Raw genomic sequence first — 57,482 nt, 5'->3', positions numbered from 1 at the left:
CTGGTTCGACCATACGCTCCACCGGTTGACGCCACTCACCGAAATCGTCTGAGGCCCAGGGCGCGGACCCCATACGTCGTTGTTCCAAGAGTAGCCATCGCGTGAAAAGCTTCCGTATGGAGCGCTCGAACTCCAAATCGGAGCCTGCGCGGATACAAGCGCGGCAGATGATAATGACCTGGCTTCATTCGCGGCCTGCCTAAATAGATCATGATCCTCCTGTGTCCGGACGTACCCCGGTGGGAACCCTTGCGCGCCGCCACCGTTTATCCGATTGGAATCCATAAAGCTCTCCTTTCGATTATGATAACAAAGTCTCCTGCAGATCCGCCCAGCGGGTACCCTAGTTCAGCATAGGCGGCATTGGCATCTAGAGGCCGAGTGCGAATGCTAGGAAGGTTGGCTTTCGAGAAGCTGACGAGCTCAAGGAGAAAGGCGGAGCCGCGCCCGGGTTTGCCGTCTTTCGGATGACAACAGCCTGCTGAGACGGTGGCAACGATCCACTGGATACGAGCCTAGCAGTTTACGGAAAAATCCAAAGAACTGGGCGTTTGTTCTGTCGCGGGTGCCATTGTTGGGATGATTTGTTTGAGAGTTTGAAGCGCTTTGGCGGTCTGGACACCAAGGTGGCTACGCTGCAACCAGTTTGGAGATGCGGATCAGGTTGTAGGCGATCAGATTGAGCATGAAGTCGGTAGCGACCCGAGCGATGCCGCGATGTTTGGCCTTGCGCATGGTGTCGTGCTGCTTGCTCCAGCCGAAGATGCACTCGATCATCGCCCGGCGCGATTGCGACATGCCATAGCCCGGATGCCGCGTGGTTCGTTGGTCGATGGCGCTGTTGCGGGTCTTGCCGGTTTTGGTGACGGCCTGGTTTTGCGTCACATGCGGTGTCACGTTGATGGCGCGAAGATTGGCCACATGATCGACCGTATCGTTCGCTTTGTCCTCACCGGCCGTGATGCGGCAGCCGGCAGCTTTGCCTCTCGCCTTCAGCATGATCTCCGAGGCTCGGCGTTCGGCGGTGCCATTGGCGTGCGTGACCATGCCGGCTACCGCCAGCCCATGCCGGTTCTCCATGGTGGCGTGGCCCATATAGCAGAGCTTCGCCTCCCGCCCGGCAGCCTTGCGATAGAGCCGGCTGTCGGGATCGCTGGTACTCGCATGGGTATCGTTCTTGCGCTTCTGGCCGTGGAAGTTAGCGCCGTCGTCGTCATCACCGCTGCCGTCTTTGGGGCGACAGCTCTTCTGTGATGCCCAGGCTTCGATCAGCGTTCCGTTCACCGAGAAATGCTCGTCCGACAATAGTGGCTTGACTTGCGGATGGTTCAGAAGCCGGTTCATGAACGTCGCAATCACCTCGCCGTTCCGCAGCCGGTCGCGGTTCTTGGTGAAGGTGGTCGGGTCCCAGACGGGGGCGTCCACCGCGTCGTTTGAGATTTTCAAGGGGACTGCTTTTTTCCTAAATCGTTGACGAATCGCTCTAACTCAGTTTTCCGCTAACGAATTCGTGCCTTTGCTCGATGTTGCCAAACTATCCATCTCGCTCTCACAAGCGATCGGATGATGGTTCCGTGAACATGCAAGCGCCGTACCAAACCTCAAGGACCGCCCAGCCGACCCATCGACTTTCTGGCGACCTCTGGGCGGGCTCGGACACCGTGTCGATGCTGGAAAGTGCGGCCATCTGCGGCGGCGGCACTTCGGTCTTGCTGCCTCTGCCTTTCCGTGAGATATGAGAAAGCCGGGCGCCGGGAATACCGACCGTTGTCGTGCGCCCCGAGGTTCCAATCGTCGTCTTGAAGCCAGGCGTCCCCGCAGAAACGCTGACACCTTTCTTACCCACATTCAGCCGAACGCCCGGAACAAGCCGGATCGACTTACGAAAACGCCACCCCATGAACGTCGCCCTCCCTAGCGTCTAGTTTTGTTGGCTCTCCAGAATGAGTTTTGTGAGGTATTCGGTCTTGGTCGTGCCATCCAACCGGACGTCAAAGGCGGACGCCGACGATTCCTCGCCGTTTTCGGCCAGAAAGGTGCATTCGGCCAGACCGCGGATCGGGGTGCCATAGGCGTTGTCCGCGTCATACTTGATGTATTTTTTGAACATGACTGGCAGGTGGTTTTTGCCCATGGCACCAATGGTAAGATCGAGGATCCGCTTCAAGGTTACATAGTCTTTATCATTTACAATTTCGGCTTCCTTGATCTTGCGGAACTCCTCAACTGGTATCTGGTCGCTGTAGTGGGAAATCTCTATTCGCCGGTAGCTCGATGGCGAACGGAGCCTATCGGCCAGCATATCCTCGCAAATACGGGTCATCTTGCTGTCAAATGGATTGTAAAAGCCAGTTGCGATAAAAGCCCCCACCGCGCATGCGCTGAAAGCACCCGCGGCTGCAAGCCAAACTATAGGTCGCATCCCCAATTACCCCTCAGAAATCCCCAAGGATACTTTGGCGCTAATGTGCTTTGAGCGCAAGCTGGTTACGCCCAAGTGTGTAATCTTAGGCTCTTGGCCATGGCAGGAAATCGTCATCAAAGCCGTCTTGGCTAAAATAATCCAATGCCCTCGTGCCCTTCTTCACTTTCCTGCAGGCCGCATCGATAGATCCGATTACTTGGTAGGCTTGGCCGGATTTGGCTTCTAGGCCCTCGATGCGCTGCTTCATTTCGGCCTTGGCCACGTCTCACTTCCGTTAGCTTTGCGCTCGGCCCGTAGCCGCCGCTTGCGGGCCGTTGTCCAATAGCTTGGATCGCGATTGGTATGATCTAGCGCCTCGGGCTCCGCCTTTGCACTGCTAAGCTTTAGGCCTGCCCTTCAAGATCGCAGCCATGCGCGCCTTGGATTCCTCCAGGTCTTCGAGCCGCGCGCCTACAATACGCGCGATCAAGGATCGAAAAACCCGCTGCCGGGAGGAGGTGGCAGCGGGCTCTATTTGAGAATGCAGCGCAAAAAAGGCGTGCTGCATTCAGCGTCGACCGTTCCATGGGTGGGAGTGAATTGGCCAACAGGCAAAAGTATGGGCGAACGGAAAAATTGTGCAATGCACAAAAGGTTTATCGCTGCTGCAAAATTTTATCCGGAGGTTGCACCAGCTGGGGTCTCCGCGTTGACAAGGCCGGTACCTGATTTGGCAGCAGTGATTCGCGAATCCCGGCTTCGGCGCTCCGAAGCCAAAGCGCGTTCCGGTGTCGGAACCGGCGGCGCTTCTCTTATTTTGTGCGAGGTTCGGGCATCATTCCGCGAGCCTGTTCATCCTGACAAGGCGTTCCCGACGCAGGCGCGTCTTACGCTCCTCAGTCCAGTACGCCGGATCGCGATTGTTGACGTCTAGCGGCTCGGAGTCCGTCGGAGCGCGCTTTGCCGTCTTGGCCTCTAATGCGGCTGTCCGCTTAGCGGCTCTCGCAGCGAGTTTGTCACGTGATGCCTGGCGCTTCTCCTCTAGGCGCCGTTCACGTTCGGCCGCATCTCGTTCCTTACGCAGCCGGCGCTTCTCATCGCGTTCTCGTTGGTTCGTGCGGAGAAGATCCTTGTAGGAAGCGTCCGAAGTATAGAATGCAATCGCCCGGCCAGTGACAGGTTTGCTCTGGTGGCAGGTGCCCTCATGATCTGCCAGATGTCGACAAGATCCTGCTCTGAGAACATTACGTCGCGTCCGTGAGTGGAGCAGCAGCCGTAGCGCTTGCCAATCTGTATAATCCCCCGCCGCGTCATCTTGAGCCGGCTGGCCGCTTCCTTTGCGGGGTAAATGTTACCTAGTTGTGTTGGCGGAGGAATAACGTTCATTCATAAGGAATCCACAATGCCACTATGGAGTCAACCATTTGTTTTAACTCGGTAAATTGGTGAATGCGGTAGGCAAAGGCGGCCAACGAATTAGCCGCAGATGATATAGCATCAAGCGCTAGTGTAGCTTGTGGTTCCCATACCAGTTCTCGATTGGCGATCTAGGATCGATCTGCCGACCGAGCGACTTGAGGTGGGCGACGATCTCGGGCAGCAATGCATCTCGATCACCGAACTCGTCATCTATGCGCCGCAGCTCATCCTCTGCCGCTTCCTGCTCCCAGGTCTCACCGATCACATAGCCAAAGTCGCCGATGGCGCAGATATCACAGCCGGCTTTAATCACCCTCTCCACAAAAGCCGGGACTTCGCTCGCCTTCATGAGCCTTTGCGTACGGGCCATTGCAATCATCTCCTTGTTACTGTTCGGCCGAAAAATTGCCAGAGCACCGCACGCTATGGCTACCTGTACAACTGCACAGGTTTCGGTAGAGATGAGGTTGAGAGCAGCCGTGATATCATGGCGCGCGCAGTTTTTTTCGGCCGGTGCGTCTTATGGTGTGAAATCGGCGGCAGCTACAGCTCCGCCCCTTCGCAAGGAAAAGGACGATAGGCCATGATATACGACGTCAAAGTCTCTGCTCGTAAGACAGAAAATCTGCGAGTGGCGGTCGAGCGCTATTACATTATCGATGTGAACGACCCGGAAGAAGTGAACGCGAAAGCTATATCCCGCGCTCGCCAGGACGGTGATATCGACTTGGTCAAGGTAGTCCGCAAAACGCGCATGGGTTTCTGAACCCAGTGCGAGACGACACATAGCGAAAGTCGTCACCATTCAGCGGCGCCGACGCGGCAAGCGCTCCTAGAAGCCCGGTTCCGCCGGCCTTTTTGCGGTTATGGCAAGAGGCAAAAAAAGCCAGATAACAAAATCAAGTCTTATGGCGGAGCGGTTTTCGAATCTATGTGTCTGCATTGAAATGCCGGGTTTTGATCAGCTTCTTCCTGGACGCTCTCCCGTTCGTGGCAGCAAGAAGCTAGGTGTTCCCTGACGGAATTAAGGTTATCGAGACCAAGCGGCGGAGCGCCGCTTGAACAGCGTCGCCAGATAAATTTTCGCCATAGCGACAGATATCCAAGGTGGCGCACAATCCTGCGAATTGTCATCCCCGTGACAACAATCGCAGCTCCAACCACGCTTGCGACCCCGATTTTGGTCGTGATATTCCAGGGTTCTCCGAACTGTATAAAATCCATGAGGCGAAAAACGGCACCCTGGACAAAGTAAAGCACTAGTGTGCTCTGACCAAGCTCCTCCGCGACAAAGCGAGCTAATCGAGTTGAATAGCTAGCTCTCCAGCATAGGAATATAAATTGCATAGCTACCGCAGACGCCGCTCCCGAGCCGGCGAACATTAGAAGCACTTGTTTCGCTGACTCTTCATCGTATATCAAACCAAGATTGTTGTAGACATAAGTATTTTTCCCCCAATTCAGAAAGCATATGAATGCTGTTATCGAAAGAAAGATAAATAATGGTTGCTTCCTTAGCCAGATGATGTTGGTCTTCCGCTCGATCGATTGGGCAAATAAGAAGCCAAAGCAATAGAATGGATAAGTATATCGTACTAACGGAGCTATTGACCAGGTAACTGGCGCGAAAGCGAACACAATTGCAGATGCGCCTATGATCCACACCGGCAAGCGTTTGAAAGTCATAAGTAACTTAACGGCCACGAAGGAAGTGAATGCCGCCCAGATGAACCAGTACGCCCCAATTAATTCCCTTGAAAAATCCAACATTTCGCCGGTTAAATTATCCGCCCGCGAGATTACGGCGGCCTTCGATATCCAAATCAACGCGCACCAAAAAAGCATTGGCGATACTAACTGCATCGCTCGATCACTGACACCTTGACGAAGCGATTTGCGCAGGACAGCTCCCAAGGAAAGATATCCGCTTATCGCCATAAATAGTGGCATGTGAAACATGTAGATCGACTTGAAATATGGCGACAACCAAAAGGTATCAGAGTCGCGATAAATCAGATATTGCAATAGGTGGCCAATTATAACCAGTATAATGAGCACGCCTTTGGCGAAATCAAAGCTTATGTCTCGGGATTTCGTCCCTTCTTGGCACGAGTCGCGCCCCGTCGCGCCCACCGTTATGTGATTAAGCATCAATCCGCCAGCCTATCTTTTTTCCGTCGTTACTTTCCGCTTTGGATCTAGTGGTTCGCGCGCGACCACCAGGCAAAGCCCGAGAGCGGTTGCATGGGCCTTCTAGAAAGCTGAAATATTTCCAGCGAAATTCGTCTCAACGCGCCGCCTGGTAGATCAACCGGAACTCAGGGCTGACACCGGACAACTTCGATTGCTTTCCAAGGGTCCCGCCGCGCCGGCAGGTCCATAAGCCTTCCTGAAGAAGCAGACAGTTTGACATGGTCCGCGAGAGGCAGCTCGCGTCCCGGGGTGGACCTGGTCCCCGGCCGACGGTTTCATATCCGCTAATATATATGTTGGTAAAATCGATTGTGTTGATGGAACGCATGCGCACGATGGATACATGGGTATGGGGCGCCGGTGACAAGGCACGCTTAGGACATCCAAAGCGCTGATGGGTCTCATCGAAACAAATGATTTTATCAATCTTCCTCGATCTCGCATGGAAGCACCCATGAGCTCAGAGGTGCGGTGGAGGTTGTGCTGGGAAAATGAATTGCATCTGCCAGACCATTTCGAACTCTCCGACGTATTCCGAAGGACCTAGCACCGACTACCTCGACGCAAAGCCATTGGCGGCCGAGACGTTTGAAGACGAGCCACGTTGCACACCGGGTTTCGATGTGCTGGCGCAAACTCGGCCGGCCGACGTTTTTCTCCATCTTCCGTCGCAGACCCGCCGGAACTCATCTCGTCTCTGCAATCAAAAATCCAATTGGTTTTGGTGAGTGGTACAAGGCCGGTCAGAGACAATTTCGCTTGCCGTCTGGCTGGAAGAAGGCGCCGCGCCCACGTCAAGAGGCGTTATCAAAGCAAGGAGATAGAATGGCTGATCAATTCACAACGGGAATCACTGCCACTATCATGAACCGCGTCGAATCCGAGCGCGGCGAGGGAACGACTGCGTCCCTAACCGGGGAAATAACGACTGCCACGCAACGGTCGAACCTGAACAGTATCGGCGACGTGGTGGAACCCTTCTGCGGCTTGCTCGCCAAGGAGGCCTGATATGGACAGGCGAGTCGTTATTACTGGAATGGGCGGGCTTTGCGGGCTAGGTAACAACGCCGCCTCCATCTGGAAAGAGATGCGCGAAGGCCGCTCCGCCATCGGTCCAATGGCCACTCCCGAGCTTCGTGGACTGAAGGGCACTGTCGGCACCGAGATCAAGGTGCTGCCCGAGCACGACATTGCGCGCAAGCAGCTGGTCACCATGGACCGCTTAAGTTTGCTCGCTGTGCTTGCAGCGCGCGAAGCCATGCAACACGCTGGGCTCTCCTGCGGCGAGGGAAATCCTTATCGCTTCGGTGCGACCGTGGGCGTCTGCGGCTGGGGCTGGGGAACGGTCGAAGAAACCTACCGAGCGCTCCTTTTGGGCGGCGTGAAGCGTGCGGGCATCTACTCTGCACCAAAGGGGTTGCCGCGCTCCGCTGCCAGCCAGGTCAGTATTAGCCTCGGTCTGCGCGGGCCAGTGTTTGGCGTCGCTTCCGCATGCGCTTCAGCCAACCATGCGATCGCTTCAGCGGCGGATCAGATTAGGCTGGGCCGGGCTGACGTGATGCTTGCCGGAGGCGCCGAAGCGCCACTCGCATGGCTTATGGTGAAGGCGTGGGAAACGATGCGCGCGCTCGCTCCGGATACTTGCCGGCCCTTTTCCGCCGACCGGAAGGGAGTGGTGCTAGGCGAGGGCGCGGGCATAGCCGTACTAGAAAGCTATGAACATGCCGCGGCGCGCGGTGCCACGATGCTTGCCGAGATCGCGGGCATCGGCCTTTCCAGCGATGCCTTCGACGTTGTCGCGCCGTCTATCGATGGGCCGGAGGCCGCGATGCACGCTTGCCTCGCCGACGGCGGGCTGAATGCCGAGGACGTGGACTACCTAAACGCCCATGGCACCGGCACCAAGACCAATGATCAGGCCGAGACGGCGGCAATCAAGCGCGTCTTCGCACACCACGCCTATTCGATGTCTGTATCGTCCACCAAGTCCATGCACGCGCATTGCCTCGGCGCAGCAAGCGCGCTCGAAATGATTGCCTGCGTGATGGCGATCCAGGAGGGGGTCGTGCCGCCGACCGCCAATTATCGCGAGCCAGACCCCGATTGTGATCTCGACGTCACACCCAACGTGCCGCGAGAACGCACGGTGCGCGTGGCGCTCAGCAATGCTTTCGCGATGGGCGGCATGAACGCAGTTCTGGCATTCAGGAAGGTTTAGGCATGCGAGGTGCTTCGTAACGTTATTTCTTTTCCGGAATGACTTGCCGGTTGGCGATTATGAAAGATGCGCCTTTGGACCAACTGGATGAATGCGCCAAGCGGCAGCGGAAGCTCGATGAGCCGGGGTTCCGTTCTTGAAAAATTTCAACTGCGGAAGCGGCACGTCTACCGCTACCCGGAAGCTCAAGTTAGGCGCTTCGGGTAAGGCTCGAGGGTCTGCCCCAAAGCCTCATCCGACAATGTCAGGAAGGCGCAGCGCCGCCGGCGATTCCGCGAACCTCTGAACCGCGACAAGGTCAAAGCGCTCGGCGCAAAAGGCGGAAGCCGATCTCGAAGGCGTCGACATATTGGTCAACAATGCCTGCATCACGAAAGACGGGCGCCTCCTGGCCTAGGACACTCGCCGCAGACGCGCTAGTCAAATGGCAGGGTCCGGCGCTGGCGCTAGGCGAGATGCCTCCTCCAACAAAGTCTTCCGCATCCAGATGCTCGCTGGGTCGCCATTGTGAAGCGCAGGCCACTGCATCGTCAGAGTCAACGGGGGCAAAGAGAACGGAAGTCTGACGACCCGCAGCGGTAGCGTTTTTGCGAAATGCTCAACCAGCCTCAGCGGCATGGTCCCAAGGCGACTGGTGCCCGGTAGCATAGGAGCGATCATGCTGAACCCCTGCACGACCACCTCGGCACGCCTCTTGAGGCCATGCTCAATCAAAAACCACTCGTCAACGGATGCTCTGAGCGAGCGTCCGAATTTGGCCACGACGTGGCCCATTGACATGTATTTCTCGAATGTGAGCTTCCTCGTCAGTTCCTTGTTTGTCCAACAGCTGACACAGACGAATGAATCGTCGAAAAGCTTCGCTTTGGGATGTGCGTCTGACATGTACAAGTCTGGAAGGACCAGAAAATCGGCCTCACCGCGCCGGAAAAGTTCTTCCGGGTTGTCAGTCAGAGGCAGGAACTCGAAGCTGACGAAAGGGGCTTCTCGCGCAACACGCTCAACAACTTTCTGGAAGAAAATGATCGTCGTGTAATCAGAAACTATAATCCTGAACCGGCGGTCGGATTTCTTGGGATCAAATTCTTCCCAAGAAATAATCGAGAGCTGAATATGTAGCAGCGCCTCGCGAACCGGGGAGGAGAGCGCCTCGGCTCGCGGTGTCGGGATGAGTTCGCGGCCTCTCATTGTAAACAGCTCATCGCCAAAATAGCCGCGCAGCCGGGCAACAGCCGCGCTCATGGCTGGTTGGCTAAGGTTGATGCTGCGAGCCGCCGCGGTGAGGTTGCGTTCAGCCATCAGCGCATCGAGCGCGACGAGGAGGTTCAGATCTAGTCCCTTAAACCGCATTTCTCTTTCCAATCTGGCGTATGGATGCATTATATCCGAACAATAGGTTTTGCAAATGTCACAAGACGCTGCATTTGAAAAGCGCCTCAGCTGTGAATCAAATCGGAGCGGCAAAAGGAAGCAGGCGGTAGCCCGGGCGGTATGGGCTCGACCACGATCGGGGCGTCGGGAAACGGCAATGGAAGGAGGTGATTGCAGGCGCCACTCTTGGGTAGGAGCAGTCGAGCATTAACCTCGCAAGATCCTTTTGTAGAGACCTGGGGACCGATAAGAGCCTTCAATGCAAACCGGTCGAATCTGGGCGGTGCGACACCTGAGCTGCGTAGCGATTGGTTATGGCTCGCGGCTTATGTGGGCCTGCGATCGTGTCCCAGGAAGTCTTTGATCGCCTTGGTCGATGGGCTCCGTTCTCTCGTCTCGTCGGTGCACCGGGTCGCCCGACGAGAGCGGGGCCGCCGACGCGAGCGCGGACTATCGCCTGCCGACAATGCCTGGCTCCGCAGGGTCATGGTTCAGCCGGCCTGGCGGGTGCTTGTCTTCCCAGAAGGAAACCGCGTTGGTCAGTCTATCGGGAGTGCTCCGCCGACGCACGAATCCGCACGTGAATGGCGATTATCGGCGCGCCGCACTCGGGACGTGTTCCCGCGCCGGCCGGCTTGGGGCACTACTGGCTCGGCGAGGTGCCTCTGCTCGTCACCGAAATCGATACGCAACCCTGATGAACGGTGCCACATGGACGGCAGACTGAACTGTGCGCCACCGTGAAGTACCGCGACCAGCAGAAGCATCGCGCGCGAACGAGTAGATTTGATCGAGAACATTGAAACGGACGGACCTATACCCGAAATGAATGTTTGCTATCCAAACAATGGATTTTACCAATCCGGGGGGATGCTGCATTAGAAACCTGAAATGAAAGGTGGGGATCGGGAACGACGGCAACTTTTGAGAGAGCCCCATCAACGCAAAAGTCCCCTCGTACGAGCTTCTCTCGGTCCAATTGCCTGGCATCGCGATAGCCGACGATAGCGCCTGATGCCCGCCAAATGACGCCGCGACGATCGCGGATGGGCACTCTCGAAAATCATCAGAAAAGGAGTCTTTGTATGCGTTCAAGTGCGGTGGAAGCTGTGCTGGGAAAACGAGTTGCAACTGCAAATGTCGAACTCGCCGAGTTCTTCCGAAGGACCTACGGACGTACTGGGACCTCTAATATCGATCCCTCGAAGGCAGCCGAAACTAGACCGGAGCTAGACCTGGGTTCGTTGCGATCGCGTATGACTCAAGTGTTCCGGGATATATGTCCTTGCGGCGCCGTTTGCACGACGAGTGCCCTCCCAGCGAAATGATGCCGGGCAGTGATACCGGCTTGCGAAGTCACTCCCGCATTGCATGACCGCGGTTTTGTAATGCGCTTGCTTCTCGGACAGACAACGAACCAAAATCTCATGGACCGTCTTGGCGCAGTCAGCACTGTCAGCGTCTCGTGTTATGCGCTGCTTTGGACCGCAGGTAAAAGAATGCAAGCCGCCTATGCGTGCCGGCAAGCGTTTTCCGGTCTCGGACGACGTAGCCAGTTCCGGTTTTTGGCCGGGGGCATGGACGGCATGATTGTCGCGAATGTGGTGCAGAATCGTATCCGCCATCTTGCACGGCATTGGTCAGCCCTGGCGACTTCTGGCGAGCGTTGGTTGCGTTGTCGAGGCAGATGAATCTTGGGTCTGGATAATAGTCGTCGATTGTTAGATCGGGAATTGGCCGCAGACGATCCGTGGTTGCTCGATGCCAGCCCGTTCGAGCGGGAGCGTCACACGCAAATGCTCCGGCTGTCGCTTTCCCAGGGATCCATCACAAATGCACTTGAAGTCGGGTGTGCTGCAGGTGCATTCACCGAACGGCTAGCGCCCCATTGCCGATGGCTCTCAGTAATCGATCTCGTGCCGCGAGCGATTGATCGAGCGCGCCGTCGGATGAAGGAGCTCACCCACATCACCTGGTCAGTCTCCGATGTTCGACAGTTCTCGACTGAGGAACCGTTCGATCTGATCGTCGTGGCGGAGGTCCTGTACTACCTCAATGGTATAGCCGAGATGCGCGCAGCTATCCGCAACCTTGTGCGGATGCTTGCTCCAGGGGGGCACCTGGTATTCGGATCGGCGCGTGATGCCACTTGTCGGCGCTGGGGTCACGCCGCTGGTGCCGAGACTGTCATGGCTATGCTCAACGAGATGTTGATCGCTGTCGATCATCTGCACTGCCAAGGCGACGCCCCCCACCAAGACTGCTTGCTAGCCCGTTTTCGGAGTGAGGAGAAGCGGGACAATAACCGACGGTATCAAGCCATCGATGATCTGGAGTCCATTGTCTCCGCCTTGGCGGAGCACGGCCTGGATGCGCGGGACGGTGATCAGTTCGTTATCGACGGCTGGGACGGGCATGTGGAGTCGCAGTTCCATGTCCTTAGCGGGGCGGCTCCGATCACTCTCAGAGGGGGCCCCTACGTCGAACGGCATGCCGATGGCGTCCTCACTTCGATCGATGGCCGGCTTTTCTCTTATAGAAGCTACCCGCATGTTACCGGCCATGTGACCTCGGCATACTGCACCAGCCCATTCGCCAAAACCGGAGAGCCCGCATTCTGCTTGGTCTGGGACGGGTGCATCTTTCCACGCCTCTATTATGTAGAACGCCACGGCGCCCGGCTCCTGGATTGCATGTTCCCGGTGATAGGCCATGTTTATGCAGCAGCGGGCCATCACTTCGTGCCCTATAAGCGGTCGGGTCCCCGTGACTGGGACCTCGGTGTTGCCGGCAAGCTGATGGCCTACATCGCACTCGGGGCGGTCGCCGAAGACATCGGGGCGGTGTTTCAGGAACTTTATCAGGAGAGATTTGCGGGCGACACAGAGCTGGCCAGCCGTTACCGCGCGGATATCAACGCCGCTGAGCCCTCGCTTGCGTACGTGAATGACTTCTTCGAAGCCAGTGCCCTCCGATTGAGGGATCAGGTCTGCGAAGATGTGCTCGCATCCTTTCATCTTTTTCTCGAGCGTCTTCTTGTCAGCGAGATGGTGACCGCTATGGAGCGGCACGCACATTTTTCGGGGGCGCGAAACTTGTGTATCGCCGGCGGCTGCGGTCTCAATATTAAATGGAACAGTGCCTCACGTCAGACGGGGCTCTTCGATGCGGTCTGGGTGCCCCCATTTCCGAATGACAGCGGCTCGGCAATCGATGCCGCTTGCAGCGCAACGGTTGCGCAAGAGCGCTTCGTACCTCTGGAATGTTCGGTCTACAGCGGGCCGGCTCTGCCAGATAGCCAACTTCCTTCTGGATGGAATTCCGCACCTTGCGGTATGCGAGAACTCGCTTCCATGCTCGCCAGCAACAAACCCGTCATTTTCCTCACTGGGCGAGCCGATCTCGGACCGCGCGCACTTGGTGGCAGAAGCATTCTCGCGGCTGCGACCTCGCCGGAGATGACGGACCATCTAAGCAACATCAAACTTCGCGAGCACTTCCGCCCCGTGGCACCGATCTGCCTTGAGGATCGCGCGCCTGAAATATTCAGCCCAGGAACGCCGGATCCTTACATGTTGTTCGACCACCAGACACGGCAGGAATGGCGGACAAAGTGCCCGCTGTCGCGCATCTCGAAGGGTCTGCGCGATTGCAGACTATTTCCAGAACCTCTGAACACAAAGTGGCCGAGCTACTCATCGCGGCAACCAGCGAAAATGCAGCATATGTACTTGGAAATGGTCTTGAGCCAGATCAATGAGGTCCCCTTTTTATGATGAATGGAGAGTGAGATGCTGTGTCTAGGATTGAGTGGCGGACTTGAGAGAGTCCACGAAAGCCGACTCGAACTTCCGAATACATTTATGCATGACGGCGCTGCGGTTCTAGTCCGGGACGGAGAGGTAATAGCCGCTGTAGAAGAAGAACGCCTCAATCGGATTAAACACTCCAACAAATTGCCCAGCAATTCGATTCAATACTGTCTCTCAGTCGCTGGCGTTCAGCTCAGCGAAATCGATCGTATCGGGTACTACTCTACCGAGGCCTATTGCAACTCTGTGCTCGAACACCTGGTCGTTTCCCAGCCGGACATCTCCATGCCGTTGGATGCTACACTGTTGCTGCAGAGGTTACTGGCGCAGGAGTTCGATTTCGAGGTCGATGCTTCGCGTATCTCATTCGTGAATCACCATCAGGCGCACGCTGTGAGCGCTTTTGCAATGTCCGGCTTCGAACAAAGCCTGATCCTTTCGATTGATGGCGGTGGTGATTTTCTCTCCGGGCTCTTGGCTCTGGGGGACGGAACCGACGTTACGCAAATCGAGACATTCCCGGACAATAACTCGCTCGGGCTATTTTATCTCGAGACGATCCGGTATCTCGGCTATGGCTTATTCGACGAATACAAGGTCATGGGGCTCGCCCCCTACGGGGATCCCGTTCCCTATCGCAAACTCTTCGAGCAGTTCTACGAGCTCTCCGCCAACGGGGGTTACCGTGTCCACCTCGACCGTATCGGGCCGACATTGCTCCGCAACATCCAGGTTAGGCGAAAGGGAATGCCGTTTACCCAGCAGCATCGGGATATAAGTGCATCATTGCAGGAAGCGCTGGAGCGGATCGTTTTTCATATTCTCCGGCACCATCGTGAGACGAGCGGTATGGAGCGGCTGTGCATGGCCGGAGGGGTAGCGCACAACTGCACCGTGAACGGTAAACTGCTGTATTCAGGGCTCTTCGAAGACATCTTCGTTCAACCGGCATCGCATGACGCTGGCTGCGCATTGGGCGCCGCATTAATGATATCTAACGAAGTCGGCCACCCTGCGCCACGTAAGCGATTACAGGAAGTGTATTGGGGCCCCGATCTCGGGGGCGACCGCGCGGTGGAGCAGGAACTTACGGCATGGGCCGGTCACCTCGATATTGAACGTACTGATGACGTAGCAAACAGTGCAGCGGACTGGATAGTCAATGGCGCCGTGATCGGATGGGTGCAGGGTCGCTCGGAGTTCGGCCCACGTGCGCTCGGTAACCGCAGCATCCTTGCTGACCCGCGACCGGCCGCGAATAAGGACCGGATCAACGCAATGGTCAAGAAGCGGGAAGGCTATCGACCCTTCGCGCCATCGGTGCTCGAGGAGAATGCGCGCGAATTTTTCGACCTGCCGGATGGTACAAGCGAATTTCCGTTCATGAATTTCGTCGTTCGGGTGCGTGACTCAAAACGTGACTTGCTCGGTGCCATCACCCACGTCGACGGTACAGCTCGGCTGCAGACAGTGTCGCGCAACACCAATCCGGCCTACTGGGATGTTATTAATGCATTCAAGAAGCGGACCGACATCCCAATCCTGCTCAACACGTCCTTTAATAACAATGCAGAGCCGATCGTGGACTCGGTTGCAGACGCAATAACCACGTTTCTAACGACAGATCTGGACGGACTTGTGGTCGGGTCGTTCCTCGTCAAAAAGCGGGCTGCAACGCTGCAGGATTGGACTGCGCTCGCGGTTTCATTGCCACCTTATGTATCGCTGCACCGAACCCGCGCATTCACAGCCCCAGATCGCCAAGAGACGGTCTGCGAAATCCGTGCAAATCATTCCAGCCGTGACGGTGTTCGTATTTCACATGACGTGTTCGATCTGCTGATGCGTATCGAAGGCGAAGCGGTGCTCGCAGATCTTCTCGACATGATTGCGCACGATGTGGTCAGGCATGAAGCACTCCTCCAAGAATTGCGGGAATTATGGGAGAAGCGTCTTGTTCGGCTCCATCCCCCACACGTTGCTCGCGGGGATCAAGCGAGGACGCCTGAAGCGGCTTCTTGAGCGACGAGGACGGGCGAACCATCCCATGTTTATGACGCCCGCAGCCAACCGAAAGCTGCTCGCCTGAAGGAAGCTGTTGGGATGAGAGGGCGACACGGCGTGTAAGCCATGGTCGTTGGCGTACAGTTTGCGCAGCCAATCTACTCCTCGCAGATACGACCCCGGAGCTGAATGCGGTCCCTCTCCGCCGGCACTGCCTTTCAGATCAAGCCCGCTGCCCCCTTGCTCGGCAGCGGGCTTTTTCTTTGTTAAGGATTCGACCAGCCCTGGGTTCGATACCGGCTCCCGAGATTACAGACGGACTCGTTAGGCGGTATCCGAGCGATATCAGGATCCTCAGGTTGGCTTGCCAACGGAAATAATAGGGTGTGCAGACCTGACTCCTGAAGTCTGCGGTCCGAAGATCATATGGGCGAAATGCTCTGGTGCCGATGACACGCCGCTAGCGCATTAACGAAACCGGCCTGCATTGCGGCTATCTCGGCCGCAATGGTCCGGACCCCTTTCATCTTCATCGGGAGCGACAAACAAAGGCGGTCCCCTTTCGCGTTCTGCGGCCACCTCCGCTGCGGCCAACGTTCTTTACTGCCACATTGTATGGCCTCAGTTGAAGTCTAGGATGAAGCGCCTGCTAGGTGAACGGATAGGCCGGGCGTTCTGGGGGTAGAGGGAGGCAAATCGCGCAATATCTGCAGCATCGACCTCTACCGGTTCTTTTGCCAACATCCATTCGACGTTCTCGGTGCAGGGCGGCGTGGTCAATGACCCCTCATAAGTCCAGTAGTTGAGCGAGGCCGGGAGAAGCCCACTGGGATCGATATCGAGGGCCATTGTCGAGCCAGACTGCGGGGGGAAGGCCGCTGCCAGCCCTGCAAAGCTGGCATTTGTCGCGCCCGGTATCAGAAAAACGCCCAGGGCGCCAAAGCTATCGCTCTTTGTGTCCTTGTGCACGAAATGCGCTTCCATCGGGAAATTCATGCCAGCTAGGCGATGCTCGCTTGGCGCATGAAAATGGAATTGGATCAATTCGAAAGTGCGATTCCCACGGGTCAGCGTGCTGCCTTGCGGCATATTGATTTGAATGGTGTGGCCGTTATTCACCATCTTGCCGCGGCCTTTGTGCCAATCCACAGTGATACGCGGTATGTCGGCCTTGACGGCGTCGGTGATATCAATGGGTGATTGTTGCGTGCCCGCCGAACAGACGGAATTTTCCCTGTCCATATCAGCCCAGTGCTCGGGCGCCACCTGGCCAGTGTATCCCCAATGGGCCTCATCCGCACGCGCGGCAGCGGCACAGATGAGGCAGGCGCCCTGTGCAACGAACCCTTTGATCAGGTGACGACGATGCATATTGCTTTTCCCTTCCTTACGCGGACTGATGCTCTTCCAATTGAAAGAAAGTGCAGTTCGACGACAGACACATTCGATCTAGCGAGGTTGATCAAAGCCCCGACACTGGCCCCAGCTGCCGAAGCTTCGCCCTCTAGCTTTCGAACGATGGGACGACCCTAACCAGCAGCCGCAATCAGCCTTTCGGCAAATCGTATCAGGCGAGCTTGCCTAGGCGCGCTCGACCGTGCCTTCAAATCAACCAGACGGAAATTTGCCCCATTCAAAAAATTCCAAAAATCAATTGTTTCGATACAACTCATCCACGGAATGAATTGTAGGTCGGTTGAGCGATTGAAGACGATCCTTTCGGTCACCAAGTACAGAAGTGATGGCCTGGGCAATTCGAAGGCAGCGGGCGATGACGAACGGCGATCCGATCTTCGTGCGCATGACGGAACTTGCGATGCCGCAACTTTCGATCGCTGAACTGGACGTCAGCGGCGTGACGATTATGCGCAGGCCCAGGAACTCGGCACAGAGCAGGCCGATGTCGCCACGAACCACAGTGCCGTCAGCGTGCGCCACCAGCGGTCGGTCGGCGTCGCCATTGGTAGAGACAATCGCGTCAACCTTGTTGCGCACCGCAAACTCGAGCAGCAGCGCCAGATCCTCCGGACGATGTGCTTCCGTATCCATCGGAATGAATTCGCTGGACCGGCCGAAGGAAACAGCTTTCGCGCCGAGCGCCTCCAGGATGTCGCGTAACAGGTCACGCGCCACGGAGCTATGCTCGTAGAGCCGACGGTAAGGCTTGACAGGCTGTTACTGTTGAAAAAGTCGAGATAGCGCCGCCTGTATCCGTCCAGCGCCTCGGCGGCTTTGGAGGTGACCGGCGGATTGCTCCCCGCGATTCTCGGCCCGCCGGCCTCGGCGAGAGCACCGATCCTGGCAGCGATGCCGGTCTCGTCGTCCTTATTGATTTCCGCGCCGGCGACATAGAACTTCAAGCCGTTGCGGTCGTCTGAGAGATAGCTGCCGGTGACCATGATTGCCGACGCCGAAGCAGCGATTGTGGCCAGCGCCAGCGCCGGTGTCGGCAGCGCACCGCACTCGAGCGGGTGCCAGCCGGCCTGGCGGGCGTTCTCCAGGCAGTCGGTGGCAATGCCGGGGCTGGATGACCGCAGATCGCGCCCGTGCATAGAGGGCCCTAGGGCCTGCCAGCCCGGCGTCGTCTACATAGGCGAGAAACGCCTTTGTCCAGTCGCGCGCGGGTTGACCGGCGAGCCCGGTGACGAAGCCGCGCAGGCCACTGGTGCCGAATTTAAGGCTGGACATCAGACCCGCGCGTAGATGTCTTCGATGCGCACGATGTCGTCCTCGCCGGTGTAAGATCCGACCTGCACCTCGATGATCTTCAGATCGATCTTCCCCGGATTGCGCATGCGGTGCACACAACCGATCGGCAGGTAGGCCGCTTCGTTCTCGTGATATAGCTTGACAACACCGTCGATGGAAACTTCGGCCGTGCCGTGCACCACCACCCAGTGCTCTGCGCGGTGATGGTGCCGCTGCAGCGACAGCGTACCGCCCGGCTTCACGCAGATATGTTTGACTTGGAAGCGAGCGCCGATGTCAATGCGCTGATACCAGCCCCAGGGGCGATGGATGCGCAGGTGTTCTGTCGCGGCCGCATGTCCCAGCCTGACTAGGCCGGCGACGAGATCCTTGACCATGGCCGCCTTGTTCCTCGACACAACGAGCACGGCGTCGGAGGTGGTCACAACGACGACGTTGTCCAGACCAATGACAGTGGTCAGCGCGCCTTCGGAGCGCACCAGGCTGCCGGTTGTGTCCATGGCAACAACCGGACCTTCCAGCAGATTATCATTTTCATCGCGCGTCGCGATATCGTAGAGCGCATCCCAGGCGCCGACCTCCGACCATCCGAACGCAGCGCGCACCACGCCTACGTTGCGCGTGCGCTCGATCACGGCATAGTCGATGGAGTTCGTCGGTGCCTTGCGGAACGCTTCCGGGTCGAGGCGCAGGAAGTCGAGATCAACCACCGCCTTCTCCACGGCCTCTCTGGCGGCAGCCAGGATTTCCGGCGTGTTCGCCTCGAGTTCTTGCAGCATCACTGCCGGTGCAAAGAGGAAGTTGCCGCTGTTCCAGAGCATGCCTTCGGAAACGTATTTGGCAGCGGTCTCGGCGTTAGGTTTCTCCACGAAACGGTCGACCGCAAAGGCGTTTTCTTCCTTCAGCCGCTCACCAACGGCGATATAACCATAGGCGGTTGCCGGCGCGGTTGGTGCGATGCCGAGCGTCATGATGCGGCCGCTCAAAGCGGCGCGGGCTGCCAGTGTGCAGTCGGCCGTAAAACTGGCTTCGTCTGAAATCACATGGTCTGATGCCAGGATGAGGCAGACCGCGTCCTCACCGATGCTTTCGGTCAGCAATGCGCCAACTGCCACAGCAGCGGCGGAATCGCGCCGTTCCGGTTCGAGCACTATCTGCCCTTCAATGCCTATCGCCTGCATCTGTTCGGCGACGATGAAGCGGAAGTCATTGCCGGTGATGACGATCGGCCGCGCGAATTCCGTTCCCGAAACCCGCTTCACGGTTGCCTGAAAGGTTGACAGTCCGTCTTGCATCAGGGCGACGAACTGCTTCGGCATCTTCTCGCGCGAGATCGGCCACAGGCGCGTGCCTGCCCCACCCGCCATGATGACCGGAACAATCTTGCCGTCGTTATTGGACTGCATCGTGAAAAACGCTCCGAGCGGCCGAAGGAAACATTCCTCCAGCCTAGTATCTGGCTGCAGTCGAACTGTGGAGCCTTCTCCTTCGCTCCCTCGACGGTAGGTCTGGCCTAATCATGGAACCACGACGAGAGACAGACTGCTCTTCAATTGGCTCTGCGACAACCTAACCATCGACGTTGTTCGATATCCTCCTGTGACATTGGTGCGATCTCATCAGCAAGCGTCCGTCGAACAAAAAGAACATCGTTGTGCTCGAGGTTGCCAGTCTGAGGATTGCGGTGACAAATCGCGCGGCGGCCGTTTAACGGTTTCCAAGGACCAGAATCGGGCAGCCCGCCACCGCGATCGTGAACGGTATCCGCGAGGGCAGGCTCAATTTGGCAATGCCCAGGGAATGGCCCGTTTCATCAAGCGAGCCAGACCAAACAGTAGTGAAGGCGCTGGCCGAAAGCAGGCATGGCATTCTCCTAACTGCTTGCGTCGCTGTATAATTCAATCATCTTCTTCGTCAAGCTCCGAAGGCGCACCATCCGGCTAGCCGCCGGTCTCATGGACGCACAAAGCGGGGATTTATCGTAAGACTGTCTGTCCGCTTCTGCTGATGAGGTGGCTCGCCCTACACTGCTCGTCCCAGGGGTGCTCGGGCGGGCCGAGCCGATTCTCACCACAGGTGGATGAGCCGTGGCGGAGTATAGAGAATTTGTCGGAATCGATGTTGCGGAGCTGAAGAACGCTATTGCGATTGCGGAGCCAGGCCGGAAGGAGAGGTTCGGTTCTTCGGTGAGGTCGACGCGTCGGCGACCAGCATGCGGCGGGTCATAGGCCGGATCGCCAGCCGCTTTGATTACGTGCATACCGCTTCGAGGCTGGTCCGACTGGGTACGGCCTTTATCGCCTGATCCGGTCGCTCGGGCATGAGTGCGCCGTGGTTGCAGCGTCATTGATCCCGAGGAAGCCCAGCGATCGGGTGAAGACGAGCCGCCGAGACGCCATTTCCCTTGCCCGGCTACTGCGCGCCGGCGAGCTGACCGCGGTGCGGGCTCCCGATGAAGGACATGAGTCCATACGGGATCTTGTTCGCTCGCGGGAGGCCGCGGTCGAGGCGCTGCGGGTCCATCGCCGGCAGGCGAGCGCATTCGTGCACAAGCACGGCCATAGCTATTCGCGAAGGAAGCGCTGAACGATGCGCTATCTACGCTGGCTTCAGGAACAGCGGTTCGATCATCCCGCGCATCAGATCGCACTCCAGGAGATCGTCGAGGCGGTGCGCGTCTCGAAAGAACGGGGCGACCGGCTGGAGCGTGTGATCGAAGAGTTCGTCTGGGCAGTCGCAAGGGAGGCGCGTCACCTAATCGCTCGCCGCGACGGCGCACATGTCGCGCATGGGCGGAGGCGGGACCACGGCAGGGGAATGCCCGTTAGACTAGACGCTTTGTGTTCGGCGAACCGCCGACGCCCGCAGTAAGATAGGACCAGCCCCGGACGCACAATCGGGAATGCGGTAGCCAACCCGCGCATCCGAGCTTGATCACCGACGTCCTTCAGTTCCGCCTCCACCCATGCGCGACCGAACCGCTCGGAGAAAGCGAATCTCGCCTCAAATGTTTTCCGGCAGATAGATCTCGAACGGCAAGAATGTCTGCCATGGCGCCCCTGCGGTGCCTGTCTCGATTGCCTTGGCCATCAGCGTTACCAACTCCTGGCAAAGTTGGCGCAAGGGTGTGGCAACCGCCATGGTAATGACGTCGTCCGCGAGGGCTGCCCGCGACTCCGGCGTGATCTCATTGACGATCGCAAGGAGATTCCGACCTTCGCCCTCTTCCCGGAGCGCAGCGATGGCGCCCTCCGTGCCTCCGCCGGCGACATACAAACCGACAAGTTCGGGTTCGCGTCTTAAAACATCGAGCGTAGCGTCGTAGGTGGTTTGCCGCGTGTCGAGATTCACGCGCGTGTCTAACACCTCGAACGTTGGCGCCTTCTCACGGAAGTATGAGCGAAAGCCGATTTCTCGCAATTCGGGTCCGTGAAAACGATGGCTGACGACTAACACCGCCACCTTGCCGGGCCTTTTTGCAACCTTGGAAAACATCCAGGCTGCTGTCCGCCCAACCTTGCGGTTGTTGAGGCCCAGATAGCCCTCGCGCACGCCAGCTGCAAAATCAGAAAGCAGCGAAAAGACCGGGGTTCCGTTCGATTTGAGTTCTTCGACAGCTGCCGTGACGGTTGGATGATCCGGCGCCATCATCGCGATCGCGTGGCAGCGTGCACCCATGTCCTCGAGCAGCGCGACCAGGTCGCCAGGCCTATGCGACGGCGCAAATTCAACGAATGGAATGCCCCGGAAGGACTGTGCCGCGCTGACAGCAGCTTTAATCTCGCGCGCGAAATCCTGATAGAAATGTTCGGCTGGCATTCTGAGAATAAAACCTAGCCGGTACTCTGGCAAAATTCGCTGCGTGCGTTGCTGCATCAGTCCAGCTGCGTTGTAGCCGATGGCGCGGGCCGCCTCGCAGACCCGCCGTGCAGTCTCTTCCTTCACCAGTCGGCGACCGTTCAATACCCGGTCGACCGTCGCTACGCTAACCCCTGCTTCGCGGGCGAGATCTGCAATTGTGGGCCGCTTAGTCATGATTCGAATCCAACAGGAAGTGATGGGGAACATAGAGGACGGGTCACAGAATTTGACAGAATTTGTCAGCCCGGTTTGATGTCGCCAATGTCGCAGCCGATTCTTGGTGAACTCGGCGGTAACGGCGCGTACCCGTTGGCACTTCGACGCAGCTCCGTGGCACGCAATGACCGAAAGAACAGATATGCAGCACGAGGTCTCTCAGGCCTCTGAGCCAGAAAGGACTGATCCCAAACGGCACGATCATCAGGCGCCCCTTTGACGACCCGATCCGCATACCGCAGGGCGCGCCACTGACGTACCCGAAAGGGGAAGTGTATTCTTGGGCGCAAGCAGCTTTCATTTTCCCGGTGCCAAGAAGCCTATAGCACCCCTTCCGCGTCGAGCACGCTCAAGGGGATTTCTAACAATCGCTGCTGCTTCGATACACGCCCGGGGTTATTCCATAACGTTTCAGCTTGTCGTAGAAGGTTTTGCGGGGCACCTGCAGAAACTCGGTTGTCCTCCTCACGTCGCCATCGCATTCCCGCAATGCGTTGCGGATCACGGTCGCCTCGTAAAGGCTAACCTTTTCGGAAAGAGAGAGACTTAGTTCGGCTTCTCTTTTTCCGGGAAGCGAATTCGACGCGCCTTCAAGTCCCAACGCAACCCGATCGGCGAAATGCGCAAGTTCGCGAACATTGCCGGGCCAGTCGTGACCCATGAGATGATTACGCACGGCCGCGGTTATCTCCCACACTGGCTTGCCGAAGCGTTTGCAAGCGCGTTCCAAGAAATGCGCAAAGAGGATCGGGATGTCCTCGCGGCGCTCGCGAAGCGGCGGGATATGGACCGTGACGACGTTTAGGCGGAAATATAGATCTTCCCTGAAGTCACCGCGAGCGTTCGGGTCGCCCAGATCGACCTTCGTCGCAGCCACGACACGAACATTGATGCTGCGGGTTTCGTTGGTACCGAGTGGCGTGACCTGCCGGGTCTCCAGTACCCTTAGGAGTTTAATCTGGAGTGCAGGCGGCATGGACTCGATTTCGTCGAGGAATAGGGTGCCGCCATTCGCGTATTCGAGACGACCGATCCTGCGCCTATGCGCGCCGGTAAACGCGCCTGCTTCGTGGCCGAAAAGTTCGCTTTCGATAACACTTTCGGGCAGCGCCCCGCAGTTCAAGGCCACGAACGGCTTCGTGCTTCGTCCGCTCCAGCGGTGAAGCAGGTCCGCGACCACCTCCTTACCCGCGCCGGTTTCACCCTCGACAAGGACATCCACATCCGTATCGGCGATCTGGCGGAGCGTTTCGCGCAGCCATGTCATACTCGGTGCGTTGCCTAAAAGGGGCATATCACCTGCGGATCGGACGACCGCATCTCTAAGGCGCCTGTTTTCCAAGACCAAGTGCCGGTTTTCGGAAGCGCGATTCAGCGTCACCAAAAGCCGGTCAGTCTCATATGGCTTAGCGATGAAATCGTAAGCGCCGTCCTTGATGGCGGCAACGGCGAGTTCGACGTCGCCGTGCCCAGTGATAAGGACAACAGGGATGTTGGGATCGATTGCCTTCAGCCGCTCAAAGAGCTGAAGGCCGTTCATTCTAGGCATGCGGATGTCGCTGACGACGGTACCATTGAAGTTCTCGTCGATTTTGGCGAGTGCGGCCTCGGCGGAGTTGAGGACGATAGGGCTAAAGCCGGCAAGTTCCAGCATCTGCGCGGCAGCGGGCAGCAGATCCTCGTCGTCGTCAACGAAGATGACGTTCCCTTTTTCGTCACTCATTCAGCACGCCTCAGTTCGATGGTGAAGGAAGTCCCCTTTTTGTGGCTGGCATCGAGTCGCAGCGAGCCGCCGAACTCCCGGGCGATCTCAGCTGAAATAACCAGGCCAAGACCCAGCCCCTTTTCCTTGCTTGTGGTAAATGGCATGAAGAGGCTCTTGCGAATTTCAGGGGCGAGGCCGGTTCCGTTGTCTCGAACCGATAGGGCGACCGTTTCTCTGTTCTGGGCAAGAGCTATCTCAATCCGCGGCTCCGGCAGGCCCTTCAGGGCATCGAGCGAATTCTGCAGAAGATTGACCAGGATTTGCTCCAGCCGAACGCAACTTGCCATCACCATCGGAGACGGATTTGTCCGCTTCCGTTCGATCGTCACGCTAGATTCGCGGATTCGGCCCGAAAGCAGCGAAAGCGCCCCGTCGATCGCGTCTTCCGCCGATACTGGCCCCACAGCACCTGTTGCGCGGCGAGAGAACGACCGCAGCGTTTCGGTGATCGCCCCGATGCGTCCCGTTATAGCAATGATCGATTTCAAATTCCCCGCGGTTTCTTGCGGCCTCTCGCCTTGGAGAAGACGTGTAGCATTTTCGGCATAGGTGCGAATTGCTGTCACCGGCTGGTTAATCTCGTGGGCAACTCCGGCTGCGATCTGTCCAAGAATCGAGAGGCGGTTCGCCTGAGAGAGTTCATCACGTAACCGGCGCACTCTTGCCTCGGCATTCTCCCGCTCGGCTATCTGAGCTGCGAGCGTTTCGTTCGAACGGCGGAGCTCTGCGGTACGCAAGTTGACGCGATGTTCCAGTTCCGCGTTGATGCTCGCAAGCGCGTCCTGCCGTTGCCGGATCGCCTGCCGCCGTCGAACCATAACGGAAACAGCAAATGCCACGAGCATGAGGGCAAGCAGTGTTGTCGTGCGGGCTGTCATCATCGCCGCGGAAATCTCTGCATCGGCAGGAATGAGCAGTGACAGCCGCCAACCAGGGACCACTTTGCCGAGATCCTGAGAAACCGCGACAAAGCCGGCCGCCTTGTCCGCGGTACTTGCGGTAACCAGCGTGCCGCCGCGGTGCGAAAGCGGGACGGGCTCGAACATCGCGCCAGGCAGTTGCAGATGATCGCGGGCGATTTCCGCCGCTTTCTTGGACAGCGGGGAGAGAGCGCTAAAACGCCATTGAGGCACGCCGGTTGAAAGGACGACGCCGTACTCATCGCTCGTGAAGACCACGAAACCGCTCTCACGCCAGCTCGACTCCACACGATCCAGCTCGACCTTCACCACGACGACGCCGAGTGGTCCCTCCGGTCCATCGATTCGGCTCGACAAGAAGAGGCCGGGGCGCTTGCTGACGGTACCAAGTGCGTATTGCGTGGCCATGCCGCTCGCCATCGCTTCAACGAAATAGTGACGGAAACGCAAGTCCCGGCCGACAAAACTGGTGGGCTCGCCGGCGTTGCTCGCAGCAACAGTCGTTCCCTCACTGTTGATGACGTAAATGACTGAAGAGGCGGCGTCGCGCGCGACGGCGCGCAGCTTGTCATCCAGCGCAGCTTCCCCACCGGTGCTCGGACTGCGAAGCATCTCCTGAACCGCATCGTCACGAGCCAGGATCCGCGGAATCAGTCGTTGTTTCTCGACGTCTCCTTTCAAAGTGTCGGCTGCAAGTGGGCGCGCCGCAAGAGCGCGGTCGCGTAGGTCCGCCTCAGCTTTGGTGCCGGCAATCCGGCCGGCTGCAAAAACAAAAAACCCGAGGCCCGGACCAAGAAGTGCAAACAAAGCCGCAAGCCAGAGAAATCGGCCGGCGCTCAATCTGCCAAGGAAGTTGAACGGGGCCTTTTGCAAGCCACCCTCGCTGCTGCAGTCGTCTTCTACCGAGTGCTCCAGACTAGTGCCGGATTTCGCCAGATGAAACCAAAAAGTGCGGGAATCCACACACTTACATGGCGCGACCCGCCCGAAAAGAACCGAAACCGCGCCATCCGCTCGGCCGGTCGGTTTGGCATGGCTCTTGCGGAAAAAACCGCAGCAGCGTTCGACCGGAACGCAGCGATCAAGAAAGCCCGGGGAGGAGAGGCAGTGCCAACTTCCGGGTCTGGGAGAGAGATCAATGTCGAACCCACAGAACGCTAGCGCGAACGTCGCGCCTCGCAAGCCCTTCTATGCACGGCTGTACGTGCAGGTGATTGCCGCCATCGCCATGGGCGTCGCCCTCGGCCATTTCTACCCCGAAGCCGGCGAAAACATGAAGCCGCTTGGTGACGCATTCATCAAGCTCATCAAGATGATCATCGCACCGGTGATCTTTTTGACCGTCGCGACCGGCATCGCCGGCATGCACGACCTTCAAAAGGTCGGCCGGGTAGCCGGCAGGGCGATGGTCTATTTTCTCACCTTCTCGACGCTGGCACTGATCGTCGGCCTCATCGTGTCCAATGTCGTCCAACCGGGCGCCGGCCTCAACATCGATCCGGCCTCGCTCGACGTTCAGGCCATCAATCCCTATGCCGCGAAGGCCCATGAGCAGTCCGTGACGGGCTTTCTGATGAATATCATTCCGACCACGATTGTGGCCGCGTTCGCTGACGGCGACATCCTGCAGGTCCTTTTCTTCTCGGTGCTGTTTGGCATTGCCCTTGCGATGGTCGGAGAGATGGGAAAGCCGATCAGTTCCTTCCTCCAGGCACTCACCGTGCCCGTCTTCGCGCTCGTTGGCATTCTGATGAAGGCGGCCCCGATCGGCGCGTTCGGTGCCATGGCCTTCACAATCGGGAAGTACGGCATCGCCTCCGTCGTCAATCTCGCGATGCTGGTCGGGACGTTCTACATCACGGCCTTTCTCTTCGTGTTTATAGTTCTGGGCGCTGTGAGCCGTTACAACGGCTTCTCGATCCTTTCTCTTATCCGATACATCAAGGAAGAGCTGCTCTTGGTCCTTGGGACGTCCTCCTCGGAGGCCGCGCTGCCTGCTCTCATGGAGAAAATGGAGAAGGCTGGCGCCAATCGTTCAGTCGTAGGGCTCGTCATCCCGACCGGATATTCCTTCAACCTGGACGGCACCAACATCTATATGACGCTTGCGGCCCTCTTTATCGCCCAGGCGACGAATACCGATCTTTCGATCAGCGATCAGATCCTGTTGCTGCTCGTTGCGATGCTTTCCTCCAAGGGCGCTGCGGGGGTCACAGGCGCCGGCTTCGTCACGCTGGCCGCCACTCTTTCTGTGGTGCCGTCCGTTCCGGTGGCTGGCATGGCATTGATCCTCGGTATCGACCGGTTCATGTCCGAGTGCCGGGCCCTCACCAACGTCATCGGCAACGCCGTGGCAACGCTCGTGGTCGCCCGTTGGGAAGGCGAATTGGATGAGGCGCGGTTGGAAGCTGCCTTTGCAGGGCATCATCTTGCCGAGACCCTGGCCGATCAACCGCCCGTCTCACCGCCACTGAGTGATGCCGCATCGTTGCGACTCGTCCATCCGCCTAGTCGGTCGCAAGCACAGCGAGGTCGACCCGCAGACACCGAGCGAGGACTCGCGGATTGAGCAACCCAAAGCGCTGAAAGCAGCACCACCGCGCTGAGCCAACAACGAGCATCAATACGCGCCGCGTTTTCGGTTGGAGCGCTGCTCACCGGTACGGTCTCGACCAGAGGGATTCAAACGAGTTGACCCTGGCAAATCCAGCACAAGGATCGGGAGGTCCTGGTCGGCTGTTGACGCGCTCCCTAGCGATATCGTGGCGCCTCGTTAGCCGTGAGCGAAAAACAGTCTGGCGCAGATCAACCGGTTCGCAACCCACCAATACATCGGCCCAAGAATGACGAGGCACGCGTGACCGAAGCATTGCCTCGAGAAGAGAGGGTATTCTATGCGCTGCCTGAAACAGGCCGCGCGGGCCGATAAAACTTACCTACAGCAAGAATATCAATAATTCGCCTCAGTCAGAAAGTGTAACCCTATTTTTTGAAATGACTTTAGATGAAATGATACTGGAATCTGCACGTTAAGTGCAGCGAAATCGGCGGGGATAAACCTTAGCAAGTAGAGGGTATAATTTCGCCCTCAAAAAAAGGAGAGGATATGTTGGAACCAAAACTGGAAAGCGTGCTTTCGTCGTTTTCGCAGGTGGCAAGGGAACTAGAGCCTTTACCGTCCAGTCGCCCTTCGCTGAACGATAGCTACGTCAGGCTAAATGCGAATGAGAATCCATTTCCGTTACCGGAAGTCGTAATGCAAAGTGGAATTGCCGCCCTTGAACGGCAGTATCTGTATCCAGAACTCGACAACATCAGCTTGAGGGAAGCCGCGGCCGACACCTATGGCCTCACCAAGGATCAGGTGATTGTCGGAAACGGATCCTCCGAACTTTTGGGACTTATCTACAAGGCTTTCCTTGCCCCTGGCGACAGCGTGGCAATGCTATCGCCAGGCTTTTGGTTCAACCGCAAACTCGCCATGTTGCAGGAGGCTCAATTTATTGAAATCGAGTGCGGTCGATCTAATACCCTGCCAGTAGAGGAATTGCTCTCTGGTCCAGCAAAAGGCGCCAAGTTCTTTCTTCTAGCCAATCCGAACAATCCAACCGGAACATTCGTTCCGGTGGCCGAGATCGAACGCCTCGCGTTGCAATCGGATCATCTGATCGTTTTGGATGAGGCCTATGTCGACTTCGCACCGGATAATGGCCTGCGCCTTATCGACAATTATCCCAATATTCTGCTCCTACGGACATTTTCCAAAAGCTATGCCGCCGCCGGTATTCGTATCGGTTTTGGATTTGGTCATCCTGAAATCATTGGAAGATTGCGCAACATCCAAAATGCATTCAACATGAACGTGATCGGCCATGCGGTTGGCATCAGCATCCTTGCGCATCGCGCCGCCTATGAAGAGAACCACCGGCAAATCAAGCAGGAGCGGGAGCGCGTGTCCTTCGCGCTCTCGCAACTGGGTTTTTCCGTGACCCCCTCCCATGCAAATTTCTTGCTGGCCCGCGTGCCGACAGGACAAGACGGTAGATGGTGGCAGCAATCGTTAGAGCGGCGTAAAGTACTTGTCACCGTTCCTTTTGAAGAATTTCTGCAAGATTGCATAAGAGTAAGCATAGGCACACGGCAGCATATGGACTTATTTTTAGATGAGATCGCAAGTATTTTGATAAAGCCGTCGGCTGTATAATAAGCCGACTAGGCTTATGTAAGTCATAATTACATCGCGGAAACCTTTATATCTAAAGGTACTTGGCTTACCTGATGCTTAGACCTTGGTCTGGAGCGAGGATTTTCCGCGTCAAAATCCTGGAGACAATAAAGTGAAAAACGTTCTTTCGAAGCCGACCTTCGGAATATTCGATCATTTGGATGACGACGGTCGCGACATCGGCCCACAATATGCCGATCGCCTGAAGCTGGCGGAGGCGTGCGATCACCTCGGCTTTTATGGTTATCATCTCGCAGAGCACCACTGCACCCCACATGGGAGAGGTTCGTCGCCAAATCTCTTCTTATCGAGCGTCGCACAGCGCACCCGCCAGCTGCGTATAGGCCCGCTGGTCATGCTCCTCACCTTGTACCATCCGCTTCGTGCGTTCGAAGAGATCTGCATGCTCGACCAACTGAGTGGTGGCAGGTTGGAGCTCGGTCTAGGCCGAGGCTCTCTCCCGGCCGAATTGAATTATTTTGGGATTGGCACGGACACAGTGCCGGGCCGTTATTCGGAAGCCTGCGAAATCCTAATCGCGGCCATGAAAGGCGGGAAGTTATCGTATCGAGGCCGTCACTTTGAGCTCAATAAGGTTCCCTTGACGCTTAGCCCCTATCAGCGCCCGCATCCGCCGACATGGGTCGCCACCAATCGACCCGAATCTGCAAGTTGGGCCGCCGCGAACGGCGCAAATCTCGCATGCGTAGGACATAGCTCCTCCGTCCGCAAAGTAACTGATGCCTTCCGCGCCAGCCGGAAGGAGACTATGGACAAAGGTAATCCCGTGCCGTTTCTTGGATTGCTGCGCATGGTCGTGATTGGTCGTTCTGATGCGCATGCCTATTCGATCGCGGCACCTGCTTATGAAACATGGCTCAAGAGCTTCAAGTTTCTTTACGTTCTCAATGGCATCCCCACCCCACCAAACCTACCGCTGACCTTCGAAGCGGCGATTGAAAGTGAGCTGTGCGTAGCGGGAACGGCAGCTTTCGTGCGGGACGCCCTTCTTGGTCAATTGGAAATGGCTGGCGCCAACTATCTTCTTTGCCAGCTCGCGTTTGGAGACTTACCTCTGGAAGCGTCCCTATACACTGCAGTGACGATTCATTCCGAAATCATGGCCCGATTTGCCTGAGCGTGAATCCGTGGCATAGGGCGCTTCCAAGGAGTCGCCCTGCGCCAGGGACAAGTCCTCTGGCAGACATAGCCCGGCAGCGCATGGTCCGCAGGTGGGGATTCCACGCTACGCCTGCATGCGCGTCCCGGAGGACGATGAGAACTGGTTAGCTGTTCACACCGACCGTGTGACTCTGTCCGCTGCAATCCACTGCATTGCCGAGGTTGGATCTTCCAATATGGTCGCCCGCTTCGCGAAGCCGTAGAAGGCAGCGCGGGCGGTGCTTAAGGGCTTGTGCCCATCGTAGGCGTCAAAACATGCTTTAAGGGCAGTCTCGTGGATCAGGTCTCTGCGATCCTCGGGCCACTCATCGAGAAAATCGATAGCGTCCTCGAGACTTGCAATCTCTTGCACGACATAAGCGGCACGCTTCACGAAAATAGGGCTGCCGAAGGCCTTTGCCTTCATCTCGTCTACTCCCGACCTGCTGAACAGCCGACTCGCAAGGCTGCCTCATCCACACCGCCGACCATTGCAGAATGCGTTGTCAGCCTTATGACACTTCAAGGAAAAGCGGCATTCATCCTCGGGAGGAACCCGATCGTTTGCCAGTCTACTGCCGCAAAAACTGGCCGCCTCGGGGACAATCTTAATCGTTCCAACCGCCGCCGACGGACGGTGAACCCAGTAGCCTAAACCAGTCGTTCACAGCCCAGCAGCGAAAGAAAGCCGCACGCTCGTCTGATTAATCTAGCCCAAGCCTTTTCTTCAGTTCCGCATTTTCCTTGCGCAGACGATCCGCAAGCAGGCTCTTTAGCCGCTTGTTTTCTTCCTCGAGCGCGACGAGATCCTTCAGCTCGTCACTGTCCGCTGCAGGCGTCGCTGCTTTTTTCCAAACATAATATGTCTGTTCCGAGATGCCGGCATGCTTCACCGCGCTCTTGAGAGTAGCGCCGCCGCCAAGCAACGTCTCGATTTGAGCAAACTTCTGGCCGCGCTCCTTTGCAGAGTGGACCTTGCGGCCTATCCCTGCCGATGGCGGTGCTTCAGTGGTCGCGGATATCGGCTTGGCGCCGGTCTTCCGGCCAGGCGCGCTCGGCTCAGCCTTTGGCTTCCGCGTCCGCGGCGTTCTCGCCCCCGGTTTTGACGTCTCCGCCTCGGCTGCCGTTTCGGTAGGAATTACTGTTTCGGTTGCCAGGCGATTTGCCATGAAATTCTCCATCGGTGGTTTTTGCAAAGGTTCAGCATTGAGGGCTACGACAGGAGGGTCAACAAGCTGACGAGTTGGCTGCCGGTTCTTCTGGAGTTCCTCTGTGGTTTCCGCGCTCGCCGCGGCCATGTCGAAATCGCCCCAGATGGAACGCGCGTTTTTTTGATAACGGCGCTTCTGTTTGACTTCCACGGTGAATGGTCGCGTTTGCCGCCTCATAGTTCCCGCCTGATAAAAACGAGTGGAAGAATGAAGTCGCCGCTCGAATTCCCAGCGCTTCCTGATTAGCGCGGAGCTTTATCGTAATAGTCGTTCGACGAGCAAGTGACATCGGTCACGGCACTGCTCTCAAGCGGGCTGAGCGTACGCCCGCTGCGCGAGGAGAAGGGCTGCAAAAGCCGCAGCGCGGTGTTTTCCGATTAACACGTTCTGCGAACCCGCCCTGCAGACCTGCGACCACGAAGGGGTCCGATCGTTGTAATGGTCGAGTACCGCAATCATTAGAGAGAGGTTCCAGAATTTCTCAAGGTGATGGCATCATGGCGAAAGGCGAGACTGCGAGATGGCCAGGGATGGGCTATCCCACGTGATTGCCTGCCCGGTGACAGCCCTCTCATTGCGCTGGTCGGACATGACTTGGACGAAAGCGACGCGCGAGGCATCGTCGATGCAGACGTGGACGAACTCCCAGCCGATGCCGAGATGGCGATTCGACCGCACCAGGATATCGCCCGGAATGCGGTGCCCCACAGAGCCGATCGACCGAGCTTCGTGATGTCGGTGAGCACGCTGGGTGCTCGCCCCCTAGCGGCGCACCGGCTAAGGTTTCGGGTCCTTGAGGCACGACAGGCCAACGCGTGCCAGCACCAGACTCACGGTTGCCTCGGATACACCGGTTTCGCTGGCGACGTGCTTGCCGTTCAAGCGTTGCCTGCTCAGCGCTACGATGGCGTCCGCCACGGCGGCTTCGGTTTGTTTCGGGCTTGTCTTCGGCCGCGAGAACGGTCGGCCACGCCGGCACCGTGTAGCAATCAAATGCTCGTCATGGGTGGTGGCGATCTCGGTATTGCGCAGGCGCTCGATTTGCTTCCGCAAGCGGGCAACGCGCCGGCTATCGCCGCTCGGCAATGCGCCTGCACCATTGCGGTGGCTCCTCGGAGTTTCGCGCCTCAGATCTGTAGCCCGCTGGTTCGGAGGTATCGAGTTGTTCATCGGGGGTGTCGAACGAGGCGTGGTTGAGCCTGTAAAGTTTGGAATAGACACCGCCCATTTTGATCAACTCGTCGTGTTTTCCGCTTTCGGCGACCTTGCCGTTCTGGAGAACGACAATACGGTCGGCACCCCGCACTGTGGCAAGACGATGGGCGATAACGAGGCCAGTTCGGCCTTCGAGAAGCGTGACGAGTGCCTTCTGGATCAGCATTTCCGTGTAGCTGTCGATATTGGCGGTCGCTTCGTCGAGTACCAGGATCTTGGCGTCTGCGACAAGCGCACGTGCAAAGCTGATAAGCTGGCGCTGGCCCAGCGAGAGATTGCCGCCACGCTCACCTAGAGCGGCGTCGTATCCACCAGGAAGGCGCACGATAAAGCTGTGCGCGCCAACGGCCATGGCGGCCTCGATAACCTCTTCCCGCGTGGCTTCAGCCTGGTGGTAGCGGATATTCTCAAAGACCGTGCCGGTAAAAAGGAACGGCTCCTGTAGCACCATGGCAACTTGACGGCCAAGAGATTTCTGGGTGACATCTCGCACATCGTAGCCGCCGACCAGCACCTGGCCCTTCTGGACATCATAGAAGCGGTGGACGAGGGCCATTGCACTCGATTTACCTGAACCCGTCGGCCCGACCAAGGCGACGGTTTCGCCGGGATCGGCCCGGAACGACACGTTGTTCAACACCGGATGCTCGGGATCATAGCCGAAAGTAACGTTCCTGAACTCGATCGAGCCGTCCATGTCGGCTGAAAGCACCCTGGCATTCGGTTTGTCCTGGACCTCGATCTTGATATCAAGAACCTCGATCAGACGCTTTCCCGACGCCATCGCCCGTTGCATGATCGAATATTGCAAGGTGAGCGAGCGGATCGGATCGAAGAAGCGCTGAATGTAGAAGAGGAAAGCGACTATCACACCCACATCGATGCGGTCGTTCATCACCATTGAACCGCCGACAACGATGACGACAGCTACGGCAACGCCCGTCAGGCCATCGACGATCGGCACCATGATCTGTGCGTACTTGGCAGCGGTCAGATGTGTCTTGAGATTGGCGCGCGCTTTATCATCATAAAGCATCGAATTGACCTGCTGCCGATCCATGGACTGCACTGCCCGTACGCCATGAATGGCTTCAGCCAGCGCGCCATTGGAAATCGAATTGGCCTCGTTCGCGGCCATGAAGGCATCGCGGGCGCGCGGCAGCCACAAGAGGCGCACCACGAAGAGAACAGGCAATACCGAGAACGTAAGGAGCCCCAAGCGAACATCAAGCCACAACATGATGAAGACGATGCCAAAGAGAAGGGCGATGTCGCCCAACGAAAACACCGCGGTTTCGAAGAATTCCCGCATGGAATTGACGTCGCCCTGCAGGCGCGACATCAGCCGTCCCACCTCTGTCTTGTCCATGAAGGAAAGCGCTACGTCTTGCAGATGACCAAACGTGGCGCGGCGAATATCGGACAGAGCCTTCTCCGCCGTTTTGTAGACCATGATCTCCTGCGTGTAGCTGGCAGCAAAATTGACTGAGATCGTGAAAAGGAAAGCGCCGGCGGCCGCAAGCAGGGCTGAGCGATCGCCACTTCCCGGCTGCATTCCATGGTCGATCGCAAAGCGGATGATGAGGGGGATGAGAAGCTGTGAACCCGTGAGGATCAACATCGCGGCAACCGAGATGATCAATTTGGCGCGGTAGGGCCTGACGAACGCCCAAATGCGCCGGACAATATTCTTGTCAAACGCCGATCCGAACATCTCTTCTTCGAAGCGGTGCGAGCCGACGACGGCATGCGGCGGGCGCCGGTCGTCGTCTCGAGCATCGTTGCGTTCGGCCTCAACTTCGCCGGCCTGGAGCATCAGCTCGCCCCCTTCTGGTCGGGCAGCATGTCATCAAATGCGCGCACTTGGAGGTCGTAAAGAGCCTTGTAGCGTCCGCCTTTCGCCAGAAGATCTTCATGAGTGCCGCGCTCGACAATCTCGCCGTTCTCGATCAACAGGATTGCGTCGGCATGCATGAGCGAACTCAGCCGGTGGCCGATGATGATGGTCACGCGATCCTTGGCAAAGAGTCGCATGGCGGAGCGAATGCGCTGTTCGGTGGCTGCATCGATCGCGGCAGTCGAGTCGTCGAAGACAATGACCGAGGGGCGCAGCATCATCGTGCGGGCGATCGCCAGGCGCTGACGCTGTCCGCCCGACAGGGATACGCCGCGCTCTCGCACGACCGTCTTATAGCCGGCCGGCAGCCGGAGAATATAGTCGTGAAGCTGAGCCGACTCGCTCGCGCGCTCGATCCGCTGTGCGTTGGCCCACGGATCGCCATAGGCGATATTGTTTTCGATCGTCGTGGTGAAAACGAATGCATCCTGCTGCACGACCGCGACGGCTCTGCGGAGCGTGGCCAGGGTGACGTCGCGGATATCCTGGCCGTCAAGCGTGATGGCACCGCCGGTGACGTCGTAAAAACGAGGGATCAGATGAGCCACCGTCGATTTGCCGGAGCCGGGCGGGCCGACAATTGCAACCGTCTCGCTCTTGCGGGCTTCAAAACTGATATTCTTCAGGATTGGGCGTTCCTTGGCGGCCGGATAGGCGAATGAAACATGGTCGAAGCGCAAGGTGCCCTCGCTGATTTCGAGCGGTTCGTCTGATGCGTCTTTGATCGCAATGTCCAGGTCGAGTAAGCCGAAGAGGCGCGAACCGCATGTTGAGGCCCGGGCGAAGCCATCGACTATCACGCCTATCTGGCGAACCGGCATCTGGAGGATCGTCATAAATGAAAGGAACGTGGCAAGTTTGCCCACGCTGATTTCGCCTGCGGTAACTTTGTTGCCGCCGATCCACAGGACCAGTCCCATGGCGAGAAAGAACGAGAAATTCATCGCGGAAATGTTGCGCACGTAAATCTCGACCCGTTCGAGGATGAGACTAAGCGCATTCTTAGAGGCGCGGTCGAACTTCAGCATCTCGTAAGCCTGCGCTGCAAACGCGCGGACAACTCGGATGCCGACGAGATTTTCTTCCATCACGCGGCTGAGGACGGAAAGCCGCTCCTGCAGATCAAGCCAGGTGGCACGCAGCTTGAGCTGGGTGATTGATGAGCGCCACGCGACAAAGGGCACGAAGCTCAGCGCGAGAAGACCAAGAAACACGTTGGTGGAAATCAATATGTGGGCACCAATCCCGATCAGCATGACGAGCAGGACCGCACGAACCAGAGAGGCAGCGAAGTACATACGCACGCCTTCCAGGTCGAGCATGCCGATAGTGATCAGATCGGCTGAATGCGCCTGGTCATAAAAAGAAAAGCTGAGCCGCTGGATCTTGTCATAAACAGCGACCCGCAGTGCATACGCGACGTGATGTCCGACCGCTTCAGCAAGATAGTTCTGAGCCAGCGTGAACAGGCCGCGCAGCATGCTAACGGTGAGCAGCAGGAGGGCCGAGTTCTGCAGCGCCTCTTGCGCGGCCGCTCCGCTTAGTCCGCCGCCGACGGCTGTCTGGGTCTGGTCGATGGCCTTACCGAGGAGCACGGGGATGAGCAATTGGAGCGATGCCGCAACGAGCGTCGAGCCGATCGCTCCGGTGACCTGCCACGGGTGCCGCAAATTCATCCGGGTAATACGCGCGATCGTGCTCCAGCCGCGGACTGAACCGGCCACTTCTCCGATCGCCACCCAATTTCCGGGCTTCGTCACGCCACGAATAGCCTTACTGTTGGAGGGGGCAGCCCAGCGGCCTTGTGCCGTTTGGAGGGCCTTGAGCCGAACGACCCCCCCGCCAAATGCCGCAAGCTGGCCACCATCTGCTAGATACCTGTCCCTACCAGTTGAGCTGCGGCTTCGCATGCGGGCATGTCTATGACCGTAATTGCGTTTGCTGCAAGGAAGCGGCGCTCGTTCTTAGTCAACGTTGCCGAATCGATAACCGCAAAGTGTGGGCCGCTTGAGCGCTTGATCACCTGTCGGGCGTATATGCGCAGCATCTGATCGTCGAACCGACAGCCGAAGAACAAGAAACCGCGCTTGGTGCGCCGTTCTTTCACGGCTTGAGGGATAGGCGTCTGGATATCGATTTCGGTTAGGGCTTCGACGTAATCCGAATCTGCGATGAGGAAGTTTGCCGCCGGCTTGATGCTGCCGTGCGGCGTATAGAGGACCGTCGCTGCCGTCGAGTCTGATTGGAGTTCCATTCCAGACAAATGGTAGGTTCTCGTCCAAATGTCGCCAATTGCGTCCGCGCGCGGTACGCCTTGAACCTCCACGACATCAGTTCGCCCGGTCGCTACCAGGGCAGCGCGCATGGCGCCGTCGTACCAGCTATCGACGATCAGGGAGAGCGGAAGGGTCGCGAGCCAGGCATGAAAGACGGTCGGCGCCACCGGCCCCGCGAATATCTCGGCCATCCAGGCCTGGAGCGTCCGCCGATGCCGACGCTGTTCGATGAATTGAGCGACCGACCACATATTGGCACGAATCTTCGAAGGAGCTGGCGCCCGCGCGTTGAGTGCCGAGGCGACGGCTTGCGGCGTGAGCGGTACCGGTGGATCCCCGTGCCTAAGCCGAGGCAGGTCCGGACCGAGGTATGGAATGATCTCATCGGCGCAAAGTGCTTTCTTCAGCAGTGCAAGCTGCTTTGCGGCATGACTGTCCCGATTGATCATGAGGTGGCGCAAGGCCAGGATGGTTTCCATGCTCGTTTCCCATTGACGCTCTCAGATTGCCGACCTGTTGGCGTCACTCTTCGTCGGAAATCTTCCTAGCCTCGACGGTGATCGGCAAAGGTGTATCTCGCGGCAGGTCGGGCAGGACGAGCCGCCAGCCGTTCCTGAGCGTTATGGACCCTCCCCATAGCTCTTCATGCTCTACGCTGATGATCGGCTCTTCGAGATCCTTCTTCGGCACATAGACCGATAGGCCGGCATCGGTCCTGCGGATCATTAGCTTCATTGGGCTGTTCCATTGTTAGTGACCACAGGTGATTTCGGCACTGCAAGGTTCTCCGGATTTGTCAAGGCTGATCAGTTCGTGGGCGCGCATGCCAACGACGGTGCCGCGATCGAGCCACTCGACCGCATAGATGTAGAACTGTTGGAGAAAAGTACCGATGTCGCGAACATAGCCTTCATCGCCCTTCCGCACGAGGTTTGCGCCTATCTCGCTACCGGGATAGGTACCGTCGTTCTTTACGTGTCGTGTGGCGCGGACCCGCTCGCCCGGCACAAATCGTGGAGGCTTGCGGATCTCAACCTCCTGTTCGCGTCTGAGGCCCATCCGGCTTCCTTCCTTTCCCGCGGCTCCAGTTTGTCAACAAAGGATGCAGCTCAGGCGGGAACGCAGGTCTTCGGCACCGGACATACGGAGGCGCATTGCTGCGTATCGAAGGCCTCTTTGCATTCAGTGCACTGCTCCGGATCGATCACGTAGTTCTCGCCCTTGAACTTGATTGCGCTCGAGGGGCATTCGAACTCGCAAGCACCGCATTGCGTGCATTGGGAGGCAACGATCTTGAAGGCCATTTATCAACTCCTGATTCGGTTAGGACGAGACGATCAGGCCGTCGCCGCCATTGGTTCGCTCCCAAACTCGGCGACGTAAAGCGAGCCGATGGCGGTTTCGATATAGTCGTAGCCATAAACGTCCATTGCCCGGATTCCAGCTCCAGCGAGCTGATCCTTGGGGCAATCTCCGATTTTGGCACACAGCACTATGTCGACGCCCTTGAGGGCAGCTATGACGCCGTCGAGGGCGCCGTCAGCGGCTCGGCCGCCGAGGCAATACTGCTCGACCTTGCGATGCCCGATGAAGCTGATCCCCCTCGGAGAGGCCTCATAAACCTGGAATTCCTTCGAATGGCCGAAATGCTCGTTGATCCGGCCGCCGCCCTTGGTCGCCACTGCGATGAGGAGCGATTTGCCGGAACCTGCTGCCTTGACGGTCGCGACCGCCTGGCTCTTGGCCGCAACGTGATCGCCGCGCTCGCTCGCAACCACCTCCCGATAGGACGCGCGTTTGCTGGCGTCGTAGGTGATGCCGTGCGGAATCTGGTCGATCGTGAACTCCTGGCCACGATCCTCGCCAAGCAGGCCGACAGCGTCGGCCCGGCACTGGCGGCAATGTCGCATCAATTTGGCGCCACCTTCGAGGCGATCCTGGAGCGTCTTCAGTTCCAAGGCCGTCGGGCCGCGCTGCCCCGTCAGGCCGAAATGCGTACCGTGCGCCGGGTCGGAAATCAGCGGCATGACATTGTGCAGGAACGCTCCGCGCTCCTTGACCCATTTATTGACCTCGATCAGGTGGTTGTCGTTGACGCCCGGGATCATCACCGAATTGATCTTGGTGAGGATGCCACGCGCGGTCAGCATCTCCAGGCCCAGCATCTGCCGCTCGTGCAGGATCCTGGCAGCGTCGATGCCGGCGTGGCGGCGATGGTTGTAAAAGATCCAGGGATAGATCTTTGCCCCGATTGCGGGGTCGACCATGTTGATGGTGATTGTCACGTGATCGACATTCATGTCAGCAAGCTCGGCAACACGATCCGGTAGCGCGAGTCCGTTGGTGGAGATGCACAGCTTGATGTCGCGGATTTCCCTGGCGACACGTTCTAGTGTCGCCTTAGTCTTCTGCCAGTCGTAACAGGCGTCGCCCGGTCCAGCGATGCCGAGCACGGAAAGTTGGGGCACTTCATTGGCGACGGCGATAACCTTGCGTAGCGCCTGGTCTGGGGCGAGCTTTTCCGATACCACTCCGGGCCGGCTTTCATTGGCGCAGTCATATTTGCGATTGCAGTAGTTGCACTGGATATTGCAGGCTGGCGCGACCGCTACATGCATGCGCGCGAAATAATGGTGCGCCTCTTCGGAATAGCATGGATGGTCATTGATCTTCTGCCAGACGGTGGGGTCCATCTCGGTCGGTTTTTCGGACGAGCCGTAGCATGAAGATGTGCAGCGGGCGGATTTCGCGGTCGCCAACGACTGGTCGAAGGATTTGGTACTGACCAAACTCTCAAGCGAAATCGCCGGTATGGACATTGAACGGCTCCGTTCATGGGTGGACGTCGCAGTTCAGTTCGCAAATGTTGTGCCAGCTCGAAAAAGGCTGTTTTAGTTCAACATGTCGGATTTCATGTGCGATTACGTCTGTTCGCTACGCCACAAGTTTTGTCGGGCTTGCGACTTTGGATGATGCCTTTGAGACGGCGCTGGCGGGTTCAACACACAGCGAGGAGATTTTGACATCGCAAGGCGTTTAGAACTTCTTCACCTCGATATTATGGCGACGCAGGGCATAGCCGACTTGCCGCGGCGTGAGGCCGAGGATGCGAGCAGCTTTGGCCTGAACCCAGCCGGCCTTCTGCATCGCGTCGATCAGCCGGGCGCGATCGGTCACACGCATGCCTGTCTCGCCCCAAGCAGGATCATTTGGACGGGGGGCATTGACGGGCACCACCTCGCCCTCGGATGCGCCGATGCGCCTGGGCTCCAGTGGCGATGCAATCGGCGTGCTGTTGCGGCCGAACTCATCGCTGGCATTGCTGCCAGTTGGACGGCGGGCTCCTTTCCAGAGGAGCGAAGATAAGCACTGGCTATTCTGGCAGGCGAAATCCGAAGCGGCGATCGTGCTCGAACGCGCAAGCGTGGCCGTCCTTCGCACACAGTTTTCCAGCTCACGGACGTTGCCGGGGAAGTAGCATTGCGAGATCAGGTCAAGCCCTGAAGGCGCGAACGCGAGCTCACGATCGTTCTCCCTATTGAATCGATCGAGGAAGGACTTCGCAAGGCGTGGAATATCGCCTGGTCGCTCTCTGAGCGGCGGCAGCACGATTGGCACCACATTGATACGGTAGTAAAGGTCGGCCCTGAACTCGCCATTCACGACAGCCGTCTCAAGGTCCTTGTTCGTGGCGCATATAAGCCGGACGTCGACCGTGAGCGTCCTGGTGCCGCCGACGCGCTCCAACTCGCCTTCCTGCAAGACGCGCAACAATTTAGCTTGAAAAGCAGGCGAAATCTCACCGATTTCATCAAGTAACAGGGTTCCGCCATGCGCTAATTCGAAACGGCCGGCGCGCTGCGAGACAGCTCCGGTGAAGGCGCCCTTTTCATGGCCAAACAATTCCGATTCCAAAACGCTTTCAGGCAGCGCGGCGCAGTTCAGTTTGACGAAGGCCTTCTTACTGCGAGATGAAAGCTTATGGATGGCCTGCGCGAAAAATTCTTTGCCCGTGCCGCTTTCACCGCGCAAAAGCACGGTGGAGTTGGTCCTTGCTACGACTGCGACGGTTTCAAGCACCTGCTTGAGTGCGGGACTTTCCCCGATGATCCCATCGATTTTGACATGCCGATGCCGGGCAGGGCGGGTCTCCTCGTCGAGCGATTTCTCCGGTCTCCGTTGCTCCTCGATAAGCCGCAGGCGATCTGTGCTTAGAATACGATGGAGACGGATGGTCCGGCCGACAAGGTTGGCGACCATCATCAGGAAGCGTACGTCCTCGTCGCAACGCACGGCGGCTGCGCCGCCCCCGATACGGTCGATCGACAATGTCCCGAGAATTTCATCGTCAGCCTCTACTGGCACTCCGATGAAGGTGACCGGCATGGTGGCGCCGCTCGAAGCCGTTTGAAGGTCACCCGGAAATAATTCGGACTTGCGGACGTCGTCTATGACGAGTGGCGTCCCCGTGGCGAGGATTCGGTCTACCACGGCTTGCGGTATGGCGCGCCGATGGTCTGATTGAGGTGCGAGGTTATCGCCGGTAGTTGCAGCAATCTCCACCTCTCCTTTCGCGTCTAGGACGATCACTGCTCCATGACGCATTTGCAGAAACGAGCCGAGAATGTTGACGACATTGGCAAGCGTGATCTCCAGCCGCGTGGGTGCGGTCAGGATCTCGGATATCTCATAAATTCCCCTGAGCGAAATGTTCATCCCTTGCGGGGTTTCGATAGGTGAGCGGCTATTGCGAAGCCCAATCTCATTAACCCGTTCCCGCACTATTTGAGCCATAGAAACACCTCAGGGGCTGCATGGGTGCTCCTCACAAAGCGCCTTTTGGTCTGCCGAGTCGTGAGTCTTCAGTATTGACGAGCCCCTGTTCAATTGCAAATTGTCTGGCTGCAATTGCGGAAATTGTGGCCATGGCAACGAAGCGTAGGTGCGTAGGTCATCCAAACTTGAAGAGAACACCGAAGCCGCCGCGTGGATAATTCCACTCGATCTCACCACTGGCCTCACACAATAGCCGACAGGTGCCGCACTCCATGCAGCCGTCGGCGGTGATCTCCACTTGGCCCTCGTCGTTCAATTCATAACATTGGGCCGGGCAGACGCGGGTCAGCGCAAGCAAGTTGGTGCTTGGCTTCTCGTGCGGTCGCACTTTTATATGCGGGCGCCCCGAGTCGACCAGGTAGCGGTTCTGGTAAAGTTTCTCCTCAATGCGTGCCGGTGCGATTGTCATCTCGTGTCTCCTACCGCCAGGCCAATGCCAAGCGAACCGCGTCACTCAGCAACCCCCAGCGCGAACGCGCCCTGATGAAGGCAGCAGTGGTCGCCTTTTCCTTGTCGATCTTCGGAGTGCCGTCGACCCGCACGACGTTCTGAGCCGCCTGCGACATCAACCGCGGGTAGGTCGTGAAGAAATTTCGGGAATTGGTGTGGAGCAGCGCCGGCATATCCTTATATTTCTTTAGGTCTTTGACCACGAAGGACTTGTCCAGCATGGTCTTGTAGAGGACAAGGTTCTGTCTGGTCATTGGACGCTTGCGGCTCTTGATGTGCACGATCGCCTCAGCCGCGATACGGCCTGAGGTCATGGCGAGGTTCGAACCCTCGCGGTGCACCGCATTGTTCAATTGCGCGGCATCGCCGACCACCACCCAACCATCGCCAAACAACTGCGGAATCGCCTTGTAGCCACCTTCCGGGATGAGATGCGCGGCATATTCTTTCACCTCCGAGCCGGCGATCAGCGGCCGGATCGAAGGATGGTTTTTTAACGCATCGAGAAGGGCGTATGGGCTCTCCATCGTCGCAGCGAAATCCGAAACGAGGCAGCCGATGCCCAGCGAGATCGACTCCTTGTTGGTGTAAAGAAAGCCGAGCCCAGCCATGCTGCGGGAGATCGTACCCACGGCCTCGATCACGCAGCCTTCGCCGGCCTTGAGCCCGAACCGCTGCTCGATGACCTCTTCGGGCAGGAAATGCATTTCCTTGACGGCGAGCGCCACGGATTTCGGCTTCGGCATCTCGCGAAGGCCCGCCCTCGTGCCAAGCAGTCCGGACACGCCTTCTGCGAGGACGACAACGTCGGCGAAAATCGCTCCGCCGGTCCGGTCTGTGAGGACGCCGACCACTTTGTCCTCGGCATCGCGGACGAGTTCGGTCACGGTCGTCTCGCACAGAACCGTCGCACCGGCCTCCCGCACTTTACGCGAAAACCATTTATCGAATTGGGCGCGGATGATCGTATAGCGGTTGGGCTTCGCCTCGTTAAAATCGTCCGAGCGATAGTGAATCCCGGTGTGGGATGTGTCGTCCATCACCCACAGCCGCTGTTCAACAAGGTGGCGCTCGAGAGGCGCGTCATCACGGAAATCCGGGATGATCTTCTCCAGCATGCTAGCGTACATGATTGCACCCTGGACATTCTTGGAGCCCGGATATTCTCCCCGCTCCAACTGCAGCACGTTCAGGCCTTGGGTTGCCAAGGTGTGAGCTGCTGCGTTTCCGGACATGCCGGCACCCACAACAATGGCGTCGAATTTTTCCCTGGTCATGTCCAGCTCCCTAGTTCGCAATTTTATCGCGACTGTGGGGCGACAGTCGCCGCGTGAAGGCCTCTGTCAGCGCGGGCAGAAAGCGGATCGCGTCGGTGACAATCCCGACGTGGGCGAAATCGAAAATCGGCGCGTTCGGGTCAGTGTTGATAGCCACGATGAGATCCGCCCCTTCGACGCCAACCCGGTGCTGGATGGCGCCGGAAATTCCAGCCGCTATGTAAAGCTTGGGACGGATGGTCTTGCCTGTTTGGCCGATCTGCCGATCTGCCGACAGCCAACCCTTCTGGACCAACGGGCGCGAACACCCATGCTCGGCGCCGATTGCCCGTGCGAGATCCTTCACAAGCTGCAGGTTCTCCGCCGCGCCTAGACCGAGGCCTCCCGCAACAACAACGTCGGCATAGGCAAGATTTGCCTTTGCCGACTGACTATCGGGAAGGAAGCCTAGGATCTTGGTGACGATGTCGTCTTCGGCTACCGACAGTTGGTGCTGGATGACGCGTCCGACCGGCTTATTCAACCGCTGCGGCATCTGCATGACCCTCGGTCGCACTGTCGCCATCTGCGGCCGGTAATTGAGCGTATAGATGGTGCACAACAAGGAACCGCCGAAAGTCGGACGGGTCGCGGCGAGCGAACCGTCGGCATCAACGTCGAGTTCGGTGCAGTCGGCCGTGAGCCCTGTCTGCAATGTCGTCGCCACCGAACCGGCAAGATCCCTGCCAAGTGTGGTCGCCCCGAGAAGCAATATCTCGGGTTTGTGGGTGTCTACGAGCTCCGTCATGGCCTTGGTGAAAGGCTCGTTCCGATAGTCGGCGAGCAGCGGCGCCTCGACGTTGTAGACAAGATCGGCGCCATAAGCGAAAGCGTCGGCGACCGCAGACTGAGTAGCCTCGGCCGGTGGTCCGAGCACGATTCCCGCAAGCTCCACATTAAGCTTGTCGGCAAGCTTGCGGCCTTCGCCGAGCAGTTCGAACGATACGGGATGGACCTGGCCGCGTTCGAGCTCGATGAAAACCCAGACGTGGCGGTAATCCTTGAAATGCTCGGGCAGTTCCTTCTTTATGCCGGCGCGGCCGGCGGTAGGGCGAGGGGTTTCTTGGTTCGCGCTCGACATCGTCTCTCCTTGCCTCACGCGCCGCCGTTGAAGGCCAGCTCATGTTCCAGCGCTGGTTGGCGGGTCAAGATTGCGGCGATCAGCTCGTCTGCTATATCGCGCAAGGGCTTTTCGGCGGTGTCAATTTGTGCCGCTTTTTGCGCCCGAGCAGTAGGGGCGAAAACGCGCTTGACCACCGTCGGGGAGCCGCGCAGGCCGCATCTGGTCAGGTCATCAATGCCGGCATCGGCCGCACTCCATCTCAAAACCGGGCTGCGCGCGGCGCGCAGGGCATCCTCGAGCGAGCCCCGGCGAATCTCGTTGGTGCCTTCCAGCATGGTGACGAGACAAGGGAGCCTGCTCTTCAGCATCTGCGTGCCGCCTTCACACCGGCGCTCGACTTGGATGTCGCGCGCAGCAAGATCAATGCGGGGAATCTTCGCGACATAAGTGAGTTGCAGGAGATCGAGGCGCTTGGCGATGCCCGGCCCCACCTGGGCTGTGTCGCCATCGATCGTCTGCTTGCCAGTGAAGACGATATCTGGCGCGCCGAACGTCTCGCCAACCTTCGCGATTGCCTGGGAAAGAGCGAAGGAGGTCGCCAGCGTGTCGGAACCGGCAAAATAGCGGTCGGTTAGGAGCACCGCGCGGTCAGCGCCGTAACCGAGCGCCTTGCGCAGCGCGTCCTCTGCCATCGGCGGACCCATGGTGAGCACGGTGACCTCGCCGCCATAATCGTCACGCAGTCTGAGTGCCTCTTCCAGGGCGAATAGGTCGTAAGGGTTGATGATGGTGGGTACGCCCTGGCGCATGATCGTGTTCGTAACGGGATGGACGCGTATCTGTGCCGAGTCCGGCACCTGCTTGATGCAGACTACGGTGTGCATTGGCGGTCTCTTGGGGCTTCTGTCCGGATCTGAGCCTGGCAGTTGATCCTTGGCAGCAACATTCGTGCCAACCGCTTTTCGTGCTCCTTTTCCTGGATACTCGGTTGGTTCCTTCCGGGATCGCCTTCGTGGTGACAGGATTTGTAGGCTTCTCGACATTGGCGCGTTGCAACCATCTCGCGCGCTCATTCTTCTGCGAACCGCTTCAGGACGGAGTCGAACGGGACGAATGTGCGGTCCGACGTGGGAGACTTGTTCGGATCGTGGTCTTTGAGCACCTTGAAAATCCGGTGCGTAAGCGGCGAGGAGCTCGCGAAGTCCTCGTAGGCGCGTTGCAGTGTAGCGCGAACCCGCGCGGCGATCACTTGGTCAGGCAGATCGGATAGATCTTCTTCCGCAAGGTATTGGCCCACGCGTTTCATGATATGAAGCCGGGAGACATTCAGCACCTTCGGATCATAAGAGACCCCAAGGACTGCGAAGAACTCCTCCGCGGCCGACAGGCCTTTCAGTCGCGCGAGGATATCGCTAACATCGATGGAGCGGTTGTCAGCGGAACAATTCATTGCATTCCCCTTCGTCGGCAATTGTGGTGCGTTCGTCCCACAACTGGATCCGCAGATCCCTCTGAACATGCCTCGCTGTGCAGACTATCGTAGAGCTCAACCAGTTGAGTTGCAGTGACGGCAGATTTGGTCTCGGACGCCTTGCGGCGGACGCGGGCCACCATCGCGGCTGCCAGATCCGGATCGAGATCGCGACCGTTGTCGCTCAACACTCGGGTAATCGCGGTGGCGCCGGAATGCTTACCGATGACGATACGATTGCAGCGGCCCACAAGAGCCGGATCGAGCCCCTGATAGGCGCGCGTGTCCTTCAGCAATCCCGCGACGTGAGTGCCGGATTCGTGGGTGAAAACATCGGCCCCGACGACCGGCTTCATAGCCGCGGTTTGCCGGCGGGCAGCGCAAGCCACCTTGGCAGCGAGGTCGGGCAATGCGGTCAGCTCGATCCCGGTATCCGCGCCGTCGATCACGGCCATCGCGACTGCCACCTCTTCCAGCGCGGCATTACCCGCACGCTCGCCGAGCCCGAGGACGGTGACGGAGGCATGGCTCGCACCTGCGCGGATCGCGGCCAGCGTGTTGGCGGCAGCAAGACCAAGATCATTGTGTGCATGAAATTCGAGGTCGACCTCAGACTTCGCGATGAGCTGGGCTACAAGTTCGAAAGTCGAAAACGGATCGAGAATTCCCAGCGTATCGGCCAGCCTGACGCGGCTTGCCCCGGCGCGCGCAGCAGTTTCAATGACTCGGCCAAGATGATCCAAATCAGCCCGCGAAGCATCCTCGCAGCCGACAGCGACGAAGAAGCCAGCAGCGGCTGCACGCCGGACCATATCCTCGATGACCTGGAGCGCTCCTGCCTCATCGAGGCCGAGCTTGGCCGCAAGTTGAATGTCCGAGGCGGGTAGCGAAAGATTGACGGCGCCGACGCCGCTCTCAATCGCTGCCTCGAGGTCCTGCGACTTCATCCGGCACCAGGCCGTGAGCCGAGCCGGGAGACGCCGCGCGACCGCGGCGCGAATTGTTTCGATCTCCTCGGCGCCCATAATCGGCGTGCCGATCTCGATCTCCGGGACGCCGGCGGCCGCAAGAGACCGGGCGAGCTCCAGCTTTTCCGCCATCGTAAAAGCGACGCCTGGCGCCTGCTCGCCATCGCGCAAGGTCGTATCGTTGAGGAAGACGTCCCGGCTCATGAATAGTGTCCTGTTCTGCCGCCGCTCAGGGTTAGACCTGCTCGCACGACTTCTGTCCTCCGCCCACGCGGGCCGGAACTGGGAGAGCCACGCAGCTTCTCCACGATCGCCGGCATAACCTCAAGCACCCGGTCGACGTCCGCTTCGTTGTTGTCGCGCGCGAATGAGAAGCGGACCGCAGCGTGTGGCGCCTTCATCGCGCTTAGGACATGACTCGGTTCCATTGAGCCGGAGGTGCAGGCGGAGCCGGAGGAGCAGGCGATGCTCAGGCGGCTGAGCAGATGTGGGATTGCATCACTTTCGGTATTTTCAAATGAGATGTTCGCTGTGTTTGGCAACCGCTCCATCGGATCGCCAGTGACGCAAGTGTCTGGGATGCGCTGGAGGATCCCGTCCTCTAGGCGGTCGCGGAGCGATTTTACCCGCGTCGCGGCGTCGTCCAAGAATTTCAAGGCGAGTTCGGCTGCCATACCGAGTCCGACTATGCCGGGAGTATTCTCGGTGCCGGCACGCCGGTCGTGCTCTTGGTGCCCGCCCTTGATCAGCGAGCGGAAGTGCACGCCACGCTTTACCCAAAGTGCGCCGATCCCTTTGGGACCATGAAGCTTGTGGCCGGAGAGCGACAGCATGTCGATTTCCGTCGATTTCAGGTCTATCTCAATCTTGCCGACCGCCTGCACCGCATCGGTATGGAATAGCGCGCCGATTTCCTTGGCCAACTCCGCAAGCTTGGCCACGGGGAAGATCATACCAGTCTCATTGTTCGCCCACATTATCGAGACGATTGCCACGTGTGGGGTGAGCGCGGCTTTGTAGGCATCGAGGTCAAGCCGGCCACAGCGGTCCACCGGGATCCTGTGGACCTTCACACGGCGGGTCTGCTCAAGATGCGCGCATAACGACAGGACGGCGGGATGCTCGACCGACGACGTGACGATCTCGGTTCGGTTGGGCAACGCCTCAAGCGCCGAAAGAATTGCTGTGTTGTCGCTTTCTGTTCCACCCGAGGTGAAGGTGATCTCATCGTCGAACTGCGCGCCAATCAGCGCTTGCAACCGCTGCCGCGCCTTCTTTATAGCCGCCGCGACCGAGGCGCCGAAAGCGTGCGCCGAAGAAGGGTTGCCGAATTCATCCGAGAAGAACGGCAACATCGCTTGCACGACCTCAGGATCGACCCGTGTCGTTGCGTTGTTGTCGAGGTAGACAGGCCGCATAGCTACGATCTCAGTTAACTGAAGGACTTGCCGCAGCCGCACTTCTCCCGCGCATTGGGGTTGTCGAAGACAAAGCCGGAAGATTCGAGCCCAGCGACGAAGTCCACGGTCGTGCCAGCGACAAAGGGTTGGGAGTCTGCGTCGACAAACAGCTTGACCCCATCTGTCTCAGTGATCACATCGCCTTGGCGCGAGACACTCTCCAGGCCCATTGAGTATTTGAAGCCGGCGCAGCCGCCGCTCTGGACCATAATGCGAAAGCCCTCCGCCGGCTCGCTGGCGCGGGAAAGAGCGGACTTGGCGGCGGCAACAGCATTGTCGGTGAGCGTAATCATGGCGAGACTTCTCCCCAGCTTGTGACGTTTTCGTGGATGGCGTCGCATGAACCGTGCCAAAAGGAAAAACCGTTTCAGCACGGCGCCATCTCTCCAACGCTGCCATCAATCTTGTGCGCCGTTGCTGGAAAGACGTCGTGCACCCGACACGCACTGTCGGGTTTGTCGAGTTCGTCACAGATTGTCCGGCCTCGGTTGCCGCTGAACTCGCAGGTAAGATCATTGACGAGTGTGCAGAAGGATTTCTGCGCGGTTCAGCCGGATTGGCATGACTTTTGAAACTCCGTTGGCGATGCGGCGAGGACCGCAGAGACCATGATCATCCCGCGCGTGCGCTCGCGATCGATGGAAAGAAGGAAGGAAAGCAACATGTCATGTCGGTCAGATCCACTCTGCGCCGATGGAATCCGCTCCTTGCTGCTCAGACGGCACGGCCGGTTTCGACGGCGATCGTGCACGCTCCCCTGCAGAACGCTGTTCCTGACGAGCACCAGGTCGGCATCGAGCATTGCGGCGTGCTTTGTCGATTGACCATCGGGCAGACAGCCGATCCTCAACAAGCAGGTGGAAGCAGAGGCAGGACATGGACCAGCGCGAGAGACGATCGGCGCACGAAATCCGCCAAGCGCGGCAAGACAACCCGAAAATACGCGCGCACGATCTCGCCGCCAAATTGGGCATAACGGAAGCGGAACTGGTCGGTGCGCATTGTGGCTTCGGCGCGGTGCGCATTGCACCAAGCGTAAACACTGTTCTGATCGGCCTCGAAGCGGTCGGCGAGGTGATGGCGCAGACCCGCAATGAAAGCGCCGTGCATGAAAAGATCGGCGTCTACGACAAGGTCGTCACGGGCAATCACCATGCCATGGTGCTCGGTAACGACATCGAGCTGCGCATCTTCCCGAGAGCTTGGGCGTACGGCTTTGCCATCGAGGAATGCGATGGTGACGACATTCGACGCAGCATGCAATTTTTTGATGCCACCGGCGAGGCGGTGCACAAGGTGTATCTCGGGCCCGCCTCAGACCTCCATCGATATAAGCAGCTGCTGGCGCAACTCGAAACCTCGAGCCAGGAGCCAATCATGTTGGTCAAGGGGAGCCGAGCAGAAGGCGAACCAGAGGTTCCTGACCAAGCCGCCAGGGGGGAGGACTTGCGCGACCGCTGGAGCCGGCTGAACGATGAGCATCAGTTCCTCGACATGTTGAAGACGTTGAAGCTCGGACGCTGTCAGGCGATGCGTATGGTCGGCGAGGATTACGCTTGGGCGCTCGATAAGAATGCCATTGGCGCCATGTTTCAACAGGTGGCTGAAGACGAGATGCCGATTATGTGCCTAGTCGGCAATCGTGGATGCGTCCAGATCCATTCCGGCCCGATCAAGTCGGTCAAACCGATCGGGCCGTGCATAAATGTGCTCGACGAGACCTTCCACCTGCATCTCGGGACCCACCACATTCGCGAGGTCTGGGCCGTTCGCAAACCGACCAAGGCCGGTCACGTCACCTCGCTCGAAGCCTATGACTCCGAGGGCAAGATGATCATCCAGGTCTTCGGCAAGCGCAGTGAAGGCGAGGGCCAGCGCGAGGACTGGCGACTCCTGGCCGAAACCCTGCCACGCATGTTCCGTCCGACCACTACATGATGCGAGGCCGTCGCGTGTTGTGTTCGGTGTTCGCTCGGCGCTTGCGCAGCCCGCTCGCGTTCCCGTGCGTCTTTTTGCCTGCCCAGACCTGTAGGGTGTGGCTGTCCGTTCCGATCCGTCGCGCCCGACCAGCGTATTGTCTGCACGCTTAGCCCGGAAAGCCATAACGTAGCTCTATCTCTGCAAGCAGAAGGTCAGGTTTTTCGCCATGCCCCGCCACAGCTGCCCTGCAAGCGGGATATCGAAAGCTGCTTGGACCCGGAGGAAGGTGAAAGCGCGCCCTTTGGCCTGCTACACCGAAATAAGTTGTTCAACGAAATGGGTAGTGGAACGCACAGAAGGAAGTTCAGCCGCGAATTCAAGCGTGAGGTAGCCTGGTGAAGGATCGGGGCGTGGCGGTGGCGCAGGCGGCGTATGAACAATGCAGACCGCTGATTACTCAGTGAGTTCGGTCTGGTGGCCGGTGTGTTCGCGATGTCCATCTTATCTGGCCAGTTCGGGAAAGCTGAACGGCTATGCCGCCTTCGTGCGCGTCCTGATGCTACCGGCCCTCGGCACCGTCGTGGGCCTCATCAACGGCGTTCTCATAGCCTACGTCAGGGCCTCAGCGGTGATCTCGACACTCAGCATGTGGCAATCCTGGTCGGCCTGATGCAATATTTCAGCGCCGGGCGTGCGCCCGGATCGATCCCGGCACGGGATCCGGGAGCTTACCCACGCGCGCTTCATCGGCATGTCCTGGGGTGTCATCATCTGGATCATCGCGTTGATCCTCGTCGCCCTGGCGTTCCGCAACTTGATCATTGGAAAGTACTTCAGGGCGGCTGGCGATAACCCCCGCGCAGCACAGGTGTCCGGTATCCACATGCCCGGATTGTCTTCACGGCGCATCTTCTTGCTGCGTTCTCATCTGTCTCGGGGCGCTGCTGCAGGTGTCGGCGACCTCGGTAGGCATGGTCGAGCCTCGGGGTATTCATGAACGCCCTGGCAGCCACGATCCTTAGCGGCGTCACCCTTGGAGGCGACCGCGGCGGCGTGGCAGGCGCGTTCGTCGCTGTCATTGCGCTCAGCTTTCTGCGTGCGGTGCTGACCGTCTTCGGCATCCAAGAGCCGGGGCAAGTTGATCGCTCAGGGCCTGGCCGCCATTTGTCTGCGGCAGCCGGACGCGCTGACCGGGAATTCGGGAGAAGAGTATGACCCAAGCCACCGCTGCCATTACCCGCCATAAGGGTGGCCCCCGTGAGATTGAGCGAATCCTGATCACCGAGCCTAGGTCTGACGAGATCCTCGTCCGCATCGTGGCATCTGGTGTCTGTCATACTGACGTGGTGGTGCATGACCAGGGTTACGGGGTCCCGTTACCGCTCGTGCTGGGACACGAGGGATCGGGTGTGGTCGAAGCGACAGGATCCGCCGTCTCGGGACTTGTACCTGGGGATAGCCCTTTCGTACGCCTACTGCGGAAAATGCGAAAAGTGTACGAGCGGGCAGCCGTTTTATTGTGTCGAGTTCTATGAGCAGAATTTCAAAGGCGCGCGTGGGCAGCACCACGCCAGTGTGTGACTGCCACGATCGTCCCGTCACCTCGCACACGTCGCCGACGCTTACACTTGGACTTTTCCACATTGGTCCATGCGAGGCGCAGTCCGCCCCCTATACTCCACCCGGCATGCGAGATAACAGCGCCTCAGACAGATCAAGAGCTGTCGAATCGAAGCGCCCCGTTCCGTACGAAAGAAAATGGGAAACTTTGAAGGAGGTTGATGCAGACATCCGTTTGGCTGCACTGGCGTCGGAGCACTCGGCGCCGAATGCGAATCTGAACTGGCCGAAAAAATACCTGGTTCTGAGTGACAAAGGAATTTGGATGCGATCGTGGCGCGCGTGAAGGAGCGTGCTGCCCAAAGGGCTGATGAATTGAAGCAGATGCTGATGAATTGAAGCAGATTGACCAGGCGAGCGAGCTTCTGAGTTCAGAGAAGTCTGCGAAAGCCAATAACACTTCAAGGCCACCCTCGCAGAGAATGCAGGAGTCGATCCCCGGAAAGCGGTTAAAGTGACGAATCTGCAAGCGTTCTTCGGTGATAAGGCCACCGGCTGGCATGGCGGTTTGAAAATCGCGTTTGCCGACGGCGCTGTCCAAATACGCGAGATCTAACGCGAGCGTTCAAATCGGAGGAAGAGGCCATGGGTTGGGGTGGCTGACAGAACTTTCCCCGCCCGAAACTAGAGGCATACCCGGAGAGCCGCAGCAGCCCTGTTTGAACCATGGCGATAGGGATCAGGCTTCATCGCCCTAATGGTCGAAGGCCCCCGGCTTGGTGTGCTCAATCGCGGTAACCGCCGTGGATGTAGCGTACATCGGCTGATATCAAATGAACTAAGAGGAGAAGTCCCGCCATGCGACTGGTGCCAGTAGATCGGGTATCCACGATCGACGAGCTTACATTCGACCCATATCCGATCTATCGCCGGATGCGCGCGCAGACCCCCGTGGTGCACGTTGCCTCCGTGAAGCGGACGTTTCTCACTAAGGCGTCCGACACGAAAATGGTGAAGGACCAGCCCGAGCTCTTCAGTTCGGATGATCCCAACACACCGATGAAGCCGGCCTTTCAGGCCCATACTCTGATGCGAAAGGATGGCGCGGAACACGCCCGCGAAAGAATGGCCATGGCCAAGGCTTTCGCCCCCAAGACTATCGCGGAACATTGGGCGCCAATCTATCGAAACATCGTGAACGAGTATCTGGATCGCCTTCCGCGCGGCGGCACAGTGGATCTGTTTGCAGAGATCTGCGGCCCGGTGGCGGCCCGCATTCTCGCTCATATCCTCGGGATTTGCGGAGCATCCGACGCAGAGATGATACGCTGGTCGCAGCGGCTGATCGACGGGGCGGGCAATTTTGGATGGCAACCGGAGCCATTCGAGCGATCTGACGAAGCCAATGCCGAGATGAACAGGCTCTTCGACAACCTAATCGAAAAGCACAGGGCGGAACCGAACCCCTCGGCATTCGCGATCATGGTGAACGCGCCTGATCCGATACCCATGAGTCAGATGTATGCCAACATCAAGATCGCCATTGGCGGGGGAATTAACGAGCCCCGCGACGCTCTCGGTACGATCGTCTACGGATTGCTGACCAACCCCGAGCAGTTGGAGGAGGTCAAGAGGCAGCAATGCTGGGGGCAGGCCTTCGAGGAGGGCGTGCGGTGGATTGCTCCGATTCAGGCGAGTTCCCGCCTCGTGCGGGAGGACACGGAGATTCGCGGTTTTCTTATCTCGAAGGGCGATACCGTGATGACCATCCAAGCTTCGGCCAATCGCGATGAAGAGTTCTTCGAAGACGGAGAGCGCTTCAACGTCTTCCGCCAAAAGATTTCGCATCAGTCCTTCGGCTCGGGGCCGCATCACTGTGCAGGCGCGCAAATCTCGCGTCAAACCGTAGGGGCAATCATGCTGCCCATGCTATTCGAGCGTTTTCCAAATATGACGCTGCCGGATCCTCAGGTGGTGCAGTGGCGCGGCTTCGGCTTTCGAGGGCCGATCAATTTGCCGGTTAAGCTGTCATGACCAATTACGCTAGTCGTGAACCGGGCTGAGGCATGCATTCTATCCATGACCCCTGAGTCACGCCCCGGAGCGAGGCTTTCGGATAGGCCTGCTACGGATGGGCAGCGCCGTACGTTTCCGACATCGAGCGGTTCTGGTAGTTGAAGACGAGCCACTAATCCGAGACGGCGCTACTCGCCAACAATATTCCGGCCGACTTCCTAAACAGTGATTTGAGCGCCGAAGAGAAGCAAGCCCGGTTTTCCCTTTTGGGACGTTGCGAGCAAGTCAGGTTTTTGTCAGCAACCAAGGCTATGTGGTGGCTTGGAATGAGCGCCGCGGGCTGCCGAGGGGCACCGACTGATTTGCAGCGATGGTGGACATCTTGTCATGCCACGAACGGGGACCTTTACTTGCGTATTCAGCCAGCAAATCCTGCCCCCGCGATCTGCCTCTCGGTGTTGAGGGCCTGGCGCGATGGGTAGGCCGGCGAGCAGTGACGATCGGATGCGCGCTGGTTTGCTCGGGGGCCCGGGTGGTCGTCTCAGTCTTTAAGTTAGTACGGGCGCGCCAAGCCGTGTTCTCCATCGGGCCGATTGTGGAGTGCCTTCGGCGCAGGCTGCGCTGGCGTCGCCGTGCGCCGATGCAAGCGGGTCTGGTTATGCGGCTTGAGCGAGGGCGTCCAAGGCGGGCGACAAGACTTGCAAGAGGTCTATGGTACGGGCGTGTCCTTCAGACGCCTTCGCAATCGATGAAAGCAGCGGGCATGTCCGGCGTCGGAGGCCGCAGGGCGGTCGTGACGGCACAGGTCGCCCGGCTGGTGGTCGGACTTGACAACACAGGCAGCGGCATTGTCGCCGACATCGGAGGTGGATAATGACGGGCATTGGCCGAGTCGGGACGTCGCATATTGGGGATGCGAGAACCGACAACCCGCCGGGATCGAGCAGCACGCGCCCAGAATCACGTTTTGCTCCTGGAACAGGCGCCCCATCGTTCGCTTCCATCGTGGCGCGGATGCGCTCTGAGCCTCAACATGAAGGGACGTCCTCCGTTCGCAGCCTGCCCCTTGCCGATGATGCCGTTCAAGACAGGCCTGCCAGCTCCTCAGTTGCCCCCCCTGTGATCCCCGGGGCGTTGCCGCGTGCGGTTGGGCGTCGTCGTCCATCTTCCTGGGTGCCGGAGGGTGACGCGCCAGCCCCAGAAAAAAGCCTCTCGCGTTCCGATGGCGAGCCCTGGCGCGGCAATGAGGCCGCCGGAAGTTCGCAAGCAGGTGCTCGCGGCGAAACTTGGCGCCCTGGTCGAACGGCCGGAGGTTCGCAAGCTGGTGTGCACCAGACTGATCGGCAGCATCGGGATGCATTCCGCCGACAAGAAAGTTCACCGCGTGCAGGCGAGGGCGAACCTTGGCGCAGCGATCGCGCGGCCGGAGGCTCGCAGGCAGGCGGGCGCCCGCCCCGTGGGCAAACCGTGTCCAATCTCAATGCAGGACCAGGAGGGCGGCGTATCGACGATGTCTCTGCTCAAGGCGGCCAAGACGCAATCGAGCAAGAACAACTGATTGCCGCCTTGCGTGAGATCAATGGCGCCTGCGGCATCGTTCGATTTTCAACTGCCGTGGTGAACCATAACAAGTTCCTGCAAAGCGCGCACCGCGAGAAATACGCGATATTTCTGCAAAAGGCGGCCGCCCGGTTCACGCGTGAATTGCTGCCAAACTTGGAGGAAGACATCGGCGCCGGGACAACATGGGGGTATGCCACAGCATGCAACACAGTGAACCGGGAGGCGGGAGGGCGGGAGGGTATCGAAGCCTGCAGGGCCATGGCAGCTCGGGTGGCGCAGCTTGATAATGCGCTGATCAGCCAAATCGAACCCAGGGCGCTTGCGCTCTTGTCATCATCGTTCGGACGGCATCCCCGGATGGCGGATTGCCGCAATGGCGTGATCAGGATCGCCAAGGTCTGTCGCGACGACAGACGCATACTTAAAAAGCTCAACAGTCAAAGTCTGGCGCTGCTGGTGAACGGTTTGAGCAAGTGGCCGAAGGACTGTCGCGACGCCATAGTTGCAATCGCCAGTGAGGTCCATCACCGCGCCGACCAGCTCTCTGGTTTCATTCCGCAGGATTTGTCGACGTTGGTGAACGGCCTCTGTAAATGGCCGCAAGAGGAGAACATCCGTCCCGCCGCGCTCGCAATCGCCGGTGAGATCTGCCGCCGCACCAATCAGCTCGCTGACTTTAACGCCCAGGCATTGTCGAACCTGGTGAACGGCTTTAGCAAGTGGCCGCAAGCGGCAGAGTGCCGCCACGCCGCAACCGTTGTCGGCGGCGAGCTGCTTCGTCGCGGCCGACTCTCTGATTTCAGCAGTCAGAATCTTGCGACCCTGGTGAATGGCATGAGCAAGTGGCCGCAAGAGGAGAACACGCGTCGCGCCGCGCTCGCCATCGCCGGTGAGGTTAGTCGCCGCGTTGACGAACTCTCTGGTTTTAATCCGCAGGAACTTTCGAACCTGGTGAACGGCTTCAGCAAGTGGCCGCATATGGAGAGCTTGCACGGCGCCACAATCGCGATCGCTGGCGAGCTGCTTCGCCGTTCCGACCAACTCTCCGAATTTACTCCGCAGGAGATGTCGAACCTGGCAAACGGCTTCAGCAAGTGGCCGGAAGCCGCGGAGTGTCGCGAGGCTATAGCCCTGATCGCCGGTGAGATGCTTCGCCGTTCCGACCAACTCTCGGACTTTACTCCGCAGAACCTGGCTAATCTGGTGAACGGTTTCAGCAAGTGGCCGGAAGCGGCGGCTTGTCGCGAGGCTACAGCCACGATCGCCGGTGAGGTGCTTCGCCGTTCCGACCAACTCTCTGAGTTTACTCCGCAGGAACTTTCGAACCTGGTGAACGGTTTCAGCAAGTGGCCGCAAGCGGCAGAGTGCCGCCACGCCGCAACCGTTGTCGGCGGCGAGTTGCTTCGTCGCGGCCGACTCTCTGATTTCAGCAGTCAGGATCTTGCGACCCTGGTGAATGGCATGAGCAAGTGGCCGCAAGAGGAGAACACGCGTCACGCCGCGCTCACGATCGCCGGTGAGGTTAGTCGCCGCGTTGACGAGCTCTCTGGTTTTAATCCGCAGAACCTGGCTAACCTGGTGAACGGCTTCAGCAAGTGGCCGGAAGCGGTGGCGTGTCGCGAGACAATAGGCATGATCGCCAGTGAGGTCTGCCGCCGCGCCGGCCGGCTCTCTGGTTTTAACCCGCAGGACATGGGGAACTTGGTGAACGGCTTCAGCAAGTGGCCGGAAGCGGCGGCTTGTCGCGAAGCTACAGCCACGATCGCCGGTGAGGTGCTTCGCCGTGCCGACCAACTCTCTGAATTTACTCCGCAGAACCTGGCTAACCTGGCAAACGGCTTCAGCAAGTGGCCGGAACAGGCGGGTTGTCGCGAGGCCACAGCCACGATCGCCGGTGAGGTGCTTCGCCGTGCCGACCAACTCTCTGAATTTACTCCGCAGACCCTGGCTAACCTGGCAAACGGCTTCAGCAAGTGGCCGGA

Annotated in this window: 48 protein-coding genes and 7 pseudogenes (1 of these 55 running past the window's edge); 18 read left to right on the top strand and 37 right to left on the bottom strand. The window is 58.5% G+C overall.

The genetic code is table 11. The annotated features are described in order from the left end of the window. The 5 genes from AC0ZT5_RS24070 to AC0ZT5_RS24050 form a co-directional block, all read right to left on the bottom strand. Positions 1–285: the start of a glycoside hydrolase family 12 protein gene (locus AC0ZT5_RS24070; RefSeq protein WP_488498462.1), read on the bottom strand. 522 nt of this gene lie to the left of the window's left edge; only the first 285 of its 807 coding nucleotides appear in the window; it begins with the start codon at positions 283–285; the stop codon falls past the left edge of the window. Positions 286–630: 345 nt separating this feature from the next. After that, positions 631–1,446 carry an IS5 family transposase gene (locus tag AC0ZT5_RS24065; protein ID WP_488498461.1) on the bottom strand — a complete coding sequence of 272 codons (816 nt, stop codon included), beginning with the start codon at positions 1,444–1,446 and terminating at the stop codon, positions 631–633. Between the two features lie 103 nt (positions 1,447–1,549). Continuing rightward, the gene (locus AC0ZT5_RS24060) at positions 1,550–1,900 is read right to left on the bottom strand and encodes a DUF4236 domain-containing protein (protein ID WP_488498460.1); all 351 of its coding nucleotides are present in this window, start codon (positions 1,898–1,900) and stop codon (positions 1,550–1,552) included. A gap of 21 nt (positions 1,901–1,921) precedes the next feature. Beyond that, positions 1,922–2,422, bottom strand: a complete 501-nt coding sequence (locus AC0ZT5_RS24055) for a hypothetical protein (RefSeq protein ID WP_488498459.1) — start codon at positions 2,420–2,422, stop codon at positions 1,922–1,924. 85 nt (positions 2,423–2,507) lie between these two features. Then, positions 2,508–2,687, bottom strand: a complete 180-nt coding sequence (locus AC0ZT5_RS24050; protein ID WP_488498458.1) for a hypothetical protein — start codon at positions 2,685–2,687, stop codon at positions 2,508–2,510. A gap of 258 nt (positions 2,688–2,945) precedes the next feature. Here AC0ZT5_RS24050 and AC0ZT5_RS24045 point away from each other — a divergent pair, with 258 nt between their 5' ends. After that, entirely contained in the window at positions 2,946–3,338 is a 393-nt protein-coding gene (locus AC0ZT5_RS24045) for a hypothetical protein (RefSeq protein ID WP_488498457.1), read from the top strand. A 570-nt stretch (positions 3,339–3,908) separates the two neighbouring features. Here the strand turns inward: AC0ZT5_RS24045 and AC0ZT5_RS24040 are convergent. Beyond that, complete coding sequence (locus AC0ZT5_RS24040) at positions 3,909–4,193, bottom strand: hypothetical protein (RefSeq protein WP_488498456.1); 285 nt, start codon at positions 4,191–4,193, stop codon at positions 3,909–3,911. A gap of 213 nt (positions 4,194–4,406) precedes the next feature. On the opposite strand from AC0ZT5_RS24040, the gene AC0ZT5_RS24035 reads away from it, so the two are divergent. Next, a complete protein-coding gene (locus AC0ZT5_RS24035) occupies positions 4,407–4,589 on the top strand; it encodes a hypothetical protein (RefSeq protein WP_488498455.1) in 183 nt (60 codons plus the stop codon). A 278-nt stretch (positions 4,590–4,867) separates the two neighbouring features. Here AC0ZT5_RS24035 and nolL read toward each other — a convergent pair. Next, positions 4,868–5,974 (bottom strand): annotated as a pseudogene (gene nolL, locus AC0ZT5_RS24030) (nodulation factor fucose acetyltransferase NolL); the annotation flags it as partial. A 436-nt stretch (positions 5,975–6,410) separates the two neighbouring features. On the opposite strand from nolL, the gene AC0ZT5_RS24025 reads away from it, so the two are divergent. The 4 genes and pseudogenes from AC0ZT5_RS24025 to AC0ZT5_RS24010 all read left to right on the top strand — a co-directional run. Beyond that, complete coding sequence (locus AC0ZT5_RS24025; RefSeq protein WP_488498454.1) at positions 6,411–6,563, top strand: hypothetical protein; 153 nt, start codon at positions 6,411–6,413, stop codon at positions 6,561–6,563. A gap of 278 nt (positions 6,564–6,841) precedes the next feature. Continuing rightward, positions 6,842–7,024, top strand: coding sequence for a hypothetical protein (locus AC0ZT5_RS24020; RefSeq protein WP_488498453.1), 183 nt, complete (start codon positions 6,842–6,844; stop codon positions 7,022–7,024). A 1-nt stretch (position 7,025) separates the two neighbouring features. Further along, positions 7,026–8,234 carry a beta-ketoacyl-[acyl-carrier-protein] synthase family protein gene (locus AC0ZT5_RS24015; protein WP_488498452.1) on the top strand — a complete coding sequence of 403 codons (1,209 nt, stop codon included), beginning with the start codon at positions 7,026–7,028 and terminating at the stop codon, positions 8,232–8,234. 285 nt (positions 8,235–8,519) lie between these two features. Beyond that, a pseudogene (locus AC0ZT5_RS24010) lies at positions 8,520–8,616 on the top strand (beta-ketoacyl-ACP reductase); the annotation flags it as partial. 38 nt (positions 8,617–8,654) lie between these two features. On the opposite strand, the gene AC0ZT5_RS24005 reads toward AC0ZT5_RS24010, so the two are convergent. Further along, positions 8,655–9,584 carry a LysR family transcriptional regulator gene (locus tag AC0ZT5_RS24005; protein ID WP_488498451.1) on the bottom strand — a complete coding sequence of 310 codons (930 nt, stop codon included), beginning with the start codon at positions 9,582–9,584 and terminating at the stop codon, positions 8,655–8,657. Positions 9,585–11,299: 1,715 nt separating this feature from the next. Here AC0ZT5_RS24005 and nodS point away from each other — a divergent pair. The 3 genes and pseudogenes from nodS to AC0ZT5_RS23990 all read left to right on the top strand — a co-directional run. Beyond that, positions 11,300–11,890, top strand: a pseudogene (nodS, locus tag AC0ZT5_RS24000) (nodulation methyltransferase NodS); the annotation flags it as partial. Next, positions 11,870–13,305: pseudogene (locus AC0ZT5_RS23995) on the top strand (carbamoyltransferase N-terminal domain-containing protein); the annotation flags it as partial. The pseudogenes nodS and AC0ZT5_RS23995, both read left to right, overlap by 21 nt. A gap of 91 nt (positions 13,306–13,396) precedes the next feature. After that, positions 13,397–15,439 carry a carbamoyltransferase family protein gene (locus AC0ZT5_RS23990; RefSeq protein ID WP_488498450.1) on the top strand — a complete coding sequence of 681 codons (2,043 nt, stop codon included), beginning with the start codon at positions 13,397–13,399 and terminating at the stop codon, positions 15,437–15,439. A gap of 603 nt (positions 15,440–16,042) precedes the next feature. On the opposite strand, the gene AC0ZT5_RS23985 is transcribed toward AC0ZT5_RS23990, so the two are convergent. The 4 genes and pseudogenes from AC0ZT5_RS23985 to AC0ZT5_RS23970 form a co-directional block, all read right to left on the bottom strand. Next, positions 16,043–16,792, bottom strand: coding sequence for a carbonic anhydrase (locus AC0ZT5_RS23985; RefSeq protein WP_488498449.1), 750 nt, complete (start codon positions 16,790–16,792; stop codon positions 16,043–16,045). Positions 16,793–17,071: 279 nt separating this feature from the next. Then, positions 17,072–17,554, bottom strand: a complete 483-nt coding sequence (locus AC0ZT5_RS23980; RefSeq protein ID WP_488498543.1) for a hypothetical protein — start codon at positions 17,552–17,554, stop codon at positions 17,072–17,074. Positions 17,555–17,721: 167 nt separating this feature from the next. Beyond that, positions 17,722–17,973 (bottom strand): annotated as a pseudogene (locus tag AC0ZT5_RS23975) (phosphomannomutase); the annotation flags it as partial. Between the two features lie 135 nt (positions 17,974–18,108). Beyond that, on the bottom strand, positions 18,109–19,536 hold the full coding sequence (locus tag AC0ZT5_RS23970) for a mannose-1-phosphate guanylyltransferase/mannose-6-phosphate isomerase (protein WP_488498448.1): 1,428 nt from the start codon (positions 19,534–19,536) through the stop codon (positions 18,109–18,111). Positions 19,537–20,217: 681 nt separating this feature from the next. On the opposite strand from AC0ZT5_RS23970, the pseudogene AC0ZT5_RS23965 reads away from it, so the two are divergent. Further along, positions 20,218–20,887, top strand: a pseudogene (locus tag AC0ZT5_RS23965) (IS110 family transposase); the annotation flags it as partial. A 246-nt stretch (positions 20,888–21,133) separates the two neighbouring features. On the opposite strand, the gene AC0ZT5_RS23960 reads toward AC0ZT5_RS23965, so the two are convergent. From AC0ZT5_RS23960 to AC0ZT5_RS23950, 3 genes are all read right to left on the bottom strand, one after another. Next, positions 21,134–22,165: a LacI family DNA-binding transcriptional regulator gene (locus AC0ZT5_RS23960; RefSeq protein ID WP_488481360.1), complete on the bottom strand. Its 1,032-nt coding sequence runs from the start codon at positions 22,163–22,165 to the stop codon at positions 21,134–21,136. A 403-nt stretch (positions 22,166–22,568) separates the two neighbouring features. Next, complete coding sequence (locus AC0ZT5_RS23955) at positions 22,569–23,930, bottom strand: sigma-54-dependent transcriptional regulator (protein ID WP_488498447.1); 1,362 nt, start codon at positions 23,928–23,930, stop codon at positions 22,569–22,571. Next, positions 23,927–25,765: an ATP-binding protein gene (locus tag AC0ZT5_RS23950; RefSeq protein ID WP_488498446.1), complete on the bottom strand. Its 1,839-nt coding sequence runs from the start codon at positions 25,763–25,765 to the stop codon at positions 23,927–23,929. Before AC0ZT5_RS23950 ends, AC0ZT5_RS23955 begins: the two co-directional genes overlap by 4 nt. A 265-nt stretch (positions 25,766–26,030) precedes the next feature. Between AC0ZT5_RS23950 and AC0ZT5_RS23945 the strand changes: the two genes are divergently transcribed. From AC0ZT5_RS23945 to AC0ZT5_RS23935, 3 genes are all read left to right on the top strand, one after another. Then, complete coding sequence (locus AC0ZT5_RS23945; protein ID WP_488498445.1) at positions 26,031–27,461, top strand: dicarboxylate/amino acid:cation symporter; 1,431 nt, start codon at positions 26,031–26,033, stop codon at positions 27,459–27,461. Positions 27,462–27,998: 537 nt separating this feature from the next. Further along, positions 27,999–29,096: a pyridoxal phosphate-dependent aminotransferase gene (locus AC0ZT5_RS23940; protein WP_488498444.1), complete on the top strand. Its 1,098-nt coding sequence runs from the start codon at positions 27,999–28,001 to the stop codon at positions 29,094–29,096. A gap of 133 nt (positions 29,097–29,229) precedes the next feature. Next, a complete protein-coding gene (locus AC0ZT5_RS23935; protein WP_488498443.1) occupies positions 29,230–30,255 on the top strand; it encodes an LLM class flavin-dependent oxidoreductase in 1,026 nt (341 codons plus the stop codon). A gap of 156 nt (positions 30,256–30,411) precedes the next feature. Here the strand turns inward: AC0ZT5_RS23935 and AC0ZT5_RS23930 are convergent, their stop codons facing one another. The 21 genes from AC0ZT5_RS23930 to AC0ZT5_RS23830 form a co-directional block, all read right to left on the bottom strand. Then, positions 30,412–30,705, bottom strand: a complete 294-nt coding sequence (locus AC0ZT5_RS23930; RefSeq protein ID WP_488498442.1) for a DUF982 domain-containing protein — start codon at positions 30,703–30,705, stop codon at positions 30,412–30,414. A 277-nt stretch (positions 30,706–30,982) separates the two neighbouring features. Next, positions 30,983–31,639: a transposase gene (locus AC0ZT5_RS23925; protein ID WP_488498441.1), complete on the bottom strand. Its 657-nt coding sequence runs from the start codon at positions 31,637–31,639 to the stop codon at positions 30,983–30,985. 345 nt (positions 31,640–31,984) lie between these two features. Next, entirely contained in the window at positions 31,985–32,167 is a 183-nt protein-coding gene (locus AC0ZT5_RS23920; RefSeq protein WP_488498440.1) for a hypothetical protein, read from the bottom strand. Positions 32,168–32,266: 99 nt separating this feature from the next. Continuing rightward, positions 32,267–32,542, bottom strand: a complete 276-nt coding sequence (locus AC0ZT5_RS23915; RefSeq protein ID WP_488498439.1) for a hypothetical protein — start codon at positions 32,540–32,542, stop codon at positions 32,267–32,269. Positions 32,543–32,558: 16 nt separating this feature from the next. Then, positions 32,559–34,520, bottom strand: coding sequence for an ABC transporter ATP-binding protein (locus AC0ZT5_RS23910; RefSeq protein ID WP_488498438.1), 1,962 nt, complete (start codon positions 34,518–34,520; stop codon positions 32,559–32,561). Further along, a complete protein-coding gene (locus tag AC0ZT5_RS23905) occupies positions 34,520–36,277 on the bottom strand; it encodes an ABC transporter ATP-binding protein (RefSeq protein WP_488498537.1) in 1,758 nt (585 codons plus the stop codon). The genes AC0ZT5_RS23910 and AC0ZT5_RS23905 overlap by 1 nt, the downstream gene beginning before the upstream one ends. Positions 36,278–36,471: 194 nt before the next feature. Continuing rightward, positions 36,472–37,356 (bottom strand): SIR2 family NAD-dependent protein deacylase, encoded by an 885-nt coding sequence (locus AC0ZT5_RS23900; protein ID WP_488498437.1) that lies wholly within the window; start codon positions 37,354–37,356, stop codon positions 36,472–36,474. A gap of 43 nt (positions 37,357–37,399) precedes the next feature. Then, a complete protein-coding gene (nifT, locus tag AC0ZT5_RS23895) occupies positions 37,400–37,612 on the bottom strand; it encodes a putative nitrogen fixation protein NifT (protein ID WP_488498436.1) in 213 nt (70 codons plus the stop codon). Positions 37,613–37,627: 15 nt separating this feature from the next. Then, positions 37,628–37,936, bottom strand: coding sequence for a nitrogen fixation protein NifZ (locus tag AC0ZT5_RS23890; RefSeq protein ID WP_488498435.1), 309 nt, complete (start codon positions 37,934–37,936; stop codon positions 37,628–37,630). Between the two features lie 50 nt (positions 37,937–37,986). Next, positions 37,987–38,181, bottom strand: a complete 195-nt coding sequence (locus tag AC0ZT5_RS23885; protein WP_488481347.1) for a 4Fe-4S dicluster domain-containing protein — start codon at positions 38,179–38,181, stop codon at positions 37,987–37,989. Positions 38,182–38,214: 33 nt separating this feature from the next. Further along, positions 38,215–39,696, bottom strand: coding sequence for a nitrogenase cofactor biosynthesis protein NifB (nifB, locus tag AC0ZT5_RS23880; protein WP_488498434.1), 1,482 nt, complete (start codon positions 39,694–39,696; stop codon positions 38,215–38,217). A gap of 217 nt (positions 39,697–39,913) precedes the next feature. Beyond that, positions 39,914–41,671 carry a nif-specific transcriptional activator NifA gene (nifA, locus tag AC0ZT5_RS23875; protein ID WP_488498433.1) on the bottom strand — a complete coding sequence of 586 codons (1,758 nt, stop codon included), beginning with the start codon at positions 41,669–41,671 and terminating at the stop codon, positions 39,914–39,916. A 157-nt stretch (positions 41,672–41,828) separates the two neighbouring features. Next, positions 41,829–42,122: a ferredoxin family protein gene (locus AC0ZT5_RS23870; protein ID WP_488498432.1), complete on the bottom strand. Its 294-nt coding sequence runs from the start codon at positions 42,120–42,122 to the stop codon at positions 41,829–41,831. A 10-nt stretch (positions 42,123–42,132) separates the two neighbouring features. Beyond that, complete coding sequence (locus tag AC0ZT5_RS23865; RefSeq protein WP_488498431.1) at positions 42,133–43,440, bottom strand: FAD-binding protein; 1,308 nt, start codon at positions 43,438–43,440, stop codon at positions 42,133–42,135. A gap of 10 nt (positions 43,441–43,450) precedes the next feature. Continuing rightward, positions 43,451–44,560 (bottom strand): electron transfer flavoprotein subunit alpha/FixB family protein, encoded by a 1,110-nt coding sequence (locus AC0ZT5_RS23860; RefSeq protein WP_488498430.1) that lies wholly within the window; start codon positions 44,558–44,560, stop codon positions 43,451–43,453. A gap of 14 nt (positions 44,561–44,574) precedes the next feature. Further along, the gene (locus AC0ZT5_RS23855) at positions 44,575–45,426 is read right to left on the bottom strand and encodes an electron transfer flavoprotein subunit beta/FixA family protein (RefSeq protein WP_488481341.1); all 852 of its coding nucleotides are present in this window, start codon (positions 45,424–45,426) and stop codon (positions 44,575–44,577) included. A gap of 185 nt (positions 45,427–45,611) precedes the next feature. Next, a complete protein-coding gene (gene nifW / locus AC0ZT5_RS23850) occupies positions 45,612–45,992 on the bottom strand; it encodes a nitrogenase stabilizing/protective protein NifW (RefSeq protein WP_488498429.1) in 381 nt (126 codons plus the stop codon). Next, on the bottom strand, positions 45,989–47,185 hold the full coding sequence (gene nifV, locus AC0ZT5_RS23845; RefSeq protein ID WP_488498428.1) for a homocitrate synthase: 1,197 nt from the start codon (positions 47,183–47,185) through the stop codon (positions 45,989–45,991). Before nifV ends, nifW begins: the two co-directional genes overlap by 4 nt. Continuing rightward, a complete protein-coding gene (gene nifS / locus AC0ZT5_RS23840) occupies positions 47,182–48,399 on the bottom strand; it encodes a cysteine desulfurase NifS (protein WP_488498427.1) in 1,218 nt (405 codons plus the stop codon). Before nifS ends, nifV begins: the two co-directional genes overlap by 4 nt. Before the next feature lie 14 nt (positions 48,400–48,413). Next, positions 48,414–48,734, bottom strand: coding sequence for a HesB/IscA family protein (locus AC0ZT5_RS23835; protein ID WP_488498426.1), 321 nt, complete (start codon positions 48,732–48,734; stop codon positions 48,414–48,416). 254 nt (positions 48,735–48,988) lie between these two features. Next, positions 48,989–49,243, bottom strand: a complete 255-nt coding sequence (locus AC0ZT5_RS23830) for a hypothetical protein (protein ID WP_488481336.1) — start codon at positions 49,241–49,243, stop codon at positions 48,989–48,991. Positions 49,244–49,317: 74 nt separating this feature from the next. On the opposite strand from AC0ZT5_RS23830, the gene AC0ZT5_RS23825 reads away from it, so the two are divergent. Beyond that, complete coding sequence (locus AC0ZT5_RS23825; protein ID WP_488498425.1) at positions 49,318–50,379, top strand: hemin-degrading factor; 1,062 nt, start codon at positions 49,318–49,320, stop codon at positions 50,377–50,379. Between the two features lie 591 nt (positions 50,380–50,970). Here the strand turns inward: AC0ZT5_RS23825 and AC0ZT5_RS23820 are convergent. Further along, on the bottom strand, positions 50,971–51,270 hold the full coding sequence (locus AC0ZT5_RS23820) for a hypothetical protein (RefSeq protein ID WP_488498424.1): 300 nt from the start codon (positions 51,268–51,270) through the stop codon (positions 50,971–50,973). A gap of 302 nt (positions 51,271–51,572) precedes the next feature. Here AC0ZT5_RS23820 and AC0ZT5_RS23815 point away from each other — a divergent pair, with 302 nt between their 5' ends. The 4 genes and pseudogenes from AC0ZT5_RS23815 to AC0ZT5_RS23800 form a co-directional block, all read left to right on the top strand. Continuing rightward, positions 51,573–51,896 (top strand): alcohol dehydrogenase catalytic domain-containing protein, encoded by a 324-nt coding sequence (locus tag AC0ZT5_RS23815; protein WP_488481332.1) that lies wholly within the window; start codon positions 51,573–51,575, stop codon positions 51,894–51,896. 883 nt (positions 51,897–52,779) lie between these two features. Further along, entirely contained in the window at positions 52,780–53,955 is a 1,176-nt protein-coding gene (locus tag AC0ZT5_RS23810; protein ID WP_488498423.1) for a cytochrome P450, read from the top strand. Between the two features lie 1,252 nt (positions 53,956–55,207). Beyond that, positions 55,208–55,495, top strand: coding sequence for a hypothetical protein (locus AC0ZT5_RS23805; RefSeq protein WP_488498542.1), 288 nt, complete (start codon positions 55,208–55,210; stop codon positions 55,493–55,495). Next, positions 55,405–57,482: pseudogene (locus AC0ZT5_RS23800) on the top strand (hypothetical protein); the annotation flags it as partial. The gene AC0ZT5_RS23805 and the pseudogene AC0ZT5_RS23800, both read left to right, overlap by 91 nt.

The sequence above is a fragment of the Mesorhizobium sp. CNPSo 4670 genome (assembly GCF_057784235.1).
The sequence above is the reverse complement of the archived record's forward strand: the minus strand, read 5'-3'. Positions and strand labels throughout refer to the sequence as shown.

What these genes read in the sequence shown, in the direction of transcription:
- AC0ZT5_RS24060 (WP_488498460.1), bottom strand. Translation starts at nt 1,900, where the DNA reads ATGGGGTGGCGTTTTCGTAAGTCGATCCGGCTTGTTCCGGGCGTTCGG.
- AC0ZT5_RS24055 (WP_488498459.1), bottom strand. Translation starts at nt 2,422, where the DNA reads ATGCGACCTATAGTTTGGCTTGCAGCCGCGGGTGCTTTCAGCGCATGC.
- AC0ZT5_RS24045 (WP_488498457.1), top strand. Translation starts at nt 2,946, where the DNA reads ATGCAGCGCAAAAAAGGCGTGCTGCATTCAGCGTCGACCGTTCCATGG.
- AC0ZT5_RS24040 (WP_488498456.1), bottom strand. Translation starts at nt 4,193, where the DNA reads ATGGCCCGTACGCAAAGGCTCATGAAGGCGAGCGAAGTCCCGGCTTTT.
- AC0ZT5_RS24035 (WP_488498455.1), top strand. Translation starts at nt 4,407, where the DNA reads ATGATATACGACGTCAAAGTCTCTGCTCGTAAGACAGAAAATCTGCGA.
- AC0ZT5_RS24025 (WP_488498454.1), top strand. Translation starts at nt 6,411, where the DNA reads ATGGGTCTCATCGAAACAAATGATTTTATCAATCTTCCTCGATCTCGC.
- AC0ZT5_RS24020 (WP_488498453.1), top strand. Translation starts at nt 6,842, where the DNA reads ATGGCTGATCAATTCACAACGGGAATCACTGCCACTATCATGAACCGC.
- AC0ZT5_RS24015 (WP_488498452.1), top strand. Translation starts at nt 7,026, where the DNA reads ATGGACAGGCGAGTCGTTATTACTGGAATGGGCGGGCTTTGCGGGCTA.
- AC0ZT5_RS24005 (WP_488498451.1), bottom strand. Translation starts at nt 9,584, where the DNA reads ATGCGGTTTAAGGGACTAGATCTGAACCTCCTCGTCGCGCTCGATGCG.
- AC0ZT5_RS23990 (WP_488498450.1), top strand. Translation starts at nt 13,397, where the DNA reads ATGCTGTGTCTAGGATTGAGTGGCGGACTTGAGAGAGTCCACGAAAGC.
- AC0ZT5_RS23985 (WP_488498449.1), bottom strand. Translation starts at nt 16,792, where the DNA reads ATGCATCGTCGTCACCTGATCAAAGGGTTCGTTGCACAGGGCGCCTGC.
- AC0ZT5_RS23970 (WP_488498448.1), bottom strand. Translation starts at nt 19,536, where the DNA reads ATGCAGTCCAATAACGACGGCAAGATTGTTCCGGTCATCATGGCGGGT.
- AC0ZT5_RS23960 (WP_488481360.1), bottom strand. Translation starts at nt 22,165, where the DNA reads ATGACTAAGCGGCCCACAATTGCAGATCTCGCCCGCGAAGCAGGGGTT.
- AC0ZT5_RS23955 (WP_488498447.1), bottom strand. Translation starts at nt 23,930, where the DNA reads ATGAGTGACGAAAAAGGGAACGTCATCTTCGTTGACGACGACGAGGAT.
- AC0ZT5_RS23945 (WP_488498445.1), top strand. Translation starts at nt 26,031, where the DNA reads ATGTCGAACCCACAGAACGCTAGCGCGAACGTCGCGCCTCGCAAGCCC.
- AC0ZT5_RS23940 (WP_488498444.1), top strand. Translation starts at nt 27,999, where the DNA reads ATGTTGGAACCAAAACTGGAAAGCGTGCTTTCGTCGTTTTCGCAGGTG.
- AC0ZT5_RS23930 (WP_488498442.1), bottom strand. Translation starts at nt 30,705, where the DNA reads ATGAAGGCAAAGGCCTTCGGCAGCCCTATTTTCGTGAAGCGTGCCGCT.
- AC0ZT5_RS23910 (WP_488498438.1), bottom strand. Translation starts at nt 34,520, where the DNA reads ATGCTCCAGGCCGGCGAAGTTGAGGCCGAACGCAACGATGCTCGAGAC.
- AC0ZT5_RS23905 (WP_488498537.1), bottom strand. Translation starts at nt 36,277, where the DNA reads ATGAATTTGCGGCACCCGTGGCAGGTCACCGGAGCGATCGGCTCGACG.
- AC0ZT5_RS23900 (WP_488498437.1), bottom strand. Translation starts at nt 37,356, where the DNA reads ATGGAAACCATCCTGGCCTTGCGCCACCTCATGATCAATCGGGACAGT.
- nifT (WP_488498436.1), bottom strand. Translation starts at nt 37,612, where the DNA reads ATGAAGCTAATGATCCGCAGGACCGATGCCGGCCTATCGGTCTATGTG.
- AC0ZT5_RS23890 (WP_488498435.1), bottom strand. Translation starts at nt 37,936, where the DNA reads ATGGGCCTCAGACGCGAACAGGAGGTTGAGATCCGCAAGCCTCCACGA.
- AC0ZT5_RS23885 (WP_488481347.1), bottom strand. Translation starts at nt 38,181, where the DNA reads ATGGCCTTCAAGATCGTTGCCTCCCAATGCACGCAATGCGGTGCTTGC.
- nifB (WP_488498434.1), bottom strand. Translation starts at nt 39,696, where the DNA reads ATGTCCATACCGGCGATTTCGCTTGAGAGTTTGGTCAGTACCAAATCC.
- nifA (WP_488498433.1), bottom strand. Translation starts at nt 41,671, where the DNA reads ATGGCTCAAATAGTGCGGGAACGGGTTAATGAGATTGGGCTTCGCAAT.
- AC0ZT5_RS23870 (WP_488498432.1), bottom strand. Translation starts at nt 42,122, where the DNA reads ATGACAATCGCACCGGCACGCATTGAGGAGAAACTTTACCAGAACCGC.
- AC0ZT5_RS23865 (WP_488498431.1), bottom strand. Translation starts at nt 43,440, where the DNA reads ATGACCAGGGAAAAATTCGACGCCATTGTTGTGGGTGCCGGCATGTCC.
- AC0ZT5_RS23860 (WP_488498430.1), bottom strand. Translation starts at nt 44,560, where the DNA reads ATGTCGAGCGCGAACCAAGAAACCCCTCGCCCTACCGCCGGCCGCGCC.
- AC0ZT5_RS23855 (WP_488481341.1), bottom strand. Translation starts at nt 45,426, where the DNA reads ATGCACACCGTAGTCTGCATCAAGCAGGTGCCGGACTCGGCACAGATA.
- nifW (WP_488498429.1), bottom strand. Translation starts at nt 45,992, where the DNA reads ATGAATTGTTCCGCTGACAACCGCTCCATCGATGTTAGCGATATCCTC.
- nifV (WP_488498428.1), bottom strand. Translation starts at nt 47,185, where the DNA reads ATGAGCCGGGACGTCTTCCTCAACGATACGACCTTGCGCGATGGCGAG.
- nifS (WP_488498427.1), bottom strand. Translation starts at nt 48,399, where the DNA reads ATGCGGCCTGTCTACCTCGACAACAACGCAACGACACGGGTCGATCCT.
- AC0ZT5_RS23835 (WP_488498426.1), bottom strand. Translation starts at nt 48,734, where the DNA reads ATGATTACGCTCACCGACAATGCTGTTGCCGCCGCCAAGTCCGCTCTT.
- AC0ZT5_RS23830 (WP_488481336.1), bottom strand. Translation starts at nt 49,243, where the DNA reads ATGCTCGATGCCGACCTGGTGCTCGTCAGGAACAGCGTTCTGCAGGGG.
- AC0ZT5_RS23825 (WP_488498425.1), top strand. Translation starts at nt 49,318, where the DNA reads ATGGACCAGCGCGAGAGACGATCGGCGCACGAAATCCGCCAAGCGCGG.
- AC0ZT5_RS23820 (WP_488498424.1), bottom strand. Translation starts at nt 51,270, where the DNA reads ATGCGCCGTGAAGACAATCCGGGCATGTGGATACCGGACACCTGTGCT.
- AC0ZT5_RS23815 (WP_488481332.1), top strand. Translation starts at nt 51,573, where the DNA reads ATGACCCAAGCCACCGCTGCCATTACCCGCCATAAGGGTGGCCCCCGT.
- AC0ZT5_RS23810 (WP_488498423.1), top strand. Translation starts at nt 52,780, where the DNA reads ATGCGACTGGTGCCAGTAGATCGGGTATCCACGATCGACGAGCTTACA.